This is a genomic window from Cupriavidus sp., assembly GCF_057315035.1.
Genome location: NZ_DBHKYV010000013.1, coordinates 1 through 56,996, shown reverse-complemented (window position 1 = coordinate 56,996; position 56,996 = coordinate 1). Strand labels below are relative to the sequence as shown.

Sequence of the window (56,996 nt, the reverse complement as noted above, 5' to 3'; positions counted from 1 at the left end):
GAAATTGGCCAGGGGACGCCGCTGGTGCTGATTCATGGTGGACACGGCAGCTGGATGCACTGGGTGCGCAATATCGAAGCGCTCAGCCGGCAGCACACGCTGTTGCTGCCGGACCTGCCAGGGTTTGGGGACTCGGCTTCGCTGGAGGGAGATGCGCACGCTGCCGACCGCCTGGATCGTCTTGTCGAAACCGTCGCGCGCAGTCTCGAAGGATGGTTCGGAACCGCCGACGACTTCGGGCTGGCCGGCTTCTCGTTTGGCGGCCTCGTCGCCGCGCGTCTGGCGGCGGCGTTGCCCAATGTCGGCAAGCTTGCCTTGCTGGGTTCGGCAGGGCACGGCGGAACGCGACGCCAGCGAATGGAAATGATCAACTGGCGTACCGAAGATCGGGATCAGATGTTGCATGGTTTGCGGCACAACCTTGCCGCGCTCATGCTCCACGATGCGGCGAATATTGACGCGCTCGCCATGCGCGTACATGAGCAGACTTGCCTTGCCACGCGTTTCCGAAGCAAGGCCATTTCACGCGGCGCGCTGCTTGAACCAGTCCTCGACAGCTATCAAGGGCCCACGCTTCTGATTTGGGGCGAGCACGACGTCACGGCGAATCCCGTCGAGGCAGCGCAGAAAATTGCAGGCGGTTCACCGCATCGGGAATGGTGCCTGGTGCCCGGTGCCGGGCATTGGGTGCAGTACGAACGGCCGGACGAAGTCAATCAGTTGCTGTTGCGGTGGTTTGCCGAAGGCAATTGATCGGCGCATATGTGACAGTGCCTACGCCGGATACCATGTCGATTTGATCGGCATTGCGGGAAGACCACCGAGCGAATAGCTTAGCGACGCCGCCGCGCGCACAACGCTTGGTGCCAGCTTGTGCAACTTGGGCACTGTCAGTCGGGTGGTCGGGCCAGAGATGCTCACGGAACCGAGAACGACACCCTTGGCCCCGGTGACCGCAACGGACACGCTTGCGGCGCCTGGATTGCGCTCGCCGCGCGTCACGCAATATCCCTGCTTCCTGATCGACTCGTAAAGAACTCCCGGCCGATTCAATGCGGCCAGGATGACCTTGCCGGCCGAGCCACTTTCAAGCGGCAGCAATTCGCCCAGACGGACATGATGTCGAAGGCCGCGAGGTCCTTCAACGCGCATCAGGCATGCGCGAACATTCTCCTCATAGATGAAGAACGACGCGCTTTCACCGGACGTTGCGGTGAGGTCCTGGAGGATGGGTTCGATGACAGCGTGCGCATCGAATTGGGCCTGGTATCGGGAGCCAATGAATGCGGCGGCGGGACCGAGGCGCCACGCGCCGTCTTCGCGTTGCACGAGGAAGCGCGATGCGGCCAGCGTCCGGGCAAGGCGAAGCGTGGTTGGCTTGGGCATGCCTGTGCGTCGTGCCAGGGAGCCCAGCGATACATATACTTCGTCGCCGGAGAAACAGGTAAGAATCGAAAGGGCGCGAGCCACCGATTGCACGGTCGTACCGGGTGGTGCGTCTTCGCCGGATGCAGCGGCCTTGTCGGTGCGGGTTGGTCGCAGGCTCGCAGGCACGAGTGCACCCCGTGAAGTGAGCCGCGAGTCGGCATCGTCAGGCCTCCGGGTGGAAACAGGACTCTTGGCGATGCCCATACGGAATCTCCTCAGGAATGTTTGTCCAGCAGGGCCGCCACATACTGGCCGATGGCAAGCGACGACGTCAGTCCCGGTGACTCGATGCCGAACAGGTTGACCAGACCGTGCACGCCATGAACCTGTTCTCCCTGAATCAGGAAATCGGTGTCGGTGTTGTGCACGGAACCTGGCCCTGCAAGCCGCGGTCGGATACCGGTATAGCCGGGCTGAAGGGTGCCGTCGCGCAGGCCGGGCCAGAACCGCCGTATGCCTTCGTAGAAGCGGCTCTCCTTGCCTTGGTCAAACGTGTAGTCCACTTCGTCGCGCCAGTCGATGTCGGGTCCAAACTTGCATTGTCCGCCCAGGTCTAACGTGACATGCACGCGTAACGCGGCTTCGCGTGCGACTGGATAGACCAGGTGCGAAAACGGCGAGCGTCCCTGCAGCGTGTAGTAGTGGCCGATGGCGTAGTGTACCTTCGGTATGACTTCGCGCGGAACTCCGTCGATCGACTGTGCGACCTTGTCCGCCTGCAGGCCTGCCGCATTGACGAAGTGTCTGGCCAGCAGCCGCATCGGCTCCGCACCGCCCACCTGCAGCTCGATGCCCTCGCTGGTGACCTTGCCTCCCGTGACCGGACTATTCAGTACGAGACATGCGCCCGCGGCTTCCGCGTCGCCCAGGTACGACAGCATCAGGGCGTGGCTGTCGACAATGCCAGTCGATGGCGAATACAGCCCCGCGACGGCAAGTATCTCGGGTTCCAGCGCGCTGACACTACGGGCGTCGAGCAACTGGAGGTCGTTGACGTCGTTGGCCTCGGCCAGCTTCTGGTATTTGTGCAGGCCGTCGATTTCAGCCTCATTCGTTGCGACAATCAGTTTGCCTATGCGGCTGTGACCGATGCCACGTTCGGCGGCATAGGCATAGATGGCATCCCGGCCGCTTTGACACAGTCGCGCTTTCAGGGAGCCGGGGGCATATGAGAGCCCGGCATGCAGGACTTCCGAGTTGCGCGCACTCGTATGCGTGCCAAAGGCGTTCTCTGCATCGAGGATCAGCACTTCGTGCCCGGCCTGGGCGATGGCTCGCGCGATGGAAAGTCCCACCACGCCAGCACCTGCGACAACACAATCTACGCGTTCCATATGTCTCAATGAGTTTGCAGGGACATGGCAGTCCCGGTTCACGGTGCTGGCGACAATGCACGGTCACACAGTGACGAAGCGGCGGCTTGCCCAGGATGCGAGCCGCGGGTAGACACGGAGCGCGTTCTTGAAATAGATGTTGTCCCGGTCAGCATCGGCGAGATCCCTGGCTGCGTCGATGTAGCGTCGCGTGTCGTCAAAATGGAAGCCGGTCTCGGGATCCACGCCCTGCACGGCGCCGAATGCCTCCGAGGCGAACAGGATGTTCTCGGTGGGTACCACCTTGAGCAGCAGGTCGATACCAGGCTGGTGATACACGCAGGTATCGAAGAACACGTTTCGCATCAGCTGGCTCAACGGCGGCCGTCCCATTTGCCGGGCCAACCCGCGGTAGCGACCCCAGTGATAGGGCACGGCACCACCGCCATGCGGAATCACCAGCCTCAGCGTCGGGAAGTCGACAAAGACGTCGGACAACAGCAGTTGCATGAATGCCGCGGTATCGGCATTCAGGTAGTGGGCGCCCGTGTGATGGAAGTTCGGATTGCACGAACAACTCACGTGAATCATCGCGGGCACGTCGAGTTCCACCATGCGCTCATAGAGCGGATACCAGTATCGATCGGTCAGTGGTGGGCCGGTCCAGTATCCATCGGATGGATCGGGGTTGAGATTGCAGCCGACGAACCCGAGCGACGTTACGCACCTTTCCAGTTCGGCGACGCAGCCGTCCAGGTCATGCCCGGGAGACTGCGGCAATTGGCATACACCAGTGAATTGATCCGGGTACAGCGTTGTCACGCGATGGATGAGGTCGTTGCACGCCTGCGACCAATGCAGGCTCGTCACGGGATGGCCCACGTGATGGGCCATGGCACTGGCCTTCGGCGACAAGATCGTCATGTCGATGCCGCGCTCCCGCTGCAAGCGAAGCTGGTTTGTCTCCAGGCTCTCGCGGATCTCGTCGTCACCGATGCGGAAGTCAGGAGGCAGCGGTGGAGCGCCGGGTTCAAGCAGTCTGGCGACCTGCCGTGCGCGATAGGCGTCCAGCGCTTTGGGTGCTGTGGTGTAGTGTCCGTGGCAGTCGACGATCATGTTTGTTCTCTGCTGTTACTCGCACGCCGGCAGGTCATCAGTTCAGCGAGATGTTGGCGTTGCGGATGATCCGCGCCCACTCGGCGCTCTCGCGATTCGCGACGCTGCTCATCTCTTCCGCGGAGGTGACATGCAGATCGACGCCCTGGGCATCCAGGCGGTCGCGCAGGGCCTTGTCCTTGGCGATCTCGGCTAGCGCGGTGTTGAGGCGATTCACGGTATCGCGCGGTGTGCCGGCGGTGGTGTAGATGCCGTACCACGTGGTGTACTGAAACCCGGGCAGCCCGGATGCGGAAATGAGAGGAATGTTCTTGAGGCTCGGTGACGCGGATGGTGCAGTCACGCCGATCGCGCGAATGGCGCCCTTGTCGATCATCGCCTTCAGGCTCGGGTAACTGCTGAACGCCGCCTGGATCTCGCCTGCGGCCAGGTCGTTGAGGAGCAGTGCGGTGCCCTTGTAAGGGACGTGATTGACTTCGATCTTGGGCGTTGCCTTGAACTGCTCCATACCAAGGTGAGCCAGGCCGCCCACGCCGGCCGAGCCAAAGTTGACCTTGCCAGGATTCGCCTTGGCATACGCAATCAGGTCTTTGGCGGAGTTCACCGGCAACTTTGTGCTGACAGTGAGTACATGGGGGCTCGTGGTCACCATGCCTACCGGGGCCAGCCGCTTCGCTGCGTCCGCAACGCTTTTCGTCAGCAGCGGTTGCACGACGACGTTGCCGGAGGCCGCGAACAGCAGCGTGTAACCGTCAGGCGTCGCACGACTCACCGCGCTCATGGCAGGGTATCCGGCGCCGCCTCCGAGATTGTCGACGACAAACGGTTGGCCGAGCACCTTGCCCAAGGCAACCCCGATCTCGCGTGCGACCACGTCGGCGGGCCCGCCTGCGGCAAAGGGTACGACCAGCTTGACTGGCCTGTTCGGGTAGGGGCTGGTCTGCGCCTGCGCGTGAAGGCAGGGCAGTATCGATGCGATGCAGAAAAGCGTGGTTCGAACGCGTGAACGTACGTGCATGGGTTGTCGTCTCCTGTGCCTGAAGAATGCCGGCGTTTTGCTTGTGCGGCGATTCTATGGCGCAGGATTGACAATCCCAACGGTGTTCCATCAGGTGAAACGCAGGCGTGCGGGCATCAACGCCATGGAGCCATGCAGTGGCTTCAATCGTGGACGTAGTTGCCTGTGCTGTAGACCTTTTCGCACCATGCCGAACTAGCGCCGAGGAGCCGCGACAATTTCGTGGCCGCCACCAGTTGCACGCGGGAGATCTCGGTACGATCCGCTGCCTCCAGGCGCGACGCGGGCCCGGACAGTGTGAGTGACGCCATGAACTTGTCGCCCGCGCCGAACAATGGCGTGGCGAATGCCGCGGTGTAGATGTCTCGCACGCCGGCGGTGAACCATGGCAGCGCCTCGTCGCGCTTCGCTGATTCCTCTTGCTTGCCCCAGTACTTGAGTACGGATCCGATTGCCGTGTCGTCCAGCGGCAGGATCGTGCCGGGCAAGCGCGACTCTCGCAATCCTTCGCTGGGCTCGGCGCGATACAGGCACATGCGCTGCTCGTCGCCGTGCAGCACGTAGTACGACGCGCTTTCTTTCGTGGCCAATGCCAGTTCCTGCAGCACCGGTTCGATGACGGAGCCTAGCTGGAACGATTGCTCGTAAAGCTTGCCGAGATAGAGCACACGCGGCCCCAACGCAAAGCGGCCATCGGCGGTGCGCACCACATAGCTCATCCGCTCCAGCGAATTCAGCAAACGGAAGACGGTGGTCTTGTGCATGCCCGACGTGCTGGACAGTTGCGCGAGCGTTTGAATCTCCGCGCCAAGCCGGAAGCAGTCCAGCAAACCTAGCGCCTTTTCGACGGCGGCTACCCCGTGGTTACTCATCGATCAATCCCGGTGCAAGTTTTGGTCATTGTACTGTGTACAACGCCATTTTGTATCGTACAAGGGTATACGCCAAGTGGACGGAAGACTTTAACGGACTATAGTTCTCTCAGATTTATGAAACGATGTTGTACAGAGTACAACGCAAACAGACGCCAAGGCGCGATAAAGCGGAGACAACGAATGCATCCAGTCCGATCCCTTCTACTTATGGCAATTGCGATCACCGCGACCACCGCGATGCCCGCTCACGCGGCGTGGCCAGACGACCGGCCCATCGAGGTGTACGTCGGGTTTGCGGCCGGAGGAGGGACCGACCTGCTGGCCCGCGCCATGGCGCCGTACCTGCAGAAGCATCTGGGCGGCAAGGCCCGCATCGTTGTTGTCAACAAGCCCGGCGCATCGGGCGAGATCGCCTATTCGTCGCTCTCGCGTGCGGCGGCGGACGGCTACACGATCGGCATCGTGTCCACGCCTTCGCTGCTGACCATCCCCATTCAGCGCAAGCCCAAGTACGACCCGGCGTCCATCGTCCCACTGGCGCGCGTGATTGACGATCCGGCGATGTTCGTGGTGGCGGGCGACAGCAAGCTGGCTTCGCTGGCAGATCTGGTCAAGCAGCTCAAGGCCAACCCTGAAGGCTTGTCGATGGGTAGCAACGGCATTGGCACGAACGGGCATATGGCCGCGCTGGCGTTGCAGCAGGTGACCGGCGCCAAGGTCAACCACATCCCGTTCGCCGGTACGTCGCAGAGCAAGACGAGCCTGCTCGGGCATCACATCGACGTGATGGCGATGAGCACCACCGAATACACCGAAGCCGATCGCGCTTCGAAAGACGTGAAGGTGCTCGCGCAACTGGGCAATGAGCGTCGCTCTGGCCTGGTGGCAGATGTGCCGACGGCGCGCGAACAGAAACTCGACATCACGATCTCGTCGGAGCGTGGCTTCGCGGTGCCGCGTGGCGTGCCGCCGGAAATCGCCAAGCGTCTGCAGGCCGCGATCGAAGCCACGACGAAAGACCCTGAATTCCTGGCTCGCGCCGTCAACGAGGCGCGCGGCATCTCATACCTGTCCGGCACTGCATGGACCCAACACATGGCCACGCAGCGCGGCAAGTTCGAAAGCCTCTGGAAGCTCGCTTCCGCGAAGTAAATCCCCTGGCAGATCCCCCTTTGTTTGACCGTCACATCTGGAGTCGATACATGAGCACCCAATCCAAAGCATCCCCCGCGATTCGTCGCGAATATGAGCGCGTTTCGCCCGAACTGGTTGAGCGTGCATCGAAGTTTCAGGCAGCCATCCTGGCCGACGTGGTGGGCCGTCGCGGCACGCTGAACGCCCGCGTGCAGGGCCTGTCTCCCGCCATGAAGGTGTGCGGTCCGGCGTTGACGGTGGAAGTGCGTCCCGGTGACAACCTTATGTTCCACGTGGCGCTGGCCATTGCCCAGCCTGGCGATGTCATCGTGGTCGACGGCAAGGGCGACCAGACCGCGGCCCTGTGCGGCGAAATCATGGCCACGCAGGCGCAGGCATCTGGTGTGGCGGGCTTTGTGATCGACGCCGCCGTACGCGATTCGCATGAGCTGGGCAACGGCCCGTTCCCGGTGTTTTCCGCCGGCACCAATCCGTGCGGCCCCACCAAGGCCATCGGTGGCCTGGTGAACTGGCCGGCGTCGGTGGCTGGCGTGGCCGTCAATCCGGGCGACCTGATCGTGGGCGATGCCGACGGCGTGGTGGTGATTCCGCGCGAAGACGTTCCCGTGATCCTGGAACTGGCACAGAAGAAGGTGGACGCGGAAGCCAAGCGCATCGCCGCAATCAAGGCCGGCGAGCTGCGTCCGGGCTGGCTGGACAAGGAACTGCGTGCCGCCGGCGTGCTGGCCGAGGGTGAGTCGCTGTGAGCGCCGTAAAGAAACCCGTTTTGCTGGTTACGGGCAACGACCTCGCGCCGCAGGCGCTGGCGCTGCTCGATGATTTCGACGTCTGCTTTGCTGGCAAGCAGTGCAGCGAAGATACGGTGGTTGCACTGGCGAAGGAGAAGGACCCGGTCGCGATCATCGTGCGCTACGGCAAGATCGGCACGAGCGTGATGGACGCCGCGCCATCACTCAAGGTCATCTCGAAGCATGGCAGCGGTATCGACGTGATCGACCAGAAGGCCGCAGCCGAGCGCGGCATTGCTGTCAAGGCCGCCGTCGGTGCGAACGCTGCCGCCGTGGCCGAACACGCCTGGGCGCTGATACTGGCTTGCGCCAAAGCCGTACCGCATCTGAACGACCGCATGCGCGGCGGCCATTGGGACAAGTCGACGCACAAGACCATCGAGCTGAACGGCCGCACGCTTGGCGTGGTCGGGCTGGGTGAAATCGGTCGTCGTGCGGCGGTTACCGGTGTCGCGCTGGGCATGCGCGTGATTGCGTTCGATCCGTTCGCGAAGGCGGCGCCCGAAGGCGTGACGCTGGTCGACCTGGCACAACTGTTCCGTGAGTCTGACGTCGTGTCGCTGCATTGCCCGCTGACAGAAGAGAACCGGGGCATGCTGAACCGCGAAACGCTGGCCACGTTCAAGGATGGCGCAATCCTGGTCAACACCGCACGTGGCGGGTTGATCGATGAACCCGCACTGGTCGAGGCGCTGGAGAGCGGCAAGCTGTACGCCGCCGGGCTGGACAGCTTTGCTGTCGAACCGATGCCCGTGCCGCATCCGTTCCAGCAGGTGCCGAACCTGATCCTTTCGCCGCACATTGGTGGCGTGAGCGACGCGGCCTACGTGAACATGGGCGTAGGCGCGGCGAAGAACGTCATTGCGGTGTTGCAAGGCGCCGCAACGCCGGCTTAAGTTGAGATAAGAATCGTCGCGGGGGGGCGGGGCCCGGCCAGCAGGTCGGGCCTCGACAACCACCGCGACCGCAGGAGACAACAATGTTGAATCGCGTCATTCCTCTGTTTACCGTCGTCGCCACGCTGATGGGCGCCGCATCGGCGCCCGCATTTGCGGCGTATCCCGACAAGCCCGTCCGCATTGTCGTACCCAATCCGCCTGGCGGCGCCGTCGATGTGGTGACCCGCAAGATCGCGCAAAAGCTCACGGTGCAGATGGGCCAGAGCTTTGTCGTCGAGAACAAGCCCGGCGCATCCGGCACGATTGGCACCACGCAAGTGGTCAATGCACCAGCCGACGGGTACACCTTGTTGGCCAATGACAACTCGTACACCACGCTGCCGTACGTCTTCAAGAAGCTGAACTGGGACCACCAGACCGCGCTGGTGCCGATCGCACCGTTCGCGTTCTCGCCGGTGGTGCTCGGCGTAAAGGCCGATTCGCGTTTCAAGGACCTGGCTGCGCTGGTCAGCTACGCCAAGGCGCATCCGGGTGAAGTCACGTTCGGCACCGGTGGCCCGGGTAGTTCGCCGCATTTCGCCGCCGAAGCCTTCCAGCAGGCAGCGGGTATCAAGCTGATGCACGTGCCGTACAAGGGCGCGGGCGAGGCCATGGTGGGCCTGCTGGGCGGAAGTGTCGACCTGCTCGTGGTATCCACGCCTACGGCGCTGGCGCCGGTGAAGGGCAACCAGATGCGACTGCTGGCCATCAGCGGCAAGAGCCGTGTCGCGGTGTTTCCGACTGTGCCGACCTTTGCGGAAGCGGGCGTGCCGACGTTCAGCCTGTTCAACTGGTCAGGGCTGGCTGCGCCGAAGGGCACGCCGAAGGAAGTCATCGCCCGCCTGCAGGCCGAGATCCAGAAAGCCCTCCAGGCGCCGGACATGAAGGAATTCCTCGCGCAGATGGGGTCGCAGCCAGGCAACCTCGATAGCCCCGCGTTTGCGCAACTGATCCAGCGGGAAACTGCGCAATGGGCCCCGGTTGCAGCGAAGGCCAATATTGAAAAGCAATAAGGCGTACAACCACGCGTATCACCACGCGGAGAATCATCATGCTGCTGCTTCAGCCACCTGCCGTGCGTGACGCGACGGTACTCACGCGCCTGCCGGAATCGTTTCGCCGGCAGGATCGGGACAATGCCTGGTCGCTTGCCAATCGCGGCGGTGCGGTAACCGATTCATTCCTGGAAGGCCCGGTCTGGTCGGATGGCTATCTCTGGGTGACCGATATTCCCTATGGCCGCGTGTTCCGTGTGTCGATGCAGGGCGACTGGGAACTGGTCGCCGAGTTTGACGGCGAGCCCAATGGCATGAAGCGCATGGCCGGCGGCGACTTCCTGATTACCGATTACCGCAATGGCCTGATGCGGCTCGATCCCAGGACCGGCACTGTCACCCCGTTTCTCGAACGCCGGAATTCGGAGCGCTTTCGCGGTGTCAACGACCTGACCTTCGATTCGGTGGGCAATCTGTATTTCACGGATCAGGGCCAGACCGGCATGCATGACCCCACGGGCCGGGTCTACCGCCTGTCACCGGACGGCAAGCTCGATATCCTGCTGGCCAACGCACCGAGCCCGAATGGTCTGGTGCTGTCGCCTGATGAGAAGGTGTTGTACGTGGCCATGACTCGCGGCAACTGCGTATGGCGGGTGCCGTTGCAAGCCGATGGGTCGGTCAGCAAGGTGGGGCAGTTCTTCACGTCGTACGGTCCGAGCGGTCCCGACGGGCTGGCGATGCGTGCCGACGGCTTCCTGCTGGTGGCCAATCCGGGCCTTGGCTACGTCTGGGTGCTGAATCACCGCGCCGAACCTGTCGAAGTGATTCGTACACCCGTAGGTGCGTCGCTGACCAACCTGTGCTTTGGTGGCCCGGACGGCAAGACGCTGCTGATGACCGAATCCACCACCGGCACGATCCTGAGTGCGGAGATGCCGCAAGGCGGCGCGCCCGTGCATGGCGGACGCCTGGCATGACGGTGCAGTCAACCCCGGTTATCGAGTTCGCGGGTGCATGTGATTGCCATACGCATGTGTATCTCAGCCGCTATCCGGTTGCGCCAGAGGCCAGGCTGCGTCCCGCCGATGCGTCGGTCGACGATTATCGGCAGGTCCAGCGCGAGCTGGGCACGCAGCGCGTGATCGTGGTGACGCCATCTACCTACGGCACCGATAACGCCAGCACCATCGACGCCATCGCGGCGTATGGCGAATGCGCGCGCGGTATTGCCGTGGTAGGCGCCGACATTGCCGACGCGGAGCTGACACGTCTGCACCACGCTGGCATCCGCGGCATCCGCCTGAACCTGACGCTGCCCGCGCCCGTTTCCCTCGACGATCTGCCGTCGCTGGCCGCGCGTATTGCCGCATTCGGCTGGCATGTCCAGCTCAACCTGCCGCCCGAGTGGCTGCCCGACGTGGCTGGCATGCTGGCCAAGCTGCCGGTGCCGATGGTGTTCGACCACTACGGTCATCTGCCACTCGGCAAGCCCGAGGCAGAGTCTGCCTTTCGGGTGATTGCCGATCTGGTGTCCGCCGGCAAGGCGTGGGTGAAGCTGTCGGGCCCCTATATCGAATCGCTCGACGGGGCGCCTGACTATCGCGACATGCAGCCGCTGGCTGCACGCTACCTGAACCTTGCGACGGAACGCATGGTGTGGGGATCCGACTGGCCGCATCCCTCGGCGCAGGCCAAGGGTGGCGCACCCATCGACGATGCCGCCGTGCTGCGGACCTTTCTGAACTGGTGCGGATCGTCCGACACGGCACAGCAAATACTGGTTCGCAATCCGCAATCGCTTTACGGGTTTGGGGACCTTACCCCGGCCTGAGTCGTACCGCCAAGAAGAACTGGAGACATGATGTTCAAATCGCTTCACCTGACCGCCCGCATGTGCAAGCTGGGCGCTTCGATGTGCCTGGCCGCCGCGTCGTTTGCCGCTGGCACAGCCCATGCGCAGACCGATTGGCCAAACGGCAAGGTCATCAACTACATCGTGCCGTACCCGGCGGGTGGCACGACCGATATCCTGGCGCGCCTGATCGCACAGAAGGTCGGCCAGGCGCTGCATACGACCATCATTGTGGAAAATCGTCCGGGTGCCACGGGCGCCATCGGCTCCGCATTCGTCGCGCGCTCGGCGCCCGATGGCTACACATTGCTGGGTGCATCCACCGCATCGCACGCGATCAATCCCGCGCTGAATCCGAAGCTGCCGTACGACGCCGTGAAGTCGTTCGCGCCAGTAGCGCTGTATGGCACGATTCCGAGCGTGCTGATCGTCGGGCCGAACAGTTCCTATCAGAACGTCAAGGACCTGATCGCCGCAGCCAGGCGCAAGCCCGACGCTGTCAGCTACGCCTCGGGTGGCAGCGGCACCATCCTGCAGATGTCCGCCGAGCTGCTCAAGGAACAGCAGGGCGTGCGGATGACCCACGTGCCTTACAAGGGCGACGTCCCGGCGATCCAGGACGTAATGGCGGGCCACGTCGATTTCATGTTCGCGCCCACCGCACCGATCCTGCCGCATGTACAAGCCGGCAAGCTGCGTGCACTCGCCGTGGCAACCGCCGCGCGTGTGCCAAGCCTGCCCAATGTGCCGACGATGGCCGAAGCCGGTGTGCCGAATTTCGAGGCCGAGCAATGGCAGGGCATCTTCGCGCCGGCAGGCACACCGCCCGCCATCGTGCAACGCCTGAACGCCGAGATCAATCGCGCGCTGCAAGACCCGGAGGTCAAGGCCCAACTGGGCAAACTCGGCATCAAGATCATCGGTGGTTCACCCGAGAAGCTGACCGAGATCCAGAAGGCGGACATCGCCAAGTGGAGCCGCGTGGCCAAGGCCGCCAATATCACGCTGGAGTAAGGCATGTTCGATCCGTCTATCGGCGAATCCTCCAGGGCATGGACCCGCCGCAGGTTCGTCGTCGCGTCGGCAGTGATGCTCGGCGCGCCGCTGGCCAATGCGGCGGCCCGACAGGCCGTGCCGCATTCGCAGGGTGAAGAGGCGCCGACGCTGGTGGCACCGGAAAACGCGTGTGACTGCAACATGCATATCTACGATCCGCGCTTCGCATCGTCGCCGCACTGGAAGAATCCGCCGCCGGTTGCGCCGGTGGACGCCTACCGGCTGTTCCAGCGGCGCATCGGCACGTCGCGTACCGTGGTTGTCACGCCTTCGACGTATGGCATCGACAACAGCTGCACGCTCGACGCCGTACGCCAGCTTGGCGCGAGCGCAAGGGGCATTGCAGTGGTCGATGCCGACGTGGCGGATGTCGAATTGAAGCGGCTGGGCGATGGCGGCGTGGTGGGCCTGCGCGTGAACTTCGTTTCGGCCCAGTCCTGGGGCACTACCACGCCGCAGATGCTTGAAACGCTGGCGCAACGCGTGCACCCGCTGGGCTGGCACATCCAGGTGCTGATGAATGCCGACCAGATCGTCACGCATCGCGCCGTACTGGAGCGCCTGCCCACACCAGTGGTGTTCGATCATCTGGCGCGTATTCCGCAACCCGCGGGCATCCATCACCAGGCATTTGGCATCGTCACGGCGCTGATGCGGCAGGGCAAGGCATTCGTGAAGCTGTCCGGCGCATATATGGATACCGCCACCGGCGCGCCGGAGTATGCCGACGTTTCCACCGTGGCGCGTGCCTTCGTCGACGCAGCGCCGTCGCAGGTGGTGTGGGGCAGCGACTGGCCGCATCCCACCGAGAAGCAAAAGCCCGATGACGCGGTGCTGTTCGACCTGTTAAAGCGTTGGGCGCCCGATGAGAAGGTCCGCCGACAGATTCTGGTCGACAACCCGACCCGCCTGTATCAGTTTGCATAACCATTGGAGCAAGACGTTGTACACCGCAGTTGCCGAACACAAGGAAGCGAATCTGGAAGCCGATACGATCAGGAAGATTACCTGGCGCATCGTGCCGTTCCTGATGGTCTGCTATTTCTTCAATCTGCTGGACCGCGTGAACCTCGGCTTCGCGGCGCTGGAGATGAACAAGGACCTGGGCTTCAATGCAGCCGTCTATGGTCTGGGAGGGAGTATCTTCTTCATCTCCTATTTCCTGTGCGAAGTGCCCAGCAACCTGGCACTGCAGAAGGTAGGCGCACGGCGATGGATTGCCCGCATCATGATCTCGTGGGGCATGGTGTCGGGCGCCATGGCCTTTGTGTCGGGCGAGACGTCGTTCTATACGATCCGGTTTCTGCTCGGCGCCGCCGAGGCGGGATTTTTTCCGGGCGTGATCCTTTACCTGACGTACTGGTTCCCGTCCGCATACCGTGCACGCATCGTGGCAACGTTCATGGTGTCGATCCCGCTTGCCAGTTTCCTGGGATCGCCGCTGTCGGCGGCGCTGCTGCACGTGCATGGCTTCATGGGACTCAACGGATGGCAATGGCTGTTCATCCTGGAGGCGTTGCCGACAGTGTTGCTGGGCATCGCATGCCTGTTCGTGCTGACGGATCGGCCGCAAGTTGCCAAATGGCTCAGTGCGGAGGAGAGGGATTGGCTCAACGACCGTCTGGACCGTGAACGTGCGGGCAAGAAACTGGTGGGCAAGGCGTCGATCTGGAAGTTGCTGCGCAACCGCCACTTCCTGGTGATGGCAATCGTCTGCTCCGGTGCTTCGGCGGCAGGCACATCGCTGTCGCTGTGGCAGCCCCAGTTGCTGAAATCGTTCGGCCTGACCACGTTCGAGACCGGCATGGTGAATGCGTTGCCCTACGGCCTGGCCTGCGTGGTCATGGTGCTGTGGGGGCGGCATTCGGACAAGACGGCCGAACGCCGCTGGCATACCGCCATCCCGCTCGCGTGCATCGCGGTAGGTCTGTTGACCACGCTCGTCGCACCGTCGTTGCTGCCCACTATCGGCGGACTGAGCCTGGCATTGGCCGGCGCCTACTCGTTCAAGGGCCCGTTCTGGACGCTGTCATCGACATGGCTCGATTCGGAATCCGCGGCGGCAGGGCTGGCGGGCATCAACGCGGCATCGAACCTGATTGGCGGCGGGATGGTCTCGCTGATCGGTCTTATCAAGGCGTCGACCGGAAGCTATGGCCTGGCCTTGCTGCCGATCGTCGGGCTGGCGTTGGTGGGCAGTGCCTCGCTGCTGTGGATCAGCAGGAGGGATACCGTTCAGAAACAATAGCAAGCCATCGCGGGGGTGCTATCGCCCCCGAAATATCGGCTTACGCTTCTCAAGAAACGCCTTTGTGCCCTCCTGGCCATCCTGCGATTCGTAGCAGATATTCTGCGCAGCCGTCTCGCGAGCCAGTGCTTCACGTAGGCCCCCCTGACCGTGTTGCTGGATTGCGCGTTTTGCCAACTGCACAGGAATGGGAGCATTGCGGCAGATCGCGCGGGCCATGTCACGCGCAGTGTCCATCAGTCTGTCAGGTTCATGGAGACTGCTGACCAGCCCAATCCGCAATGCTTCGTCAGCATCAATCGTGGCTGCGGTAAATATCAGTTCGTATGCCTTGGAATGCCCCACGATGACGGGCAGCAAGTAGGAGCCCCCGTAGTCGGGCATCATCCCTCGTTGCGTATGGGATTGGGAAAAGCGCGCGGTGCGTGATGCAAGGCGGATGTCTGCTGCCAATGCCAGGTTCATACCGGCACCCATTGCCGGCCCATTCACTGCCGCAATGACTGGTTTGCGGGATTCGTAGACGGCGAGCAGGGTCCTGTCGCGCTGCGGCTCGATCTTGTCATCGAGCGGTCGGCCATGCACGGTTCGCTCATGGATCTCCCTTAGATCGCCACCCGAGCAGAATGCACTGCCGGCACCCGTCAGGATAATGACGCGCACGCCGTCGTCACGCTGAGCGGCTTCCATCGCTTCAACGATGTCCTCGCGCAGCGTGCCACCCAGTGCATTCCTACATTCGGGACGATTCAACGTGATGATGGCGATTTCGTGCTCACGCGCATAGAGCATGCTGCCGATCTGGATAGTAGTTGGGTCGATCATGTCATTGAAATGATTGTCACGCACTCGAGGCATGCATGCCAACGCGATACCCGAATACCAGAGCGGGCCCAAGTGTGGCGCCAGGCCCCGGATAGGCGCCTTTCAAGACAGAGGCCATATCGTTGCCGCAGGCGTACAGTCCGTCGATGGCAACATCGCCCGTCGCCAGCACACGTCCGTCCGCATCGGTCCTGAGTCCCGTGCAACTGGCGGCGTCCGCCGGCCACACCTGTACCGCATGGAAGGGCGCGGCGTGGATGGGGCCCAGGCAGGGGTTCGGTTGGGTGGGATCGCCGTTGAATCGGCTGACTTCGGTGCTGCCCTTGTGAAATGCCGTGTCTGTGCCCGTGTCCACGAAACCATTGTGTTGCGCAACACTGGCTGCAAGGCCCGCGGCGTCGATCTTAAGCTTTTCAGCCAGCTCCGCTAGCGTGGGCGCGGAAATCAGGTAGCCCGAACGTTCATATTCGCGCGGGTTGCGTGTTCCGGGTGGAACGATACCGATGCCATACTTCAGCAGGAACTTGTGGTCGCAGACCAGGTAGGCGGGAACGGTGGCATCCGATGACTTGTTGTCTGCCAGCATGCCTTCCACAAAATGGTGATAAGACGCACCTTCGTTGACAAAGCGCTGGCCTGCACGATTCACGGCGATCAGCCCTGGCTTTGCCCGATCGAGATAAAGATGGGGAAACAGTCGGTACCCGCCGTCCGCGTCAGGAATGCGGGAAACCGGCTGCCAGAGAAAATCGCGGGCATGGTGCTCGAACGACGCACCCACCTCCATCGCGGCGACCATTGCGTCGCCGCGAACGCTTGCCAGGGCCAGTGAATCGAATGCGAGTGAGCCTGCACGACGGCGTAGCGCAGTGTTGTGACCTATTCCGCCAGTCGCCAGGACCACGCCTGTACGGGCTCCAATGCGTTCGGTGCGCGCGCCCGTGGCTACAACAATGCCGCTGATCCGATTGCCGGTTTGTTCAAGCTTGATGAGCTTGGTGTTGTATCGGATATCAACCCCGGCACGCACAAGGCTGTACAAAAACCTCGCAACCAGCGCATTGCCAAGTACCAGGCGGGTGCCGCGCGCGTATGAAAGCCGATCCTTGGCGTAGCGGCACACCAGTTGGACCGTGCGGCGGAATGCAGGCCATGAGCGATACCGCTGCACCAGCGCCTGTACGTCGCCCTTGTTGGCCATCATGCCCCCAAGAACCAGGAAGTCCTTCAGGGGAGGGCGGACTCTGTCGAAGTCGGCACCAAGCCGTCGCCCGTCGAATTCCACTGGCGACAGCGCGCGTCCGTTCAACGCGGCGCCTGGCAGGTCAAGATAGTCTGGGTGTTTTCCCGCGCTGGAAAAGGCGAGTTCGCACTCGTTCTCCAGGAATTCGATGGCCGGACCTGAACTTTCGAAGAAGGCTCGCCGGCGGCCAAGGGGGTCATCGGAACCTATCAGCGCATCGAGGTAGCGCGCCCCTGCCTCGATGCTGTCATCGTAGCCTGCCGCACGTCCGTGTCGATTGCCCGGCAACCACAGCGTACCGGCCGACGTGGACGTGGTGCCGCCGACCTGATTGCTGGCCTCGCAGATCAGTACCTTGAGTCCATGGTGAGCGGCGGCGAGCGCCGCGGTCATGCCGCCAGCGCCCGCACCGCATACGACAAGATCGTAGTCCGTCATGGCTTTTGCGGTAGTGAATCGGCCGCCGACTCGACGAGTCGCCATTGCAGCAACGAGTAAGGCGGGGTCGCATCATGGTGGTGCTCGAATACACCTTCCACTTCAGTGCCGATCTCGACCTCCTGCAGAGGGTCACCGAGGAGGTTGCCGACGATGCGCACATTGCCCGCTTGCGGCAGTTCTACCAGCACGGCAAGGTATGGACCGCTTCCGGCAAGGGCATCGTGGGAAGCATGCCAGATGCGCTCCCAGCTATAAACGCGACCGCGTGGCGCCACCTCTCGCCAACCCGGGTCAAACTGGTGGCATTGATGGCAGAGCCATTCCGGTCCAAACTGCCACGTTTCGCAATGATCGCATCGCTGCATTAGCAGGCGGCCTTCGCGCAGGCCGTTCCAGAACGGCGCGGAAAGCCCATCGGGCTCCGCCACGGGAATGGGAAGTCCGGCTGGAAGATACGGTGTGTCCGAGACGATAGTCATTGGGTTGCCTCCGATCCCAGCAGAAGGTTGCTGACCGGGGTAACCATCGGTCCCCCAATCACCAGCGCCACGTCATTGTTCTGTGCCTGATTGCAGGATGTGCCCCGGATCTGCCTGACGGCCTCCAGGACGAGTTCGAAGCCGTGCATATAGCATTCCGCCAGATTGCCGCCACTTGTGTTCAGTGGGAGCTTGCCCGTCGAGGCAATGAGATTCTCAAGCGTGAGGAACTCGTTGGCGTCCTCTGGCTTGAAGAAGCCGTGCTCGGCCAGTGCCATCACCACGCCACCGGTGAAGTTCTCGTAGCTTTGCACCACCCCGACATCGGAAGGGCCAATGCCGGCCATCGCAAACATGTCGGGAGCGACGGTGTCGAAACTCGCGCTGCCGTACAACGGCGAGTTGTGGGGAATGGCGCCTGTGCGGTAGCCCGATCCGGAGGCCGCACCCAGGATGTATGCAGCCTTGCCGGGGAAGTCTTTCGCGCGCTCCGCGGGCACCAGGATCAGCGCCGCGGCGCCATCGTTCTCCATGCAGCAGTCGTAGAGATGGAAAGGCTCGGCAATCCACCGTGACGCATCGTATTTTTCCTCGCTAAGCGGCTTGCCGAACATGACTGCGCGCGGATTGGATTGCGCGTGATGGTACGACGCGAGCGCAATGGCACGCAGCGCCTCCTGGCGAACGCCATGATCGTGCATGAACCGTCTCACGCGCATGGCAAATCGTTGGGGAGGAGCCAGTACTCCATAAGGCATGAGGTATGCCTTCTCGCCCGAAATCGTGTCGATGCCGGTCGTGCGTCCGAACCTTCCAAATTGCCCTTGGGCGAGGGAGCGAAAGACCACGACGCAGTCTGCCAGGCCAGCCTGAATCGAGGCGGCGCCATTTGCCACGGCGCCGCAACAGCCGCCACCGCCGCCGCCCCATTGCATGGTCGTGGCCCGAAGTCTCGGCAGACCCAGCGCGGCGGCAATCCGCGAGGGGTCGTTACGGTCATCGCTGAAGGACGAGAAGCCATCGATCTCGCGAGGACTGATGCCGGCATCCTGGCAAGCCGCTAGAATTGCCTGCAGAGCGAGTTTGAATTCGCTGTCGGGTGATTTTCCGTGGCGGTAGTACTGGCTCTCGCCCACACCAATAACCGCGACCTGGCCCTTCAATGTTCGAGTCACGATGCGGATTCCCCGGAGAGTTCGCGTTGGTCCTTGCCCAATGCTCCAGCGCAGCGGAGCACATCGAGTTGGCTGTCGTCGTAACCGAGCACGTCGCGCAGTACTTCAAGCGTGTGCTGGCCCACAGCGGGGGCCGGCTTGGGGTCGACCATGGGCGTATCGCTATAGCGAATCGGTGAGGCGATATTCGGCACCCACCCAACCTTGGGATGCGCGATGCGGCTGACGATGCAACTCTCGCGCGCCTCCGGCGAGCGAATTGCATCGCCGACGCTTCTGACTTCACCGCTAGGAACGCCGGCCTTGCGCATGAGGCCCTGCCAATGACTCCATGGGTGCTCCGCGAATGCCTGGTCCAGGATCCCGAACAGCGCTTCGCGGCGCGCGCGGCGCAGGTCACCGGTTGCATAGTCGGGGTCGGCGGCGAGGTCCGGGCGGCCAATGACCTGCGTCATCAGGCGCTGGAAGATGCCGTTGTTGCCGGAGTTGATGTAGAACGCGCGGTCCTTGGCCTTGAAAACGCCAGACGGGCACGTGTCGGGGCTCGTATTGCCATGCCGTTGCGGGTCAGCGCCGCTGAACAGATGCTGCATCGGCGCGTAGCCGGTCATCAGCACTGCGTTATCGAAGAGCGCAATTTCAATGGCCTGGCCCTTGCCGGATTTCTCGCGCGACAGCAGTGCGCCCAGGATGGCGTTGCAAGCCATCATGGCTGTGCTGATATCCATCACCGGCGACAGCGCGCGCACGCCTTCGCGGTCGGCGTACCCGTTCATCGAAACGAATCCGCTTTCGGCCTGCGCAATAGGGTCGAAGCCGAGGCGGTCCGAGTAAGCGCCGCTCCGGCCGTACGCCGAGACCGAGCAATAGACCAGGCGAGGGTGGTCGCCTTTGAGGCTCGCGTAATCGAGCCCGAAACGCTCCATGACCCCCGTCGAGAAATTTTCGACAACAACGTCCGCGCTGGCGACCAGCTCACGCGCAACCTTGAGGCCTTCAGGGGTTTTCAGGTCGATGGCAATGCTTCGCTTGTTGCGGTTCGACCAGAGAAAGGGCGCGCCCTGGCCCAGTTCAGCGTGGACAGGAGGGTACTGACGGAAGTCATCGCCGCGGCCAGGCGCTTCGATCTTGATCACGTCAGCACCCATGTCGGCCAGCATCATCGTGGCAAACGGGCCGGCAATGAAGTGGGTGAAGTCCACTACGCGGAGACCGGCAAGCGCAGTGGGGGCGCCAGCGGGGCGGGGCACGTGAGCGGGGAAATCGGCTTCGAGGTTTTCAAGCATGTCGGGTCCGGATCAGAGGTGAATGTTGTATTTCGTGATGACGGGGTTCCATTGCCCCACTTCGTCGCGGATGAGCTTCTGCAAGTCCTCGGCGCTACCACTGCGAGGCTCGACCTTGCGTTCGATGAATATCTTGCGAACGTCGGGCTGTGCGACCGCCTTGACGATGGCGTCGCGCAGTTTCTTCTCCACGTCGGGTGGAATTCCCTTGGGAGCCAGCACGCCGAACCATGCCTGGCTTGTGAATCCAGGTACGTCCTCGGCAATCGCAGGAAGACCAGGTACCACTTCGGTCCTGCCGGGTGTCGCGACGGCCAGGTAGCGGACCTTGCCCGAGCCAACCATGACGGCGCCATCCAGGCCGGTTACGAAGGCGGCCTGAACCTGGCCGCCGAGGAATGCCGACATCAACGGCGCTCCACCGTTGTAGGGGATGTGCTGCATCTTCAGGCCGGCCATCTCGTTGAAGTACTCGCTCGTGAGGTGAGAGAGCGAGCCGTTGCCTACCGAGCCGATGTTCAACGACGCACCTTGCCTGCGGGCATAGGTAAGGAACTCTTTCATCGAGCGCGCCGGGCTGTCCGCTGGGACCGCCAGAATCATGGGTGAAATGGCAACCGTCGAGATGGGGCGCAAGTCGCGCAGTGAGTCGTAGGGAACCTTGCGCATCAACTGGATGACGGCGTTGGGGCCCGAGTTTCCAAAGACGAGCGTATATCCGTCCGGGGCAGACTTGGCCACAAGGTCCGTGCCGATGGCGCCGCCCGCGCCCGGCTTGTTCTCCACGACAACCGGCTGTCCCAGGTACTCGCTCATCGGTTTCTGGATGATGCGGGCAAGCTGGTCGGTGCTGCCGCCGGCAGCGTACGGGACGACGAGCCGGATTGGCTTTTCGGGGTATTCCTTTGCTGAAACGAGGGGTGACAGCAAAAAAAGGGCGAACGAGAGCATTGCACGCAGGTGCAAAGGCCGGGTGCGCATGATTTGTCTCCTAGTTGTGGGCTGCGGCTCGCTTGGCCGCTTGGGTCAGGTTTCCAGGTAGCTGGACCAGTAAGTTGTGGCCCGGTCCATGTGCTGCAGAATCAGGCGTTCAGCTTTCGAGATGTCGCGGTTGCGGATGTGCTCGAGCATCTGCCTATGCTCGCGTGCCGATGCCAGACCTTGGGTATGGTCTTCAAACAGCACTGCCCTGCGGCGGGCCGTAAACCGGTAGAACGCATTGAGCGTGCGAACCAGCACCGAGTTATGGGCAGCGTCGACCACGGCGATATGGAAGTCCGTATCCATTTCCGCGATGTTGCCGTTTGCCTCGAGTGTTTCGTCGGTCCTGGCGAGGATGGCTTCCATGCGAGCCAGGTCCTCGTCGGTCCGACGCTGGCAAGCCAGGCTGACGGCGAGCAGTTCAAGGTGCGCTCGCACTTCCATGGTCTCCGTGATCTCCGTCGGGGTGGGGGTCGCTCCGATATCGGTCAACAGCACGAGCGCCTCGAAACTGCTCTCGCGGGACATGTGGCGCAGATAAACGCCGGAATTGGGACGCGACTCGACCACCCGAAGCGTGACGAGCGTTGCAAGCGCTTCACGAACCGCATTTCGGCCAACGCCGAGCCGCTCGGCCAGGTCGCGCTCCGACGGCAAACGGTCGCCTGGCTGCAGGCGCCGGTCCTGCAGGTATGCCAGGATGCCGGCGATCACGTTCGTTCCGACGCTGGCGCGCGATTCAGCGGTTGCTTCGTGTGCTTGGTTCATGATTTGCTTTCCATTGGCCGTTCTTTGGTACTTCCTTGGCCCTGACTCCCGCCATCAAAGATCAAGCACCAGCGTCTTCGAGCGCGCGCCGGAGCAACAAACCATGATTGCCTGGTTGGCTTGTTTCTCTTCGTCGCTCAGGAAGTCGTCCCGATGGTCGGCCTGACCGTCAATGATTTCGGTCCGGCAGCTTCCACAAACGCCGTTGCAGCAGGAATAGGGCACCGCAACGTTATTATCCAACAGCACGTCGAGGATGGTCTTGCCGGGCTCCACACGGAACTTCGTGCCGCTCTTGTGCAGCACCACATCGAAGCCGCCTTCGGTGGCTGCCTGCTGCGTGGCGGAGAAGCGCTCATAGTGGACCGTGGCGGGGTCTCGCGCCTGTGTGACGGCCAGGAAGTCGTCAATCATGCGCGTCGGGCCACAGCAATATACGTGCGTCGAAAGCGGGAGCGCTTCCACGGTAGCGCTGATATCCAACCGCTGGGCGGGTTCTGAATCGTGGAAATGGCGAACGCGGCCGCGTCCCGCGTCGATCCGCTGAAGCTCGTCGGCAAAGGCGGTTTCGCCAGCCGAGCGGCTTGCGTACATCAACTGCCAGTCGCACCCTAGCGCGTCGAGCCGGCGAATCATCGGGAGGACGGGCGTAATCCCGATGCCGCCGACAAAGAATACGGCGCTTGAGGCGCGTTCATCGAGCGGGAAGTCGTTGGCAGGCGGCGTTGCCCACAATCTGTCTCCCACGCGAAGCTTGTCATGGGTCCAGCGTGAGCCACCTCGGCCGTCGGGTTCGCGCTGGACGGCGACGCGGTAATACGCCGGGTCTGTCGACGCCGCATTGGCCAGGGAATAGCTGCGAATCATCCCTGGCTGGAGATGCAGGTCAATGTGGGCGCCAGGGTGGAACCCCGGCAGGGGCTTCCCGTCAGCGGAAACGAAGTCAAACGAAGAGATGCGCTCTGCTTCGAAGGTGATTCGCTTCAGGCGAACTTCAATCAGCGAGGTGTTCATGCTCATATCCAGTGCTACTTAGCGGGGACGCATTGGTGGCGTATTGGGGACGTATCAGGGCGTGTAGCCAAAGTCCTTGCCCGGCTCCGCACGCATTGCGTCTTCACCCAGCTTCATCCAGTCGCCGCCCAGGGGGATGGTCAACGACACTGCGCGCCAGCGGAATGCGCCAGGCAAATTGGTCGATGGCGGACGCTCGCCCGACGCCGCCAGTTTCTTTGCGGCCTCCAGCAACACGCGCCGCATACGGGCAACTCCGGAGTCGCTGGTGCCCAGATGTTCCTTGCTGCGATCGAGGATGGGCGTCGTGCCGGACTGGCATGCCGCATCCTGAATCCACAGGCCCGGCATCCCTGAGTTGTATTTTTCCACCTGCGACTTGTAGTCGAACTGATAGGCGTTGCCGCGGTTGTACTGGCTCCAGTAGGTGTGATACGGCTCGGTTACCGGCCGCTTCTCGAATGCACCGTCCGAATGGTGGCCAGTCTCGCGGCCGTTATGACCTTCCTTGAACAGCTTCCGGGTGCGCTCGTAGAACGGCTTTGCCGGGTGATAGGAGAACATCAGGCAGAGCGTGTGCTCGTCGTCGATGGGCACCCAGGCGTGGCCGCTTAGCTCGGGGAACTGGGATTGGGGCGGAACCAAGGTCCAGAACGGCATCAGGAACTGATTCACACGCACGTAGTTGTCGCCGTCCGGCGTCTTGCGCCGTGCGCCGATGCTGATGCCAGCGTCGTGCTGCACGCATTCAAACGTCGGGCTCAAATCCTGAGCCTGGCGCCATTGGTTGATCACGCCACCTTCGCCAACGCGGCCGTGGAGAATCGCGGCATGGGCCGAATCGATCTCGCCCTCCAGCGCCTGCAGCCAGTTGCATTCCTGGACGCGCATGGAAATGGCGACTTGCTCCTCCGGCACCATATTCCATTCCACGTCGGGAAGCTCGGGTGCCTTGTCCGCGTCGGGGCCCATATAAGTCCACAGCACACCGTTGCGCTCCCTGACCGGGTAGGCCTTGATTTTCATGCGCTTGCACATCGGGCTGTCCGCAGGCTCGCACGGCATTTCCTCGCACTGGCCGCTGACCTTGAATTTCCAGCCGTGATAGACGCAGCGCAAACCGTCATTTTCGTTGCGGCCGAAGATCATCGGCGCCCCGCGATGCGGGCAGGCGTGGTCCACCAGGCCGACGTTCCCGCTGTTGTCCCGGAACGCGACCAGGTCTTCGCCAAGCAGCCTCACGCGATACGGCTGACCGCCAGCTGTTACTTCCGATGCCTTGAGAAATGGAATCCAGTACAGCCGCATCAGGGTGCCCATGGCCGTCCCTTGGCCGACGCGCACCAGCAGTTCGTTGTCTTCGCGTGAAAGCATTGTGAGGTCCTTTTTTGGTAATCCAATCTGGTAGGACCAATTGTAGGTGCAGACGGAATGGCAGAAATCGGTAGAAACCCTGAATTCTGAGCCTGAATTACCCTGAATTTTGGTAGGCCTGACCATTTACAAGGCCGACTCTCCCGCGCAATGTGCTCTCTGTGCCATTGTGAAGATGCGTCTAGGGACTTACCCGACTATCGTTTGGCGAAGCAATTTTTCTATAGTGTCCCCACCAAAGTGGTCCCACCAAAAGAGATTCGGAGACAAGATGGAAGTATCGTCGCCCCCCATTCATGCCTCGCTGAAGGCAGTCAGTCACCCAGTTATCGACAAGGCTTCAGGAGATGCCATTGTCAGGAAGGTGGGGCGGCGCCTGATGTGGTACGTGATCGCGCTATACATCGTGTCGGTACTGGATCGGGGCAACCTGGGGTTTGCATCGTTCTCGATGAACAAGGAACTTGGCCTGACGCCGCAGATGTATGGGGTAGGAGTGGGCATCCTGTTCCTTGGCTATTCGCTATTCGAGGTTCCCAGCAATCTGGCGCTCGCCAGGTACGGGGCCCGCATTACGCTGACGCGCATCGCGATGCTGTTTGGCCTGGTCACCGTATCCATGGCATTCGTGACGGGTCCGTACAGCTTCTATCTGGTGCGTGGCCTGCTTGGCATGGCCGAAGCCGGATTGACGCCCGGCGTCTTCCTGTTCCTGAGCTACTGGATTCCTCAAAGCTATCGGGCTCGCTACAACGCCGCATTCACCTATGCGGTTCCGTCGGCGTACATCCTTGCATCGCTTGTGTCCGGAGCGATTCTGCGGCTTGACGGCGTCTTCGGAATACCTGGGTGGAAATGGTTGTTTGTGCTTGAAGGGCTCCCGGCAGTGTGTCTTGGTGTGATTGGCATCTTCTACCTCACCGACCGGCCCCATCAGGCAACGTGGCTGAAACCCTCGGAGCGCGAATGGCTGCAAGCCCAGATCGACCGCGAGGCAACTACCAGGCACGAGGAATCCGCGAAGCTTGGAACCTTGCTGCGTCGTCCGGTGCTCTGGGTTCTAGCCGTCGGCTACATCGGCATCTTCTGCGGCAATGCGACGCTGGGCATCTGGTTGCCGCAAATCATGCACGGTCATGGCATTGCGCTGTCCATCATCGGTTTCGTCGCGGCAGTGCCCCCGCTCGCCGGGGTAATTGGCATGACCTATTTGTCGCGTCGTTCCGACAAAATGAAGGAACGTGTGTGGCACACAGTCGCATGCATGGTCATCGCGGCGCTCGGATTCGCTCTCATTGCCACATCGCAAAGCGCCACTGCTGCACTGATCGGATTCATGCTTGCAAATATTGGCGTGTACTCTTCCCTGGCGATCTTCTGGTCAATTCCTCAGACCTACCTGTCGACCAACGTCCGTCCTGCCGCCATTGCACTTATCAGTTCCTTTGGTGCCCTGTTTGGTGGGTGGCTCGCACCGATGTACATTGGCAAGGCGCAAGGCCACTTCCATAGCTTGCCGATGGGAATGGCAATCGTGGCCGCATTGATGCTCATCTCGTGTGTGTGTGTTGGTGCAGCGGGGAAACGTCTCTCCCGCGGCCAGTAAGCGGCTTGCTCCGCTTTACGCAGGAGTGCATCGGCGTCCGGCCTTGCTCCAACGTATTTGGAGAAGCTCAATGGATGTAAGTGTTTTCCAGAGTGAGCGCGTCGCCAATGCGATCGCGGCAATTGGCACCGACTCGTTTGGCGCGCAACTCGACTTGCTCGTCGACGGCATTTGCAGAGTTGACTTCTGTGCATGCTATCGGGTTGCCGATGACGGCGTCGATGTCGTAGCCATCAGCGACCCGCTTCGTTTTGAATCGGCCGCGCGCATCGATTCGTATGCGCACGACAAACTCTGGGCAATCGACCCCGCCTTGCATCAGGCGCGCCATCAACTTGCCTCAGCGAGCCTCACGCATGCCAGACTTACGCGCGGCGATATCTCCGATAGTCGCCTGCGCGATCTCGTCTACACACATCTGGTAGACAGGCTTCTGATCTGTCACAAAGGTAGCGCCGGTGTTTTCGCCATAAGCCTGCTCCGGTGGCGAGGAAGCTCTTCCTTTCAGTTCAGCGACGTGGAGACATTGGTCGCGGCCGGTCCAATCGTCATGGCACTGGTAGACCGCCATGCCGCCTCCCTGGCAATCCGTCGGCGGCCTGCCGACGCCTTCATTTCGTTGGTGCTCGCCGAACAATGCTTCGGCGCGCAGGCCGATATGCCGGCGCGCGAATGCGAGGTCTGCGCACGAATCGTTTTCGGCCATTCCTTGCCCGCAATTGCGCAGGACTTGAGAGTTAGCGTCGATACGATAAAGAGTTACGTCAAGCGAGCCTATCAGCGCATCGGTATCGCATCGCAAAGGGAACTGGTTGTCGCATACCTCGATTTCTGGGGAGCCTGGCTACCTGGCCAGAAAGAAGCCCGCAGGATGGTGCGGTAATTGGCGGCTTGTCACCCAGGCGGGTGGCAGACAGCAGGTTACGCAGGACATAGAGTGAGTTGAACCTCAACAAGAGAGCGCGCGACCCGGCGATGGGTCAGCAGCGCTATGACAGGAGACAACTCTATGTACCTCAACAACGCCTGGTATGTGGCCGGATGGGACGCGGATTTTCCAGGTGAGCGACTTCTGTCGCGTCGCCTGCTTGGACAGGACATCGTGTTCTACCGTCGTGGTGACGGACGGCTGGTTGCACTGGAAGACAGGTGCTGCCACCGGGCTGCGCCTTTGTCCAAGGGGCAACAGGAAGGCGACCAACTTCGCTGCATGTACCACGGTCTGCTGTTCGATTGCTCCGGCCGATGCGTCGAGGTACCTGGGCAAGAGAAGCTCTCGGACAAATTGCGTGTCCGCAGCTACCCGGTCGAGGTCCGGAATAACCTTGTGTGGATCTGGATGGGGCTGCCGGAAGAGGCGGATCCGGAAAGTATCCGCCCCGTGCATTGGCACGATCGCGCTGGCTGGAGTGTCGAAGAAGGTGGCTACATCCGCTATGCGTCGGATGTACAGCTGATTGTCGACAACCTGCTTGATTTCTCTCATCTCGGGTTTGTCCATAACAAGTCGATTGGAACCCGCAAGCAAGGTAATGTCCGCCCGGAAACGGATTTCTGCGGTGAGACCGTCTCGGTTCGCTTTACCACGCCTGACAGCGCGCCACCGGCATTCGCCCGCGAGCTTGGCCAACTGCCTGAAAAGGTCGACCGCTTCAATCATTACGTCTGGCACATCCGGGGCAACCTGTTTGTCCAGGACTCAGTCATTGCGCCGGTGGGCGACGGGTATGACAGCGAAGACCCGACCGCCATCAAGCTTCATACGTTTATCGCGCTGACACCGTGCGACGAGACCACGACCCACTACTTCTGGGCAACTGCTCGTAACGATTTCGCTTCGAAAGAAGAAGATCTCACGCGCAAGCTTACCCAGCAGGTGGCAAGTGCATTCGAGGAGGACCGGGAGATCATCGAGGCACAACAAGCGGTAATTTCCGCCACGCCACAAGCCCCGATGATTGCCATTGCCGCCGACGCTACCTTGCTGAAAGTGCGCCGCATGCTCGATGCATTGCTGGCCACCGAGCAGTCAGAACGGTGAACGGAGCGACGACATGAAAAGTTATGACATTGTCGAATGGGGCCGGCCTCTTCAGGAAGTCGTGCGAGAGACGCCGATGCCACGCGGAAGCGAGGTGCGTGTCAAGGTTGAGGCCTGTGGTGTCTGCCATAGCGATATACATATCCGCGAAGGCGCGCTGGACCTCGGTAACGGCAAGCGTGTCGAATTCGGCAGCGTGGGGGTCGAACTGCCGTTCACCATGGGCCACGAAATCGTCGGCGTGGTCGACGAAACTGGCCCCGACGCAAACGTTGCGCGCGGTACCCGATGTGTAGTCTACCCGTGGCATGGGTGCGGTGAGTGCCTGAACTGCCGGAGTGGCCGCGAGATCGATTGCGAGAGGGGCCGGGCGTTGGGTACGCGGCGACCGGGGGGGTACTCGGACTACGTCATGGTGCCGCATGAACGATATCTGTTGGACTATGGGTCGCTTGACCCGCTACTCGCCGCTACTTGCGCGTGCTCGGGATTGACGTCGTACAGTGCGCTGCGCAAGCTGCCGCCTTTGATGCCGCAAGATACCCTCGTGCTGATCGGTGCCGGAGGCCTTGGCCTTGCTGCGCTTGGGCTGGCGTCTGCGGTAACGCCGGCTCACGTCGTCGTGGCCGATATCGACGATGAAAAGCTGGCATATGCCACCACGGCTGGTGCTCACGCGGTTGTCAACCTGCGTTCCGCCGATGCGGCGACTGCTTTGCGGAAGGCCGCACCAGACGGGATTCGCGCCGTGATCGATTTCGTGGGCTCGGCCAATACCGTCGGTTGTGCATTGGAAAGTGTCGCGCGTGGCGGCACGGTCATTGTGGTCGGATTGTTCGGCGGATCGCTGTCGGTATCGACGGCGCTATTGCCCATGCGGAACATAACGCTTCAGGGTTCCTACGTCGGAACCGTCGATGAGATGCGATTGCTGCTCGCACTGATACAGGAACGCGAGATCAGTTCGCCTGTGAAGCTACAGGTACGTCCCATGTCGATGGTCAACGATGCGCTGGACGACCTTGCTCAAGGCAAGGTGAGTGGGCGTCTTCTTGCAGTACCTGGTCAGTGACGGAGTCGAGGGTACACATATGCTCTACAAATCGGCGAAGGCGGTATCCGGCCATTTGGTCAACCATCCCGTTGCGCTTCTGATTGGCGGCAGGCTCGTGGAGGGTGCCGGGACAATGGATGTCATCAACCCTGCCACGGCGGAGCCGTGTGCGGTGGCGCCTGTGGCATCTGCTGCTCAACTGGATGAGGCGATCAAGTTGGCCAGGCACGCGCAACCAGCGTGGGCGGCACTGCGACCGGAAGAACGGGGACGTCGTCTGCAACGGCTGGCGGCGCTACTGCGTGAACATGTCGAGGAACTGGCTGCATTGCTGACGCTGGAGCAGGGGCGCCCACTCGCCCAGACCCGGACGGAAGTCGCGCGGGCCGCGATGCTTCTCGAAGCGATGCTCACAATCGATATTGGCGATGAACTGCTGCGCGAGGACGACGCGTATCGCATCCTGCTTCGCCATCGACCGTTGGGTGTGGTTGGGGCGATTGCACCGTGGAACGTGCCCATCGGCTTGGCAGTCCCGAAGATCACGCATGCCCTCTACACGGGCAACACCATCGTACTCAAGCCGTCCCAGTACACGCCGCTGGCGACCTTGCGACTTGGGCAGTATGCGGCGGATATATTCCCGCCCGGTGTATTGAACATCGTAAATGGCGGCAACGACCTCGGAGAGGCCATCTGCAGCCACCCCGACGTGGCAAAAATCACGTTGACCGGATCCGTGGCGACCGGAAAGCGTGTCATGGCAACCGGTGCGAACTCGCTCAAACGCCTGACACTCGAACTGGGCGGAAACGACGCATGCATCGTGAGACAAGACGCGGATATCGAGCGCATTGCTCCCGCGCTTTTCGCGGCAGCGTTTGTGAATAGCGGTCAGGTTTGCATGGCAATCAAGCGTCTGTACGTGCATGAGTCCCTGCATGACCGCCTGGCACGACGCATGACCGATCTGGCAAATGGCGTCAAGGTTGGCGAGGGATTCGATCCCTCCACGGAGCTGGGGCCCTTGCAGAACGCCGCACAGTTTGAATCTGTCAGGCGCGTGCTAGGCGAGGTATCCGCAGATCCATCTGCACGGGTGATCGCCGGCGGCAAGATCATCGACCGACCCGGATACTTTATCGAGCCAACCATTGTCACCGGGTTGGCAGAGGGCAGTACGCTCGTGGACAACGAGACGTTCGGGCCGGTACTTCCGATTCTTTCCTTTGGCACGGATAAAGAAGCGATTGCGCGTGCCAACGCAACATCGCTAGGGCTCGGTGCTTCTGTCTGGGGCGAAGATATCGCGCATGCAGAGCAGGTGGCGCGCCAACTGGATGCCGGAACGGTCTGGATCAATCGGCACGTCGGCGTGGATCCGCTCGTGCCCTTCGGTGGGAACAAGGAATCCGGAATCGGGCGGCAGTTTGGGCGAGAAGGATTGCTGGATTTCACGGAATCAAGCGCACTCTACGTGCCTCAACACGGGTAGTTTTTTGCACGTCGTCCGCTTTGGCATAATGGCACTCCGACCATTCGCCGGTGATCCAGATGCGCATCCCGCCCATGAAGGCAATCCTCGCCTTCGAAAGTGTTGCCCGCAACAAGAGCGTCGGCAAGGCGGCAGAGGAGTTGGGGCTTACTGCATCGGCGGTGAGTCACCAGCTCAGCAATCTGGAAGATGTCATTGGGCAATCGCTGTTCTTCCGGCAGGGACGCGGACTGGTTCTGACACCAGTTGGTGAGCAGTATCTGCGCGACGTGACCGGCGTGATTGCAGAGCTGAATCGCGCCACGGAACGTGCGTCCACCCCGTCGGCCATTGACATCCTGCGCGTGCATACCAGTCCCAGTTTTGGGCTGATGTGGTTGTTGCCGCGGCTGGAGTCGTTCCAGGCCGATAACGGTGACATACAGTTGAACCTGTCTTGCTCGTATGAAGACGTGTCTTTCACCGCGGGCTTCTATGACATCGACGTACGGCATGGCCATGCACACTGGCGCGATCTCGAAGTCAAAAGCCTGCGCCATGAACGGATCCTGCCGTTGGCTTCGCCGGAATATTTGCGCAAGCATCCGGTACGCGATCCTGTCGACCTGATTGATCGCCGGCTGATCAATTCCGAAACCCCATTGGTGCGCTGGCAGCAGTGGTTCGCACGCTTCGGCGTGCAGGCTGCACAGAAGACCTTCGATTTCTCGTTCGACCGCTCCTACATGTCGCTGGAAACCGCCGCGCTAGGCCTTGGCGTGGCGCTGGAAAGCTCGCTGCTGGCGTCGGTGATGCTGCGCAAAGGCACTCTGGTGCCAGTCTTCGAAGCGCAATACGCCGTGGAGGTGGCCAGCCATCACGTTGTCTATCCCGCACAGAACGCCGACCTGCCTCGTGTGGAGCGCTTCCTGGCCTGGCTCGACCGTGAGGTCAACCGTCCGCAGGACGGCACCGCAGCCTAGGGTTTTCCTGCTGCTCCATAACCCTCGATATCTGAAAATTTCTCAACGATAGTTGAGGCCGAATGCATTGATCGGCGCTCCGCCAGCGACAAAACTCTAGCCATCGTCAAGTCGAACTAAAGGAGACACGAGATGCTGGTCGAGAACAAGGTAGTCATCGTCACGGGAGCCGCATCGCCGCGCGGAATCGGCAAGGCCACGGCCCGGGCGCTGGCGGAGCAAGGGGCAAAGGTCGTTATCGTCGACCTGCAGCTCGAAGCGGCGCAAGCGGCGGCGGCTGATCTGGGCGAGGGCCATCTCGGCCTGCGCTGCGATGTGACTGACAAGGCGTCGTGCGACGCCGCCGTCCACGCTACGGTGGAGCGCTATGGTCGCATTGATGGCCTGATCAACAACGCCGGCATCACGCAGCCGATCCGTACGCTCGATATCGGCGCCGCCAACTTCGATGCGGTGGTTGATGTGAACCTGCGTGGCACGCTGTACATGTCCCAAGCGGTGTTGCCGCAAATGAAGGAGCAGAAGCGCGGCAGTATCGTCTGCATGTCGTCGGTATCGGCGCAACGCGGTGGCGGCATTTTTGGCGGCCCCCATTACAGTGCGGCCAAGGCCGGCGTGCTGGGCCTGGCCAAGGCCATGGCACGCGAGTTCGGCGGCGACCATATTCGCGTGAACTCGGTGACGCCAGGTCTGATCCAGACCGATATCACCGGCGACAAGCTGACGCCGGAGATGCGCACCGACATCATCAAGGGCATTCCGCTTGGCCGGCTGGGCGACGCCGCCGATGTGGCCAATGCCTGCCTGTTCCTGGTCAGCGACCTGTCCTCGTACCTGACTGGCATCACGCTCGACGTCAACGGCGGCATGCTGATCCACTGAAGCCCTGCGGCCTGCAGGTCGGGGGGCCGCAACACCATGTCAACGCACCCGGGACCACCCGGGGCACAGGCAGGAGACATTCCATGAAGACGAAATACGCAGCGTCGGCCATTGAGGCCGACGCGGTGATGCCGCGCGCCGATCAGGCGTCATTCGAATCGCGCACCTATGGCAAGGTGATGCGGCGCCTGATTCCGTTCCTGATGCTGTGCTACCTGGGCGCGTATCTGGATCGTGTCAATGTGGGCTTTGCCAAGCTGCAGATGCTTGGTGACCTGCAGTTCAGCGAGACCATCTACGGCCTGGGCGCAGGCATCTTCTTCCTCGGCTACTTTATCTTCGAAGTGCCAAGCAACGTCATCCTGCACAAGGTTGGCGCACGCAACTGGCTGGCGCGCATCATGCTGACGTGGGCCGTGATCTCGGCGGGCTTCGCGTTTGTCAGTACTCCCACACAATTCTACGTACTGCGCTTCCTGCTCGGGGTGGCCGAGGCGGGCTTCGCACCGGGCGTGATCCTGTACCTGACGTACTGGTTTCCCTCTGAACGGCGCGCCAAGGCATTGTCGATGTTCTTCATGGCCATTCCGCTGGCAGGTATCGTCGGCGGGCCGCTGTCGGGCTGGATCATGCATGCGCTGCACGGCGTGCACGACCTGGCCGGCTGGAAATGGCTGTTCCTGATCGAGGCTGTGCCATCGCTGCTGCTGGGCATCGCCATCCTGTTCTATCTCGATAACGGCATCCAGGGCGCCAAGTGGCTGACCGACCAGGAGAAGGCGCTGCTGCAGCGTAATGTCGAGGGCGACAACGCACAGAAGGTGCAACACGTATCGATCCGCGCCTTCATGTCCGACCGTCGTCTGTGGCTGATGGCCGCGATCTACTTCTGCGTGGTGCTGGGCCAGTATGGCCTCACGTTCTGGCTGCCGACCATTATCCGCAAGACCGGCGTGGTCGACCCGCTCTGGGTGGGTATCCTGACCGCGGTGCCATACCTGTGTGCCATTGTTGCGCTGCCGTTGATCGGCCGGTCCGCCGACCAACGTCGTGAGCGCCGCCTGCATCTGGCCATTCCGATGCTGGTTGCGGCAATTGGCTTCGCTACGTTGCCGCTGCTGGGCAGTGTCACGGCTGCGATTGTCTGTCTGTGCATCGCGGCGGCCGGGATCATGACTTCGTCGTCCCAGTTCTGGGCGCTGCCCACCGCTTTGCTTGGCGGCATGTCTGCCGCAGCAGGCATCGCGGCGGTGAATTGCGTGGCCAACCTCGCGGGCTTCTTCTCGCCGGCGATTGTGGGCTGGCTCAACGATCTGACCGGCAAGTCCACTGCTGGCCTGATGTTTATCTCGGCAACGGTCGTCTGCGGCGCGCTGCTGGTCTTCCTGGTGCCGGCCAAGGCCGTCAACCGCTGAATTTTTTCCCCTGGAGTCATCATGAGTCGTACCAATCTCGACACGCCAGTGTCGTTGGCCGAACGCGCCTATCGCATCCGGCGCAATGCCATCCTGATGGGCGAAGTACAAGGGCAGGGCTATGTTGGCCAGGCGCTGGACATTGCCGATGTGCTGGCCGTTGCGTACTTCGGTGCCATGAAGTACCGCCCCGAAGATCCCGAATGGGAAGGGCGCGACCGCTTCCTGCTCTCGAACGGACACTACGCCATCGCGCTGTACGCCGCGCTGCTCGAGGCTGGCATCCTGCCGGCGGAAGAACTTGAAACGTATGGCAGTGACGGCAGCCGCTTGCCGATGTCAGGCATGGCCAGCTACACGCCGGGCATGGAAATGTCGGGCGGTTCCCTGGGCCAGGGCCTGACGATCGCCGTGGGCCGTTGCCTGGGGCTGAAGCGCAAGAATTCGGACGCCTTTGTCTATACGCTGTTCTCGGATGGCGAACTCGACGAAGGATCGGTCTGGGAGGGCATCCTGTCTGCCAGCCACTGGAAACTCGATAACCTGATCGCCATGGTCGATGTGAACAACCAGCAGGCTGACGGGCCGTCGACGCAGATCCTGGCGTTCGAGCCACTGGTGCCGAAGCTCGAAGCGTTCGGATGGTATGTGCAGCGTGTGGACGGCAACGATATCGATGCGGTGGCCAAGGCGTTCGACAACGCACGTGCCCACACCGAGCCGCAGCCACGCATGATCGTTTGCGATACGCGCATGGGCTGTGGCGTGCCGTTCCTGGAACAGCGCGAGAAGAATCACTTTATCCGGGTGGAAGCCCACGAATGGCAATTGGCGCTGCAAGCGCTGGAAGCCGGGAGACAAGCATGAGCAATACCATTCAGACCGGCAAGACCCGGCTCAAGACCTCGGCGATGATTGCCTCGATTGCTGCCGAAGGACAGGCTACGCGCGCGGCACCATTCGGTCATGCGCTGACGGCACTGGCTGCGCAGCGGGCCGACATCATTGGCATGACGGCCGACCTCGGCAAGTACACCGACCTCCATCTCTTTGCCAAGGCATACCCGGAGCGCTACTACCAGATGGGCATGGCCGAGCAACTGCTGATGGGTGCGGCCGCTGGCTTCGCTCATGAAGGTGCCGTGCCGTTCGTGACCACTTACGCGGTATTTGCCACACGGCGCGCCTATGACTTCATGCACCAGACCATCGCTGAGGACAACCTCAACGTCAAGATCGTCTGCGCACTACCAGGCCTGACCACGGGCTATGGACCGAGCCACCAGGCGGCGGAAGACCTGGCGCTGATGCGCGCGATGCCGAACATGACCGTGATCGACCCGTGTGACGCCATCGATATCGAACAGATGGTGCCGGCCATCGCCGCACATGACGGTCCCGTTTATGCGCGGCTGCTGCGTGGCAATGTGCCGGTGGTGTTGGACGAGTATGACTACAAGTTCGAATTGGGGAAGGCCAAGTTGCTGCGCGATGGCGCCGAAGTGCTGATCATATCGTCGGGAATCATGACGATGCGCGCACTGGAAGTGGCCAAGGCGCTGGAAGCCGATCGCGTGGGCGTGGCGGTCCTGCATGTGCCGACGATCAAGCCGCTCGATACCGAAACCATCGTGCGGGAAGCCAGCAGGGCAGGCCGCCTCGTAATCGTGGCGGAAAACCATACCACCATCGGTGGCCTGGGAGAGGCTGTGGCCACGTCCCTCATGACAGCGGGAGTTGCCGTTCCATTCCGTCAGATCGCGTTGCCTGACAAATTCCTGGATGCAGGCGCACTGCCTACGCTGCACGATCGCTATGGGATTTCCACTGCGGTCATGAGTGCCAACATCAAGAACTGGCTGGCTTGACCCTGCACAGGCACAGCGACGGCGCGGTGAGGTTGACCTCGTAGCCGAGAGGTGTCGACTAGCCCGAAAGCGTCGACACCAATTTTCTCCACAAGATCGAGAACCGCAATAGTTTTCGAGAAATTCGATGGCCGGTGCGGCGCTTTCCAAAAAAGGCCCGTCGCCGTCTGAGACCATCCGAAGCGCGGGTTACCTTACCTGCGGTATTCCGGAACGCCACCAAGACTTCGTCATTCCATTATTGGTTCAACCAAATAGGTTGAGCCAATTGTATTTGAACGAGTGCCTTGTGAAATCAGGGATAACCCTCGGGAAAAGGCTTCTGGCCGAGGGAAGCACGATTTGGCGCGGAACTGGGTCATACATCGGCCCGCTTGCAGGGACTCTCCCAAACCTCCACACGCACGCTCTTGCACGTCAGGGATCGATACCCATTGACGACTTCGCTTCCAGCTCACTAGAATAGTTTGGTAGAACCATTCAACGGATCAACCAACTAGGATGTGCGCGATTGTACGACCGCGTGAACGTCATGAATGGCGGCCCCGCGCCGGCGTCTTCGGGTGGGACAAATTTGAGGCGGTTGAACAGCAGCCGCTGGAACAGGAGATACGCGTGTTTGATCGAGCTCGAGTTGAGTCGTTACCGCAGCACGAGGCAACGTCCTCGAAAGGGAAGGGCGTCCTGGATGGCGTCCGTGTGGTTGATTTCACGCACTTTGTCGCTGGGCCGCTGGCGACCATGACATTGGCTGACTTTGGCGCAGATGTCATCAAAGTGGAGGCTCCTGTAAAGGGAGATGACTTCCGCTACTACCCGCCCATGGACCCCGAAATTCCTGCGCAAGGTGCTCCCTATCTGTGGACCAACCGCAACAAGCGCAGCATTGGCATCGATATGAAGTCCCCTGAGGGCCTTGCGCTCGCGAAGGCCCTGATTGCCGAAGCGGATGTGCTGGTCGAGAACTTCTCGACCGGCGTCATGGAGCGTTTCGGGCTGGACTACGAAACCTGTCGGGAGATTAATCCGCGACTGATTTACTGCTCGGTCTCTGCATATGGGCGCACCGGGCCCTATGCGGACCGCCTCGGGTTCGACCCTATCGCGCAAGCTGAGAGTGGTTTCATCTCGATGAACGGCTACTCGGATCGCCAGGGAGTCCGAACCGGCGCCGCCGTGATGGATATCAGTACCGCCATGATGGCCACCAACGCGATTCTTCTTGCGCTGCTCGGGCGCCAGAGGGATGGTGAAGGTCAGTTTGTCGAGGTGGCACTCTTTGACACCGCCATTCTGATGACCGGGTTCGCAGCCATGCAGCATTTGACCACCGGCTATGAACCTCAGCGTAACGGAAATACCAGCCCCGATACGTGCCCTTCGGGCGTGTTCCACTGTCAGGACGTGCCGTTCTACATCAACTGCGGCAATGACGGAATCTTTGTTCGTCTGTTCGAGCAGGTGCTGGAGCGACCCGATCTCGCTCACGACCCCGTGCTTTCGAAGCGCGCCAATCGCCTGGAGCGACGTGACGAGCTATTCAAGCTCATGGCGGAGGAGTTCGGCAAGCATCCGTGGCGCTATTGGCAGCCGAAGCTGCGTGCGGCAGGTGTCCCGAGTGGGCAAGTAAAGACGTTGTCAGAAGCACTATCGTCTGACGAAGCTGCCGCTCGACAACTGGTTACCCGCATTGAACATCCGGTGAAAGGCTGGATTCCGAACATCTCCACGCCACTCAGGCTGAGTCGCACACCCGCACGCGGCGCCACGGCCGCGCCGGCCGTGGGTGCAGACACTGAACAAGTGCTGAAGGATGTCCTGAAGCTCAGCGACAGCCAGATCGCCGAACTCAGCGCATCCGGCGCGTTTGGTGTCAAACAGGATTGAATCAGCCACGCAAGCATATGACCAGAAACGTAGCAATCATTGGCGCCAGTGCGATCCCGGTGGGGCGTCACCAGACAGCAGATGATGCAGCGCTCCAGACACTGGAGCACGAAATCATGACCCGCCTTGTTGTCGAGGCAGTCAAGGATGCCGGAGTCGACAAGCAGGATATCCAGAGCCTGGTTTTCACGCTTCCTCGTCCATACACACGCCAGAAGTACTTCCACACGTTCCTCATGGGGCAGCTTCGGTTGTCATGCCGGGGTAACGTCATGGAGGTAATGGGCAACGGCATGACCGCAGCCTTGGCGTTTGACCAGGCGTGCAACGACATCATGCTGGGAAGGTCTGAGGTGTCGCTTGCGCTCGGTATCAACATGGAGAGCGCTGTCTCTGCTGCCGAACACATGATGAGCAGCATGCGGACGACGGGTGATGTTGATTTCCATACGTCGGCCGGCTTTACGCCCATCGCATGGTATGCGATGGACGCCATGCGCTACATGCATGAGCACGGCGCCACAAAGGAGGAACTCTGCTCGGTTGCTGTAAAGAACCGATTCCATGCGTCCATGAACCCGCTAGCGCAGTATCGCAAGCCGGTAACGTTGGACGAAGTCGTTCAACAGCGCCCCATCGTCGAGCCGCTTGGGCTCTATGACGTTCCGCCGCGTGGCGATGGTGCGGCCTGCCTGGTTCTGGCTAGCGAGGAAGTTGCTCGCGAGATCGGGCGACCGTACGTGCTCGTAAAAGGACGTGGTTTCTTCCACGATGGCAGCCATCAAATCAGCGACGTCCCGAATGACATGATCGCATTCGAGTCGGCGAGACAGGCGGCTGCTACGGCTTACGAGCAAGCTGGCATTAGTGCAAAAGACGTCGATGTCGCCGAACTGTACGCGCCGTGCACGATTGTTGAAGTGCTAGTGAGTGAGGCAATCGGGCTGATTCCCAAGGGGCAAGGTGCACGCGCGGCATTCAATGGGGAGACACGTCTCGGTGGCCGCATTCCCATCTCGACATCTGGTGGTTTGACGTCCCGTGGCCACCCTGCGTACGTCACGTCGCTCTACAACTATGTGGAACTTGCAGAACAGTTGCGAGGAAGGGCAGGGGAGCGCCAGGTCAGGAATGCGCAGTTCGGCTTGGCTACAGGCGAACTCGGCAACTACAACGCGGCCATGATTCACGTTATGGAGGCAAAGCAATGACCCTCGAAGCACTGATTGTCGATGGCGAGCGTGCATACCCGCCGCGTGAATCCGAATTCACCAGGGAATTCTGGTCACAACTGGCAAAGGGCAGTTGGGTTACCACCCAATGTACCGATTGCAGTAAGACAACGTTCCCGCCAAAGCTCGTGTGCCCGCATTGCTGGTCGACGCAGATGGAATGGAAGGCCTTGGGCACTACAGGGACGCTGTACTCATGGACGCGCATTCACGCCGCGCCCGCTGTATTCGCTGCCGAGGCCCCCTACGCATGCGGAATCGTGGATCTCGATTGTGGGATTCGCCTGGCATGTCGCCTCGTTGAAGACAACGGGGCGACTCTGAAGATTGGTCAAGCAGTCGAAATGGTGGTTCTGCAGTACAAGGACGGTCCTCTGTTCGCAGCGCGGCCCAGCAAGTAGGTAACTTTCTTAACCAGCATCAACCGGGGGGCGCATAGCTCAGCCACTGCGCTGCGGCCCCATGCTGTTGCGAAATTCATAGTAGCTAGGAGATAACAATGTCGTTGATTAATACTGTCGGGCTGACTGAAGACCAGCGGATGATGCGTGAGGGCGTCCTCGACCTGCTCAATCGGGTCCTGCCGTGGGAAAAAGTCCGGAAGATGGACGAAGCCCGCGAATTCCCGCTCGAGGCCTACGAGGCACTGGCGGACGCAGGCTATATCGGACTGTTCTACCCCGAGCACCTTGGCGGGATGGGCGGCTCGTACCGCGACATCACTGTTCTCCTTGAAACGCTTGGCTACTACTACACGGGCATCGCGCAAGCGATTACGACTTCGGCGGTATACGCGGGCATGCATATCGCCAAGTTCGGTACGCCCGAGATGCAGCAGGAACTGATTCCGAAGATCATTTCCGGCAAGGCGAAGCTGGCACTGTGTATGTCCGAACCGGGTACTGGCTCCGACGTGGCAGGCCTCAAGACCTATGCGGAACCTGCCGGTGATGAGTACATCCTGAACGGTAACAAAGTCTGGATTACCTGCGGCCACGTGGCAGACTATTTTGTCGTCATCACGCGTACCGACCGGGAAGGTGGTCGCCATCAAGGCATCAGCACGTTGCTGGTCGATGCGAAAGCCCCGGGCGTTACGGTCCGTCCTCTGCAAATGCTGGGTCGCCGCACCACCCATGCCAATGAAGTGTTCTTCGATAACGTCCGTGTTCCCGCCAGGAATCTGTTCGGCGGCGAAGGCCGTGCCTGGAAGAACATCATGAGCTGCCTGGGTCTCGAGCGCCTTGGCCTGGCTGCCATCTCCGCGGGTCACTGCTTCAAGATCACGGAGTATGCCCGCGACTATGCGAAGGAACGGGTTCAGTTCGGTAAGCCAATTTCCGACTTCCAGGTCATTCAGCACAAGCTGGCAGACATGCTCATCCTGTCCGAGACTGCGCGTCAGGTAGTGTACCGGGCCGCCGATGTGCTGGACGCCGGGCAGGCTGCCGTGAATGAAGCGTCGATCGCCAAGATTGTGGCTAGCGAAAACAACTTCAAGTGCGCGGACATTGGCCTGCAGATCATGGGGGGCGCCGGCTACTCGATGGAGTACGACATGCAGATGTTCTTCCGCGATTCCCGGGTTGGCCCCATCGGTGGCGGCACCAACGAGATCCAACGCAACATCCTTGCCAAGCAGATGGATCTGTAACAGGGGCTTGTGTAGCAGGAGGGCAGGGCGCGCAAGCGCCCTGTTTTTCTTTGTCTGGCTTCGCGGCCTTACTGCGGACGGCGTCGATACAGCAATGTGGTAATCATGGAGTGGACTACCTCGCCTCGCTGATTCTTGACCTTGCGGTCGAACGTGACGACCCCTGACGTGCCCTTGCTGGAGAGCTTCTTCTCGATCGGGGTAATCACGACGTGGATGGTATCCCCGTGCTTGACGGGCAGATGCATGCGCCATTGGTCGTTGCCGAGCATGGCAATGATGGTCCCGTCATTGATGCCGCTGAGGCATTGAAGACCACCTGCGATGGCCAGTACCAGCGGACCGTGGGCAATTGGCTCTCCATAGGATTGCGTCTTGCAAAACTCGTGATCAATATGCGGCGCATTGTGGTCCCCGGACAGGCACGCGAAGTTGACAATGTCGGTCAACGTCACTGTGCGACGTGAGGTGATGATGGTCTTCCCGATCTCGAAGTCTTCGAAGTACATGCCACGGGGCTTGCGGTCTTCAATTTCAGACATGGTTCATTCCTTATCCGGCTCTGCACCGGCAACATCGTTGGGTTGATAAAACTGAGGGAGATGATCTCGCACCACCGGACCATCGATTCGCCAGGACCGGCACTGGTTGAGGTAATGGGGGCGTCCTCCATCAAGAGGATCTTTACCCCGGTTTTTGCGCTGCTGGGCTTGCCAGGTCGGAATGGCCTGGAACGCCGCAGTGGCCATGTTGACAAGCAGTTCACGAAGGTGAGTGCAGCTCTCCGTGCCGCCGAGACGTTCGTTGATCGTGTGGCGCCAGCCATATCCCATGCGTACGCCTACCATCGTTTCCAGGCTGTCTTCAATCTCCCGGCATACGCGGAACGGAACGGCCTCCATGCGACTGACGACGTCTCGCACGGTCAGTTCCTCATCCACCACCAGCGCGATCACCATGTGATGTACGGAGGTTCCAGCTGGAAGGTTGCCTTTCTCCGCCACCATGGTGTCGTAGTTGCGGAAGTCGCGCATTTCGCCTTCGATCTCCCATAGCGCATCGCCGCGCCGGTAGCACCGGTATTGCACTTGGCGCGTGTGCAGCAAAACTCGCTCTATATTCATGAACGCCACCGCTCTGGTTTTAATGGTTGAGCCATTGTATAGTTGCATCAATGGTCGTTGCAATGGCCGTTGGTGGCTCAAATGCTGATGAGTTAGCCGGCTGCATGCGATGAGGCTGTTCTGCTGACAACATTGAACTACTGGAGACTTCATGAATCGAGATAGCGCTTCGCCAGCGTCGGGACCACTCGCAGGATTGCGTGTGATTGAGATGGCTGGCATTGGCCCGGGGCCATTCGCTTGCATGCTCCTGTCGGACCTGGGTGCCGAGGTGGTCCGAATTGACCGGAGCGATGCGAAGCTGGGGGATCGATTCGACATCGTCGGCCGTGGGCGCAAGACGGTGCTCCTGGACCTCAAGAATCAAGCGGATGTTGAGAAGGTGCTCGAACTCGTTTCAGAAGCTGATGTTTTGGTGGAAGGGTTTCGGCCGGGGGTCATGGAGCGCTTGGGCCTTGGTCCTGCAGAGGTTGAGAAGCGCAATCCAAAGCTTGTGTATGGACGGATGACAGGCTGGGGGCAGGACGGACCGCTAGCCCTCGCTGCTGGCCACGACATCAACTACATTGCAATTTCAGGTGCGCTGGCAGCCATTGGCGAGGCTGGACGGGCGCCGGTCCCTCCGCTCAACCTGGTGGGTGACTACGGCGGCGGGAGCCTATATCTCGTTGTTGGAATTCTGGCCGCTGTATTCGAAGCGCAACGCTCGGGCAAGGGCCAGGTTGTCGATGCTGCAATCTGCGATGGTGCGGTGTCTCTCACGAGTCTGTTTCACACGCTACGCTTGCGCGGTCACTACGTCGAGAAGAAGGCAAGCAACGTGCTCGACGGCGGGGCGCCCTATTACAAGTCTTACGAGACTTCCGATGGTGAATACGTCTCGGTCGGTCCCATCGAGCCGAAGTTCTTCGCATTGCTCTGCGAGAAGCTGGGTGTGCCTGCCGAATTGCAGAAATCCCAGAATGATCGGGCCAGGTGGTCGGAGCTCGAAGCCTTCTTTGCCGAGGCATTTCGAACGGAGACGCGCGCTCACTGGTGTCAACTCCTCGAGGGCACGGATGCATGCTTCGCTCCAGTCCTGACACTGAGCGAAGCTGAAAAGCACCCGCATCTTCAGCACAGGGAGTCCTTCGTATCTGTCGATGGAGTCCAGCAACCGGCGCCTGCCCCGAGATTCTCCCGGACGCCCGGCTCCGTTCAGGGACCGGCGCCCAAGGCGCCCGTCAGTCCGGCCGACCTTCTCGAGGCATGGCGGGGATCCTCGCGCGCATGACGTCCGAAAGGTTCTACATGAAAACACGCATTACGGAATTACTGGGTACCGCCTATCCGATCATCCAGGGTGGTATGCAGTGGGTAGGGCGAGCAGAGCTCGCCTCCGCCGTCTCAAACGCAGGCGGGCTCGGGGTGCTGACCGGTCTGACTCAGCCTGATCCAGAGGCCTTGCATCGGGAGATTGGTCGCTGTCGTGAAATGACTGACCGGCCTTTCGGCGTCAATATGACGATCTTTCCGACTATCAAGCCACCGCCGTATGCCGAGTACATCGACGCCATTATCGAGAACGGCGTTGGTGTGGTGGAGACGGCTGGAAACAAGGCGCTCGAATACCTCCCCAAGCTCAAGGCTGCCGGGGTCAAGGTTATCCATAAGTGCGTTGCCGTCCGGCATGCGCTCACAGCGGAACGACTTGGCGTGGATGCCATCAGCATTGATGGTTTCGAATGTGCCGGGCATCCCGGTGAGGAAGACATTCCGGGGATGGTGCTGATTCCGATAGCTGCCCGGCAACTTCGGGTGCCTGTCATTGCATCGGGTGGCATTGCTGATGGTCGCGGCATGGCCGCTGCCCTGGCGCTCGGTGCCCATGGCGTGAACATGGGGACGCGCTTTTGCGCGACACGGGAAGCGCCGATTCATGACAACATCAAGCAGCGGCTTCTGGGCGCAAGCGAGCGCGACACCAATCTTATCTTCAGGACGCTGAAGAATACGGCGCGGGTATTGAAGAACGTCGTGTCGGACGAGGTCGTGGCCACCGAACGTCGTCCTGGTGGTTGTGAGTTTGACGATATACGTCATCTTGTGGCCGGAGCTCGAGGGAAAGCTGCCTTGCAAGAGGGTGATCCCGATGGCGGGATCGTGACTGCTGGAATGGTGGTCGGCTTGATTCACGACATCCCGAGCTGTGAAGAATTATTGGAGCGGATGGTTGCCGAATGCCGTGAGAGCCTGACGAGCGCGAGCGCGTTGGCAGTAGTTCGATAGTCGTTCGATAGTCGTGGATGAATCGATGTCGAGGTCCGACAGTGGCGAGGACCGAGTATCTGGAGAGATGAGATATGAATAATCGTGAGGAGCAGGCAAGCTCCATCCTTGAGCATCTTCTTTCGGCGCGACATAGCTGTCGCGCATTTCTACCTGAGGAGGTCCCGCAGGACGTGGTAGAGCGAATCGTGTCGCTCGCACAGCGCACCGCATCATGGTGTAACGCCCAGCCGTGGCAGGTGGTCATTACTCGCGGCGCGGCAACCGAGCGCTTTCGTGAGGCCATGCTGGCCCCGTCGGAGCAAGATGACAAGCGTCCGGACTTCGAGTGGCCGCGAGAGTATCGAGGGGTTTATCAGGAGCGCCGCCGGGAATGCGGCCTGGCGCTTTATGACGCAGTTGGCGTTGTGCGTGGCGACCGCGCGGCGTCTGCAAAGCAGGCGCGCGAGAACTTGCGGTTATTTGGTGCTCCGCATGTGGCAATTGTGACCAGCGACGAGGCCCTTTCTACTTACGGGGCGGTCGACTGCGGCGGCTACGTGGCCAACTTCATGTTGGCGGCGACCAGCCTGGGTGTTGCCACAATTGCGCAGGCTGCGCTGGCTTCCCGCCCTGAACGGGTCCGGGAATGTCTCGATCTGCCGGAGGACAGGCGCATTGTATGCGGGATTTCCTTCGGCTTCCCCGACACACGTCATCCGGCCAACACATTCCGAACGAGTCGCGCTGACCTGTCTTCGGCAGTAAAGTGGCTTGACGCCTGACTAGGTGCTTTTTTTTGCGGCGGGGCGCTTCTGTCGGGACTTCGGCGCCTCTTCTTTCCCGGTAACGAGCGAAAGATAAGCCTGCTGGAGCCGTTTGAGGCTGGCCTCCATCTCGGCAACAGCAGCATCGGCATCCTTGGCGTGCATGTGTTTCATGAAACGCTTGCGGGACGGCAGCACGAAGTTGTTCTCGTATTCGCCAATACTGTTGACGAACTTGCCCAGCACGGCCAGCAGGCCGTCCATCATGATGACCATGATGGGGTTGCCCGACATCCTGGCAAGTGCGCGATGAAAATCGAAGTGAAGCTCGGCACGACGGGGGAAGTCGCCTTCTTCTGAAGCCCGGGTTACATCGTCGATATTCTGCTGCAGTGCAGCCAGATCTTCGGCGGTCGCGCGCTCGCACGCTTCGCGAACAATGATGGACTCAAGCCAGATACGGGCTTGCGTCAGTTGATCCGGCGAAATGGACCCGACGTGATACAAGTCCATCAGGCTATTCGAGATGGCGAGGCCGGACCCTTCGCTGATGAACGCTCCGCCGCTAGCCCCCTTCTGAAGCCGGATCAATCCAGCATGCTCGAGGGAGCGGAGAGCCTCTCGCAGGGTGTTGCGAGAGACGCCGAATTGAACTGCTAACGCTCGCTCCGCCGGCAGTCTGCTACCGACTTTGAGTCTTCCTTCCGCAAGCTCCGCGCGGATTTGATCGGCGATCTCTTCGAAGGCTCTAGCTGAGCGGACAGCTTCAAAACGAACGCCTCCAACATCAGGGGAGGCATCTGCGGATTTCAACGGAGAGGTGGTCATAGGCTTACAAGCGTGGTCGAGTTACTGCGGCAATCGTGCGAGTTGGAGGTGATCAAGCGGCAACCTTCCGCTTTTTTGCGGGCTTCTTGCTCTCGCTTTCCAGATATTCGCTGACATGCCGCAAGTGTGTGGTCATTGCCTGGCGAGCCCCCTCGGCATCACGCTGCCGCAGGCGCGCCATGACCTTTCGCCGAACTTGCATGATGTCCCGCCGTGGCTCAGGGGCGATCTGCGCCAGCAGCTTCCGAATGATCTCCGACAAGGCATCGACCATCAGCACGATGACTGCATTGTGGGTTGCCTGGGCTATGAGTCGGTAGAACTCGATGACTGATTTGGAGTTTCGTGACCCACCGCCTTGGCGGAACAACTCGGTGTGATAGGTGACGTCCGCTTCAATCGCGTCCAGTTCTTCCTCGGTGGCTCGTTCGCATGCCAGGCGGAGGGCTACAGTCATCAGCTCGATGCGAGCTTCAGTAACATTGGCTATCGAGACCTGACCAAGCGACACCAGATCCTGAACTGTTTGCGTCAGTCCAGTAGTGGTGTTGCCACTTCGGATGAAGAAGCCTCCGTTGATGCCGGTCCGCGCTTCCACAACGCCGGCGGCTTCGAGGCTGCGCAACGCTTCCCGCACCGAGCTACGGCTAACGTTGAACTGCTCTGCCAACTGAAGTTCACCGTTGAGCCGGTCGCCGGGCCGTAGTTCCCCGGCTGCGAGTTGTTGGCGGATCTGGTCGCTGACAGCTTCGAATGCCCGCCTCGTGCGCACGCGCTTGAAGATGGGACCCGCTGGACTTTCATCCGATTGGCTGGGCACGGCAGGTTTCATTTTCGTAGGCATTTTTTTGTGTCTTGCATTGGATCAACCTCTGTTCGTATGGTATCAGAGGATGGGCGCCTTATACGCCACTTGAAGTAATTCCTCCACGTCTTCACTGCTGGCTCATGCGGCTACCGGGCACAATCTTCTTGCCTTAAGTATAATGGTTGAACCAAAATAACACACGTGTTCGCGCAGTGCGAATCTACGTTGGAGGAGCAAGAAAATGGATCTACGACTGTCGCCCGCAGAGGAGGCATTCCGCGCGGAGGTGCGGGCCTTCATTGCAGAGAGACTGCCTGCGGAAATTCGCGCCCGCTTGCGAGCAGGGCACCCGCCGCAGAAGGAAGATACCGTGACGTGGCAGCGCATCCTCAATGAAAAGGGCTGGGCAGCGCCACACTGGCCACGCAAGTACGGCGGCGCCGAGTTGGGCCAGATGGAGCGGCTTATTCTGATGGATGAGTTGTACCGGGCGCCGGCGCCGCTGCCTCAGGTCTTTAACGTGACAATGTTGGGACCAGTCTTGATGCGGTATGGCACGCCTGAGCAACGCGAGCATTTCCTGCCGAAGCTCGCGAACCTCGACCTGTGGTTCTGTCAGGGGTTCTCCGAGCCCGGCTCCGGCTCCGACCTGGCATCGTTGCGAACCACCGCGAAGCGCGACGGCGAACACTATGTTGTCAACGGACAGAAAATCTGGACCACTACAGCTCATTGGGCTGACTGGGTCTTTGCTTTGGTGCGAACCAACCCGGAAGGCCGAAAGCAGGAGGGCATCTCGTTCCTTCTCATCGACCTGAAGTCGCCTGGCATCACCGTCAGGCCGATTCGTTCCATTGATGGCGATCATCACCTGAACGAGGTGTTCTTCGACGACGTACGCGTACCGGTCGCCAACCTTGTCGGTGAGGAAAACCGCGGCTGGGATTGCGCAAAGTTCCTGTTGGGCAATGAACGTACGGGCATTGCCAACGTAGGCCTGTGTCGCGAGCGCCTGGACTATGCACGTGAGTGTGCCAGTCGGACCCGTCAGGGTTCCGGAAAGCTAATCGACGATATCAAGCTGCGTTCCGAGTTCGCTGCGCTGGATGCAGAGATCCGTGCATTGGAAGTGACAAACTGGCGGTTCCTGCTTACGCCGAGTGCGCAGGCCGAGTTGCCGGCGTTTGCCTCCGTGCTCAAGTTGAAGGGCGTCGAGTTGCAACAGGATATCAATGCGCTCCTGGCCCGCATCGCCGGTCCTCTGGGACTGGAAAAACGAGGCAAGGACGACACGGTGCACGGACCGCTGACGCCGCGCTACTTCTACTCGCGCGCCGCCAGCATCTACGGTGGCACCAGCGAGGTACAAAAAGACATCCTGGCCAAGGCAATTGTGGGATAGGGAGACAAAGTGAATTTCGAACTGAACGATGACCAACGGGCTATTCAGGATAGCTTGCGACGGCTACTCGCGGATCGCTACGGATTTGAGAGCCGTCGGGCGTATGCCGAGAGCAGTGACGGGCATGATCAGCAATCGTGGGCTGGACTATCAGAACTCGGACTTACGGCGCTTCTGGTGCCGGAAACCCTGGACGGATTCGGTGGCGGCGCGGTAGCGCTGCTTCCCGTCATGCAAGAGCTTGGGGCCGTGTTGTCCCTGGAACCGTTCCTCGCAGCAAACGTGCTGCCGGTCACCGCTCTGCGACCGTTCGGTAGCGAGCCCCGGCCAAAGGAGGCTTTTCTCGAAATGGCAACGGGAACCCGAAGGCTGGCGTGGGCGCATGATGAGGCGGGACGACGCCACGCACCGTGGTGGGTAGAAACCATCGCCACCAACGAAGACGGAAAATGGCTGCTGAGCGGCCAGAAGACGAATGTGCTGGGGGGCGGGCGGACCGATCAATACATTGTGAGCGCACGCGTCCAGGGTTCACCAGGCGATACGGATGGCTGTGCGCTCTTTCTCGTCGACGCAGGCCAGGCGGGGTTGGATGCGCGTGGCTTCCGGCTGGTAGACGACACCTCGGCCAGTGAGCTTGTTCTGCGCCAGGTGGAAGCTACACCTCTTGGCAATCCCCTTGACGGTCAACGTGCATTGCAGGCAATCGAGAACACCCAGGCAATGGGTATCGCTGCAGTGTGCGCGGACATGGTCGGCGCGGCGAGCGCAGCATTTCGGCTCGCGATGGACTATCTGAATACGCGCAAGCAGTTCGGGCGACTGATTGGAGAGAATCAGGCGTTGCGTCATCGCGCGTCCGAGATGCTCGTAAGTCTGGAAATGGCCAAAAGCATGGCCATGGCGGCGGCTGTGGCAGTGGATGATCATGAGTCGGAGGGTGCTGACCTTGACTTGCATCGTGCAAAACTGTCGGTGGCCAAGCACGCACGAGCAGTCACGCTCGGCGCGATTCAATTGCACGGTGGCATTGGTATGACCGAGGAGTACGCTGTCGGGCACTATTTGCAAAGAGTGCACGTGTTAGACCAACTCTTCGGAGACGGTGATTCGCACGCCTCGAAGCTGGCGTCATTGATTTACGCGTAGATAAAGACAAGACCAACGGAGTGAGACAGAAATGAGCGAAGCTACCATCTACCTGGATGGGCGCCCGAAGGCGCGCGAAGAGGTACTACAGCAAGCACTGCGTGCCGCCACGGGATTCGACCAGATGGGCATTCGAGAGGGCGATACGGTCGCCTTGCTCCTGCGTAATGACTTCGCGTTTTTTGAGGTGCAGCAGGCCGCCGCAGCCATCGGAGCGTATTCGGTACCGTTGAACTGGCACGGTAAGGCAGAAGAGATTCTCTACGTTCTCGACGATGCGAAGCCCAAAGTCCTGGTTGCTCATGCCGACCTGCTGGAACCGATGCGCTCCCAGATACCGGCAGGCATCAAGGTGCTGGTGGTCCCAACGCCGCCGGAAGTCCAACAGCGCTATGGGATTGCAGGGCAGCTAACAAAACCCCAAGAAGGTGACGTGTCGTGGAGTGCCTGGTGCCAGCCGTTCGAGCCCTGGGAGCTGCCCGCCAGGCGCGGCCGAGCTACCATGATCTACACCTCGGGAACCACCGGCCACCCAAAGGGCGTCAAGCGGGATCCGGCCAGCCCTGAGCAGGCGCAGGCATACGTGAAGCTGATCGAGCAAGTCTATGGGCTGACCCCAGGCGTACGTTCGCTCGTCACCGGACCGCTGTATCACGCGTCGCCCAACGCCTATGGCAGGCAAGCGCTGATGGCCTCGGACGTGCTGGTGCTGCAATCCAAGTTCGATCCGGAAGAGACGCTGGCCGCCATCGAGAAGTACCGCATTACCAATGCGGTGATGGTGCCCACCATGTTCATTCGAATCCTGAAGCTCCCGAAGGAAGTGCGTGATCGTTACGACGTGAGCTCACTGAAGTGGGTGACCCATACGGGGGCGCCTTGCCCGCGGGAGGTCAAGCAAGAGCTCATGCAGTGGTGGGGGCCGATTATCTATGAAACGTATGGTGGCACGGAAGTCGGCACGGCAACGGTGGCGACGCCTCAGGACTGGCTTGAGCATCCAGGCACGGTCGGCGTACCAACGCCAGGCACCCGGATTGCCTTCTACGGAGAGGACGGGCAACGCGTAGAGGATGGCTCGCCAGGTGAAATCTACATGCGGGTGCCGGCATACGCAGACTTTACGTATCTGAACAACGAGGAAAAGCGCAAGAATGTTGAACGGGACGGGCTAATCAGTGTAGGGGACGTCGGCTACCTGAAGGACGGTCGGCTCTACCTGTGCGATCGGCGTTCGGATATGGTCATCTCGGGCGGGACGAACATCTACCCCGCGGAGATTGAGATGGTGCTCACACAATGCCCCGGTGTGCACGATTGCGCTGTATTCGGTATCCCCGATGAAGATTTCGGCGAATCGCTTGCTGCTGCGGTGGAACTCATGCCGGGGGCAGAACTGAGTGCAGCCGATATCCAGAAGTATCTGGCATTGCATCTCGCGAAGTACAAGGTCCCAAAACGCATAGATTTCCATGCGTCGCTGCCGCGCGAAGACAGCGGCAAGATTTTTAAACGGCGGCTGCGGGATCCTTTCTGGAAAGCAGCGGGACGGAGGATCTGATGGATGGCGCGGCGGACCATCAACGCTTTGCGGAGAGGTTACAGCGAGTCCTTCGGAAAGGTGCAGGGGAGAGCGGCGAGGTTGCCAGACTCCGGCGGCTTACCGGTGGCGCGACCAAACAAACCTGGGCATTTGAATGGCATTCCCGGGGCGCTGCCCAGGAAATGATCTTGCAGCTCACGGGGACATTTACTGGAGCATCCGGTCGGGTGCCCAAGCTTACGGCCCGTGAGGATGCGACCGTAATGAAGGCGGCGCGCAGCGCGGGTGCTCCGGCGCCAGTGGTGCGTGCGATCCTTGAGGACGTTGATGGCATGGGTCCGGGTTACATCACGGAGTTCATCCATGGTGAAACGCTTGGACGGAAAATCGTACGTGACGAGGGGTTTGCGAGTGCGCGCCAGATGTTGGCGAAACAGTGTGGCGAAGTACTTGCCACCATTCACCAGGTAGCGACCGAAGGCCTGTCATTCCTCAAGGTCATGTCACCGGCGGAGGAGCTCTCTGCATACCGGGAACTGCTCGACGAGTGTGGCGTACGAAATCCGGCGCTGGCTTATGCGCTGCGCTGGGTCGAGGAGCATCTTCCTGAGTCCTGTTCGAGTGCGTTGGTCCACGCCGACTTCCGTACCGGCAACCTGATTGTTGGCCCGGACGGATTACGGTGCGTCCTGGACTGGGAGATTGCCAGGGTAGGGGACCCCATGCAAGACCTGGGGGTTCTCTGTATGCGGAGTTGGCGTTTTGGGGGCGCGTTGGATGTCGGGGGCTTCGGTCAACGCGAAGACCTTTACGCAGGCTATGAATCCGTTTCCGGTGTAGCCGTCGACCCCGAAAGAGTGAGGTTCTGGGAGGCGTTCGCAAATCTCAAATGGGCCATCGCATGTGCCAGACGCGGCTCCGCTCAAACACAAGGTGGCGGACAGGCGAGCCTGGAGCTTAGTGCTATCGGGCGACGGCTTGAAGAGCCGCTGTGGGACTTCATGACTTTGACCGGTCCATACGAGAAGGGGAGATACCAATGACCGAGTTCGTACCAGAAGCCGATCGGTTGCTCCTTGCGGCCTCCGACTACCTTGAGAGCTCTCTGCTTCCCACGCTTGAGGGCTACCATCGATTCCAGACGCGAGTCTGCATCAATGTTGTGCGAACTGTGATGCGTGAACTGCAGTTGCGGGTGTCGGCAGAAGAGGGCGAACAACGCCGTGTTGAAAGCCTTCTAGGCACGACGGGAAGCCTTGAGGAACTGAACACCGAAATGTCCTCGCGATTGGCTTCGGGGGAACTCCCGTTAGATCATCCTGGACTGGTAGACCACCTGCTTCTCACATTGCAGGACTCGCTCAAGATCAACAGTCCGCACTGGGCTTGACAGGCCAGGGGGACCAGCCCGCGCACCTACGGCCCGTTGCCGATCGCAGGCAACGGGCAACGGGCAACTGGAAACTGGCGCAGCTTCACGCCATGCGCCGTGTACACCTGCATCAAATACCCCGCTTACCTCCGCTTCCCCCCCCCCGCTTTTTGCAGCCCGGTAATCCGGGCTGAAGCACCTCTCCTCACCAAATATCGATCTGCAGCCTGCCACGCCAAGGTAATCCGCGCATTGTGCATCGAAGGCGGTATTTGCTGCTTCGCTGCGAAATCTCGTTGACGTTGCAACGCCTCCGAAATATCATTGGTTCAACCAAATAAATAAAGAGGCAAATGATGTCGCAAATCGTGTCGTTGGAAGGTCGTACCATCGTGGTGACAGGGGCAGCCCAAGGCATCGGCAAAGCTGTGGTCGAACTTGGCTTGGAGCTTGGCGCAAACGTTGTTGCCGTCGACCTGAACGGCGAGACGCTCAACGCATCCCTTGCGCCGTTGCCGGCAGACCGGGTGATGGCCGTTGCCGGCAGCGTCGCCGATTCCGCGCTTGCTACGCGGGCTATTGCTGACGCCGTGGAGCGATTCGGCGCCGTGCATGGCCTGGTCAACAATGCGGGGATCATTCGTCCGGCGATGATCGACAAGATGACGGATCAGCAATGGCAGGATGTCATCGACGTTCATCTCAGCGGCTCTTTCTACTGGATGCGTGCCGTTGGGCAGCACATGGTCGCGCGCGCCAAGGACGGGGACAAGGCGGGTGGTTCCGTCGTCAACATCTCGTCGGATGCAGGCCGGAAGGGCTCCATTGGGCAGATCAACTATTCCGCGGCAAAGGCAGGCATGCTCGGCATGACCATGACAGCCGCCCGGGAGTGGGGGCGCTATAACGTCCGCGCCAACTCGGTTTGCTTCGGTGTGGTGGAGACGCCAATGACCGAGGTCGTTCGCGGTGAGAAGTTCCGGGACAACATGCTGGCTCAGATTCCCCTGGGTCGTTGGTCGACGCCTGATGAAGTGGTCAAGACAGTGTGCTTCCTGCTGTCGGATGCCTCGAGCTATGTCACGGGTCAGCATCTCGGCGTCAACGGCGGATTCCACATCAGTCTGTAATCATGGAATCCGGCGACATCCTCCAGGCAGGCTCCGGCGTTGTCGAGCGCCTGGCTGCGTACATGCGTAAGCAGGTTGGTCCATTCGAAGGTCAGCTGAAGGTTAGCCGGATTCTGGGTGGCCAATCCAATCCCACCTACATTCTCGATGCAGGTCAGGACCGCTATGTACTTCGTCGCAAGCCATCTGGCACGCTGCTTCCATCTGCCCACGCGATCGAGCGCGAGTACCGGGTCATGCAGAGTCTGGCGCCAACGCAGGTGCCTGTCCCTCGTGTACGGGTACTTTGCGAGGACGTTGCTGTCCTTGGCAGCGCCTTCTACATCATGGATTTTGTAGCGGGCCGCATCTTCGACGACCAGACGCTGCCGAGCCTGGCAAACGACGAACGTCGTGCTGCATATGACGAACTGAATCGTGTCATGGCAGCGCTGCATCTGGTCGACTACAAGCGTATCGGCCTGGCGGACTATGGACGGGAGGGGCGCTATGTCGAACGCCAGATCGAGCGGTGGACACGGCAATACCGATCCTCGGAGACGCATCGGATCGATGCAATGGAAACACTGATTCAGTGGCTCCCGACGAGTATTCCGAAACAGACAAGTACCACGATCGTTCACGGTGACTATCGTTTGGACAATGTTGTGTTCCATCCCACGGAATGGCGCATCGTCGCGGTGCTCGACTGGGAACTGTCAACACTAGGCGATCCGTTGGTCGACTTCGCGTACCACTGCATGAACTGGCATCTGGAGTTGGGGACCCATCGAACCCTGGCGGGTGTCGATGTTGACAGCCTTGGCATTCCCGACGAGCGAAAGTACGTCCGCATGTACGGTAACCATGTCGGAATCGAGGCACCAGAGGGGATTGACAGATGGCCCTTCTATATGGCGTTCAACATGTTCCGGCTCGCTGCGATCCAACAGGGCGTGGCTCGCCGGGCGCGCGACGGAAACGCGGCGAACGATAACGCAAGGAACGTAGCAGCGCGGGTTGAAGCGACGGCGGAGGCCGGACTGCGGATGGCCAGGAACGACAGATTTTTCCTGGCCAGCGCCACGTATTGACTCCCAACCTGCAAGGAGATCGCACACGATGTACATGCCCCCTGGCACCAAGCTTCTGTTAGACCCTAAAGACGAGTACACGCATACGCCAGAAGCTGTTTCAAACTACAACGAGAGCATGTACTTCAATGCTTTCGACACCACCAACAGAATTGGGCTGTGGGTCCGGATTGGCAACCGGGTGAATGAGGGACACGCCGAGATGAGTTGCTGCGTGTACCTGCCGAACGGCCAGGTTGGATTCATGTTTTCCCGCCCCAAGATATCCAGCAATGACGCGATGGAAGCGGGCGGAATGCGCTTTGACGTGCTGGAGCCATTCAAGCGGTTGCGGGTTTCGTATGCGGGCGAACTGCTCGTCATGGATGATCCGCTCGCCATGGCAGACCCCAGCGCCGCCTTCAAGCGCTATCCCAAGCGACCCGCCTCGATCTCTCTCGAGTTCACCGGCGTCTCACCGATGCACGGCGGCGAGATCGTCAAACTCGACGGCTCACCGCTTGACCTTGATGCCGAGCACGCGGTTTATCGAGGTCACACAGAGCAGCATATGGGGGTGCGCGGAAATGTCGCCGTGGATGGCGCCGAATACAGGTTCGAGAACGGGACAGGTTATCGGGACAAGTCCTGGGGGCCTCGGCATTGGCACAGCTTCTCCTGGTACAAATGGCTGCCCGTGGCCTTTGACCGGGATTTCGGCGTGCTGTTTTCCGTCAAGGATCCAAACGTCGCTGCGCTTCCGATCAGCGGCAACGTACTTGTAAACGGTGAGTACGAGCCGGTCATCGATGGTCGCGTCGAGACGGAATACGACGAAGCCTATTACCCCAGGCGTCTGACCGCCTGGATCACCACGGCCAGGAAGACGTACGTGGTGGAAGGAAAGGTTCTGACTACGGTGCCGCTTCGCCATCGGCGCGCAGACAGTGCCTCGACGTCGTACACGCGCATCACGGAAAGCCTGACCGAGTACACCTGCGAAGGCCGTCGAGTACTTGGTATGACGGAGTACTGTGACGTGATTCAGGATGGTGTTCCGCTTTCCATTAAGCAAGGGCAAGCATGAGCCAGACTGATGAAATCAACCTGGAGTACCAGGACGGTGTAGCGGTCGTAACGTTGAACCGGCCTCAGGCAAAGAACGCACTGACGGTCGCCATGACCGATGCGATGGCCGAGATGTTCCGTTCCTTCCGCTCAGACGAGCGAGTACGAGCAGTTGTCATGATTGGTGCGGGAAGCGACTTCTGCTCCGGTGGCGACGTCAAGGGTATGGGTGGCGGTGCACCTCGGAACACCGAGCAACGTCGACAGGCAATGAGCCCCTATCGGGAGTTGGTCCTGGCGATCTCGGCATTGGACAAGCCTGTGATAGCCGCGATCGACGGCGTCGCGTATGGCGGCGGCCTGAGTCTTGCGCTGCTGGCCGACCTCGTCATCTGTTCCCGTCGGGCCAGGATGGCGGTCGTCTTTCATCGAATCGGTCTGGTTCCGGATGTTGGGGCATGGTACACGCTGCCACGAATCGTCGGTGTTCAGCGGGCCAAGGAGTTGGTTTTCTCGGCGCGAGAGTTTCTCGCGGATGAGGCCCAGTCGATGGGCATTGCCATGGAAGTGGTCGCACCTGAAATCCTGAAGGAACGGGCGTTGGAAATGGCTCGCAGCTTTGAAGGTTCTTCAGCGACGGCAATCAGCTTGTCCAAGCAGGCGCTGCAGAAGTCTCTGCAGAACGACCTCGAAACGATGCTCAACATGGAAGCGGCTGGCCAGGCGATTGCGGCAGGCAGTGAGTACGCGCGCGAATCGATCCGCCGTTTCGCCTCAAAGGAGCCAGCGCAATTCCGTTGGCCCGCTCTTCCCAAAACCGAGTACACAAATGATTGATTATCTGAAGACAAAAGCCTGGGAGTCGGGCGAGGTCAAGCACACCTACACCGAGAAGGACAGCATCCTGTATGCGCTGGGGCTTGGCATCGGGGCAGACCCGATCGATGAGCGGCAACTCCGGTTCGTTTATGAGAAGGATCTTGTCACGCTTCCTACCATGGCGGCCGTACTGGCGTCTCCGGGATCCTGGATGCGCGACCGGAAGGAACTGGGGATTGACTTCCTGAAGCTGGTCCACGGCGAGCAGAGTGTGACCCTGCACAAGACGCTGCCCGCTGCCGGTTCGCTGGTCGGCAGTAGCCGTGTCACGCGCATCGTCGACAAGGGCGCTGGAAAAGGTGCAATTCTCCATGTTGAAAAGACATTGCGCGATGCTGCCAGTGGTGACCACCTGGCCACTGCGGAACAGGTTCTCTTCTTGCGCGGTGATGGTGGGTTCTCGGAGAACGGTGGCGGTGACGAAGCTGCTCCTGCAGCACCGGCGACCCCGGAAACGACACCCGATGTGTCGGTTGAACTGCCGACCCGTGCAGATGCAGCGCTCGTGTATCGGCTTTCCGGCGATCTGAATCCTTTGCATATTGACCCTGAAATCGCATCCAGGGCTGGTTTCGCACGTCCTATCCTCCATGGCCTGGCGACGTACGGCAATGCGTGCCATGGAATCGTCAAGGCATTCTGCGACTACGACCCTCGCAGGCTCACCTCGATCAGGGCGCGCCTGACATCACCGGTCTATCCAGGTGAAACGTTGGTGCTCGAGTGCTGGAAGCTTGGCGGCAACGAGGTTGCCTTCCGTGCTCGCCTGAAGGAGCGCGATGTCGTTGCACTTGCGAACGGACGGGCCACGCTGTCGGACAAGGTGTAACCGAGACGACTCGTCGGCATCCCTTTCGGGCGCTGAGTACCCATACCAATGGAGTTCAACAATCTCAAAGGTAATGCAGTGAAAATTCTTGTTGCAGTGAAGCGGGTAGTGGATTCCAACGTGAAGGTCCGTGTGAAGTCGGATGGCACGGGCGTTGACCTGGCCAGCGTGAAAATGAGTGCGAACCCGTTTGACGAAATCGCCGTGGAAGAGGCCGTGCGCCTCAGGGAAGCCGGTGTGGCGACCGAAGTGATCGCCGTGTCGTGCGGCACCACGCAGTGCCAGGAAACGCTGCGTACCGCGATGGCCATCGGCGCCGATCGCGGCATCC

General features: G+C 60.7%; 56 protein-coding genes (1 of these 56 running past the window's edge). 38 read left to right on the top strand and 18 right to left on the bottom strand.

The genetic code is table 11. The features are described from left to right. Positions 1-753: the 3' portion of an alpha/beta fold hydrolase gene (locus tag ACO550_RS17525; protein WP_315593250.1), read on the top strand. 117 nt of this gene lie to the left of the window's left edge; only the last 753 of its 870 coding nucleotides appear in the window; its start codon lies off the left edge, out of view; it ends in the stop codon at positions 751-753. A 21-nt stretch (positions 754-774) separates the two neighbouring features. On the opposite strand, the gene ACO550_RS17520 is transcribed toward ACO550_RS17525, so the two are convergent. From ACO550_RS17520 to ACO550_RS17500, 5 genes are all read right to left on the bottom strand, one after another. After that, a complete protein-coding gene (locus ACO550_RS17520; RefSeq protein ID WP_315593249.1) occupies positions 775-1,632 on the bottom strand; it encodes an IclR family transcriptional regulator domain-containing protein in 858 nt (285 codons plus the stop codon). 11 nt (positions 1,633-1,643) lie between these two features. Further along, positions 1,644-2,762: an NAD(P)/FAD-dependent oxidoreductase gene (locus tag ACO550_RS17515; RefSeq protein WP_315593248.1), complete on the bottom strand. Its 1,119-nt coding sequence runs from the start codon at positions 2,760-2,762 to the stop codon at positions 1,644-1,646. 63 nt (positions 2,763-2,825) lie between these two features. Then, positions 2,826-3,857: an amidohydrolase family protein gene (locus tag ACO550_RS17510; protein ID WP_315593247.1), complete on the bottom strand. Its 1,032-nt coding sequence runs from the start codon at positions 3,855-3,857 to the stop codon at positions 2,826-2,828. Positions 3,858-3,894: 37 nt separating this feature from the next. Beyond that, entirely contained in the window at positions 3,895-4,875 is a 981-nt protein-coding gene (locus ACO550_RS17505) for a tripartite tricarboxylate transporter substrate-binding protein (protein ID WP_315593246.1), read from the bottom strand. A 143-nt stretch (positions 4,876-5,018) separates the two neighbouring features. Further along, positions 5,019-5,747 (bottom strand): helix-turn-helix domain-containing protein, encoded by a 729-nt coding sequence (locus tag ACO550_RS17500; protein WP_315593245.1) that lies wholly within the window; start codon positions 5,745-5,747, stop codon positions 5,019-5,021. A gap of 183 nt (positions 5,748-5,930) precedes the next feature. On the opposite strand from ACO550_RS17500, the gene ACO550_RS17495 reads away from it, so the two are divergent. The 9 genes from ACO550_RS17495 to ACO550_RS17455 all read left to right on the top strand — a co-directional run bounded on the left by ACO550_RS17495 (position 5,931) and on the right by ACO550_RS17455 (position 14,785). Beyond that, positions 5,931-6,902: a tripartite tricarboxylate transporter substrate binding protein gene (locus tag ACO550_RS17495; protein ID WP_485994915.1), complete on the top strand. Its 972-nt coding sequence runs from the start codon at positions 5,931-5,933 to the stop codon at positions 6,900-6,902. A gap of 50 nt (positions 6,903-6,952) precedes the next feature. After that, entirely contained in the window at positions 6,953-7,651 is a 699-nt protein-coding gene (locus ACO550_RS17490) for an RraA family protein (protein WP_315593243.1), read from the top strand. Then, positions 7,648-8,589: an NAD(P)-dependent oxidoreductase gene (locus tag ACO550_RS17485; protein ID WP_315593242.1), complete on the top strand. Its 942-nt coding sequence runs from the start codon at positions 7,648-7,650 to the stop codon at positions 8,587-8,589. Before ACO550_RS17490 ends, ACO550_RS17485 begins: the two co-directional genes overlap by 4 nt. Positions 8,590-8,717: 128 nt before the next feature. Next, on the top strand, positions 8,718-9,644 hold the full coding sequence (locus ACO550_RS17480; protein WP_315593333.1) for a tripartite tricarboxylate transporter substrate-binding protein: 927 nt from the start codon (positions 8,718-8,720) through the stop codon (positions 9,642-9,644). 38 nt (positions 9,645-9,682) lie between these two features. Further along, positions 9,683-10,606, top strand: a complete 924-nt coding sequence (locus ACO550_RS17475; RefSeq protein WP_315593241.1) for an SMP-30/gluconolactonase/LRE family protein — start codon at positions 9,683-9,685, stop codon at positions 10,604-10,606. Further along, entirely contained in the window at positions 10,603-11,460 is an 858-nt protein-coding gene (locus tag ACO550_RS17470) for an amidohydrolase family protein (protein ID WP_315593240.1), read from the top strand. The genes ACO550_RS17475 and ACO550_RS17470 overlap by 4 nt, the downstream gene beginning before the upstream one ends. 30 nt (positions 11,461-11,490) lie before the next feature. Beyond that, complete coding sequence (locus ACO550_RS17465) at positions 11,491-12,495, top strand: Bug family tripartite tricarboxylate transporter substrate binding protein (protein WP_485994919.1); 1,005 nt, start codon at positions 11,491-11,493, stop codon at positions 12,493-12,495. 75 nt (positions 12,496-12,570) lie between these two features. Further along, complete coding sequence (locus ACO550_RS17460; protein ID WP_485994918.1) at positions 12,571-13,464, top strand: amidohydrolase family protein; 894 nt, start codon at positions 12,571-12,573, stop codon at positions 13,462-13,464. Positions 13,465-13,480: 16 nt separating this feature from the next. Then, complete coding sequence (locus ACO550_RS17455; RefSeq protein WP_315593237.1) at positions 13,481-14,785, top strand: MFS transporter; 1,305 nt, start codon at positions 13,481-13,483, stop codon at positions 14,783-14,785. A gap of 18 nt (positions 14,786-14,803) precedes the next feature. On the opposite strand, the gene ACO550_RS17450 is transcribed toward ACO550_RS17455, so the two are convergent. Genes ACO550_RS17450 through ACO550_RS17410 form a run of 9 tightly spaced genes read right to left on the bottom strand, consistent with a single transcriptional unit; the run spans position 14,804 to position 24,371 of the window. After that, the gene (locus ACO550_RS17450) at positions 14,804-15,634 is read right to left on the bottom strand and encodes an enoyl-CoA hydratase-related protein (RefSeq protein ID WP_315593236.1); all 831 of its coding nucleotides are present in this window, start codon (positions 15,632-15,634) and stop codon (positions 14,804-14,806) included. Then, the gene (locus tag ACO550_RS17445; RefSeq protein WP_315593235.1) at positions 15,627-17,291 is read right to left on the bottom strand and encodes an FAD-dependent oxidoreductase; all 1,665 of its coding nucleotides are present in this window, start codon (positions 17,289-17,291) and stop codon (positions 15,627-15,629) included. The genes ACO550_RS17450 and ACO550_RS17445 overlap by 8 nt, the downstream gene beginning before the upstream one ends. After that, entirely contained in the window at positions 17,288-17,773 is a 486-nt protein-coding gene (locus ACO550_RS17440; RefSeq protein ID WP_315593234.1) for a Zn-ribbon domain-containing OB-fold protein, read from the bottom strand. Before ACO550_RS17440 ends, ACO550_RS17445 begins: the two co-directional genes overlap by 4 nt. Further along, positions 17,770-18,948 carry a thiolase C-terminal domain-containing protein gene (locus tag ACO550_RS17435; protein ID WP_315593233.1) on the bottom strand — a complete coding sequence of 393 codons (1,179 nt, stop codon included), beginning with the start codon at positions 18,946-18,948 and terminating at the stop codon, positions 17,770-17,772. The genes ACO550_RS17440 and ACO550_RS17435 overlap by 4 nt, the downstream gene beginning before the upstream one ends. Then, complete coding sequence (locus ACO550_RS17430; protein ID WP_315593232.1) at positions 18,945-20,234, bottom strand: CoA transferase; 1,290 nt, start codon at positions 20,232-20,234, stop codon at positions 18,945-18,947. The genes ACO550_RS17435 and ACO550_RS17430 overlap by 4 nt, the downstream gene beginning before the upstream one ends. A gap of 12 nt (positions 20,235-20,246) precedes the next feature. Then, positions 20,247-21,215, bottom strand: a complete 969-nt coding sequence (locus ACO550_RS17425; protein WP_315593231.1) for a tripartite tricarboxylate transporter substrate-binding protein — start codon at positions 21,213-21,215, stop codon at positions 20,247-20,249. A 45-nt stretch (positions 21,216-21,260) separates the two neighbouring features. After that, complete coding sequence (locus tag ACO550_RS17420) at positions 21,261-21,983, bottom strand: FCD domain-containing protein (protein WP_315593230.1); 723 nt, start codon at positions 21,981-21,983, stop codon at positions 21,261-21,263. Between the two features lie 54 nt (positions 21,984-22,037). Continuing rightward, positions 22,038-22,997, bottom strand: coding sequence for a 2Fe-2S iron-sulfur cluster-binding protein (locus ACO550_RS17415; RefSeq protein WP_315593229.1), 960 nt, complete (start codon positions 22,995-22,997; stop codon positions 22,038-22,040). Between the two features lie 54 nt (positions 22,998-23,051). Continuing rightward, positions 23,052-24,371, bottom strand: coding sequence for a Rieske 2Fe-2S domain-containing protein (locus tag ACO550_RS17410; RefSeq protein ID WP_315593228.1), 1,320 nt, complete (start codon positions 24,369-24,371; stop codon positions 23,052-23,054). Between the two features lie 271 nt (positions 24,372-24,642). On the opposite strand from ACO550_RS17410, the gene ACO550_RS17405 reads away from it, so the two are divergent. The 14 genes from ACO550_RS17405 (at position 24,643) to ACO550_RS17340 (ending at position 40,467) form a co-directional block, all read left to right on the top strand. Next, positions 24,643-25,977, top strand: coding sequence for an MFS transporter (locus tag ACO550_RS17405; protein ID WP_315593227.1), 1,335 nt, complete (start codon positions 24,643-24,645; stop codon positions 25,975-25,977). Between the two features lie 70 nt (positions 25,978-26,047). Next, positions 26,048-26,860 (top strand): LuxR C-terminal-related transcriptional regulator, encoded by an 813-nt coding sequence (locus ACO550_RS17400; RefSeq protein WP_315593226.1) that lies wholly within the window; start codon positions 26,048-26,050, stop codon positions 26,858-26,860. Between the two features lie 126 nt (positions 26,861-26,986). Continuing rightward, positions 26,987-28,018 (top strand): Rieske 2Fe-2S domain-containing protein, encoded by a 1,032-nt coding sequence (locus tag ACO550_RS17395; protein ID WP_485994914.1) that lies wholly within the window; start codon positions 26,987-26,989, stop codon positions 28,016-28,018. A gap of 13 nt (positions 28,019-28,031) precedes the next feature. Continuing rightward, a complete protein-coding gene (locus ACO550_RS17390; RefSeq protein WP_315593224.1) occupies positions 28,032-29,090 on the top strand; it encodes a zinc-binding dehydrogenase in 1,059 nt (352 codons plus the stop codon). A gap of 19 nt (positions 29,091-29,109) precedes the next feature. Beyond that, on the top strand, positions 29,110-30,567 hold the full coding sequence (locus ACO550_RS17385; protein ID WP_315593223.1) for an aldehyde dehydrogenase family protein: 1,458 nt from the start codon (positions 29,110-29,112) through the stop codon (positions 30,565-30,567). Between the two features lie 59 nt (positions 30,568-30,626). Next, on the top strand, positions 30,627-31,529 hold the full coding sequence (locus ACO550_RS17380) for a LysR substrate-binding domain-containing protein (protein WP_315593222.1): 903 nt from the start codon (positions 30,627-30,629) through the stop codon (positions 31,527-31,529). 132 nt (positions 31,530-31,661) lie between these two features. Further along, entirely contained in the window at positions 31,662-32,411 is a 750-nt protein-coding gene (locus ACO550_RS17375; protein ID WP_315593221.1) for a glucose 1-dehydrogenase, read from the top strand. 83 nt (positions 32,412-32,494) lie between these two features. After that, the gene (locus tag ACO550_RS17370) at positions 32,495-33,826 is read left to right on the top strand and encodes an MFS transporter (protein ID WP_315593220.1); all 1,332 of its coding nucleotides are present in this window, start codon (positions 32,495-32,497) and stop codon (positions 33,824-33,826) included. A 21-nt stretch (positions 33,827-33,847) separates the two neighbouring features. Beyond that, on the top strand, positions 33,848-34,693 hold the full coding sequence (locus tag ACO550_RS17365) for a thiamine pyrophosphate-dependent enzyme (protein ID WP_315593219.1): 846 nt from the start codon (positions 33,848-33,850) through the stop codon (positions 34,691-34,693). After that, entirely contained in the window at positions 34,690-35,694 is a 1,005-nt protein-coding gene (locus ACO550_RS17360; protein ID WP_315593218.1) for a transketolase family protein, read from the top strand. The genes ACO550_RS17365 and ACO550_RS17360 overlap by 4 nt, the downstream gene beginning before the upstream one ends. 615 nt (positions 35,695-36,309) lie before the next feature. Next, the gene (locus ACO550_RS17355; RefSeq protein WP_315593217.1) at positions 36,310-37,581 is read left to right on the top strand and encodes a CoA transferase; all 1,272 of its coding nucleotides are present in this window, start codon (positions 36,310-36,312) and stop codon (positions 37,579-37,581) included. 17 nt (positions 37,582-37,598) lie between these two features. After that, entirely contained in the window at positions 37,599-38,792 is a 1,194-nt protein-coding gene (locus tag ACO550_RS17350) for a thiolase family protein (RefSeq protein ID WP_315593216.1), read from the top strand. Beyond that, on the top strand, positions 38,789-39,214 hold the full coding sequence (locus ACO550_RS17345) for a Zn-ribbon domain-containing OB-fold protein (protein WP_315593215.1): 426 nt from the start codon (positions 38,789-38,791) through the stop codon (positions 39,212-39,214). The genes ACO550_RS17350 and ACO550_RS17345 overlap by 4 nt, the downstream gene beginning before the upstream one ends. Before the next feature lie 98 nt (positions 39,215-39,312). After that, on the top strand, positions 39,313-40,467 hold the full coding sequence (locus ACO550_RS17340; protein ID WP_315593214.1) for an acyl-CoA dehydrogenase family protein: 1,155 nt from the start codon (positions 39,313-39,315) through the stop codon (positions 40,465-40,467). Positions 40,468-40,535: 68 nt separating this feature from the next. Here ACO550_RS17340 and ACO550_RS17335 read toward each other — a convergent pair whose 3' ends face one another. Together ACO550_RS17335 and ACO550_RS17330 are read right to left on the bottom strand one after the other, a co-directional pair. Continuing rightward, entirely contained in the window at positions 40,536-41,009 is a 474-nt protein-coding gene (locus tag ACO550_RS17335; RefSeq protein WP_315593213.1) for a MaoC/PaaZ C-terminal domain-containing protein, read from the bottom strand. Between the two features lie 3 nt (positions 41,010-41,012). Then, positions 41,013-41,639, bottom strand: coding sequence for a DUF2889 domain-containing protein (locus tag ACO550_RS17330; protein ID WP_315593212.1), 627 nt, complete (start codon positions 41,637-41,639; stop codon positions 41,013-41,015). 103 nt (positions 41,640-41,742) lie between these two features. Between ACO550_RS17330 and ACO550_RS17325 the strand changes: the two genes are divergently transcribed. From ACO550_RS17325 to ACO550_RS17315, 3 genes are all read left to right on the top strand, one after another. Next, positions 41,743-42,864, top strand: a complete 1,122-nt coding sequence (locus ACO550_RS17325; RefSeq protein ID WP_315593211.1) for a CoA transferase — start codon at positions 41,743-41,745, stop codon at positions 42,862-42,864. A 17-nt stretch (positions 42,865-42,881) separates the two neighbouring features. Next, complete coding sequence (locus ACO550_RS17320) at positions 42,882-43,859, top strand: nitronate monooxygenase family protein (RefSeq protein WP_315593210.1); 978 nt, start codon at positions 42,882-42,884, stop codon at positions 43,857-43,859. Positions 43,860-43,933: 74 nt separating this feature from the next. Next, a complete protein-coding gene (locus tag ACO550_RS17315; protein ID WP_315593209.1) occupies positions 43,934-44,623 on the top strand; it encodes a nitroreductase family protein in 690 nt (229 codons plus the stop codon). Here ACO550_RS17315 and ACO550_RS17310 read toward each other — a convergent pair whose 3' ends face one another. Both ACO550_RS17310 and ACO550_RS17305 read right to left on the bottom strand, forming a co-directional pair. Then, a complete protein-coding gene (locus tag ACO550_RS17310) occupies positions 44,624-45,433 on the bottom strand; it encodes a FadR/GntR family transcriptional regulator (protein WP_315593208.1) in 810 nt (269 codons plus the stop codon). It lies immediately after the preceding gene. A gap of 52 nt (positions 45,434-45,485) precedes the next feature. Continuing rightward, the gene (locus tag ACO550_RS17305) at positions 45,486-46,253 is read right to left on the bottom strand and encodes a FadR/GntR family transcriptional regulator (RefSeq protein ID WP_315593207.1); all 768 of its coding nucleotides are present in this window, start codon (positions 46,251-46,253) and stop codon (positions 45,486-45,488) included. Between the two features lie 229 nt (positions 46,254-46,482). Between ACO550_RS17305 and ACO550_RS17300 the strand changes: the two genes are divergently transcribed. The 11 genes from ACO550_RS17300 to ACO550_RS17250 form a co-directional block, all read left to right on the top strand. Further along, positions 46,483-47,643: an acyl-CoA dehydrogenase family protein gene (locus tag ACO550_RS17300; protein WP_315593206.1), complete on the top strand. Its 1,161-nt coding sequence runs from the start codon at positions 46,483-46,485 to the stop codon at positions 47,641-47,643. Positions 47,644-47,652: 9 nt separating this feature from the next. Beyond that, on the top strand, positions 47,653-48,792 hold the full coding sequence (locus ACO550_RS17295) for an acyl-CoA dehydrogenase family protein (protein ID WP_315593205.1): 1,140 nt from the start codon (positions 47,653-47,655) through the stop codon (positions 48,790-48,792). 31 nt (positions 48,793-48,823) lie between these two features. After that, positions 48,824-50,353, top strand: coding sequence for an acyl-CoA synthetase (locus ACO550_RS17290; RefSeq protein ID WP_315593204.1), 1,530 nt, complete (start codon positions 48,824-48,826; stop codon positions 50,351-50,353). Continuing rightward, positions 50,353-51,378, top strand: a complete 1,026-nt coding sequence (locus tag ACO550_RS17285; protein WP_315593203.1) for a phosphotransferase — start codon at positions 50,353-50,355, stop codon at positions 51,376-51,378. The genes ACO550_RS17290 and ACO550_RS17285 overlap by 1 nt, the downstream gene beginning before the upstream one ends. Continuing rightward, complete coding sequence (locus tag ACO550_RS17280) at positions 51,375-51,725, top strand: DUF6285 domain-containing protein (RefSeq protein WP_315593202.1); 351 nt, start codon at positions 51,375-51,377, stop codon at positions 51,723-51,725. Before ACO550_RS17285 ends, ACO550_RS17280 begins: the two co-directional genes overlap by 4 nt. A gap of 335 nt (positions 51,726-52,060) precedes the next feature. Continuing rightward, positions 52,061-52,837, top strand: coding sequence for an SDR family oxidoreductase (locus ACO550_RS17275; protein WP_315593201.1), 777 nt, complete (start codon positions 52,061-52,063; stop codon positions 52,835-52,837). 2 nt (positions 52,838-52,839) lie between these two features. After that, positions 52,840-53,910, top strand: a complete 1,071-nt coding sequence (locus tag ACO550_RS17270) for a phosphotransferase (RefSeq protein WP_315593200.1) — start codon at positions 52,840-52,842, stop codon at positions 53,908-53,910. A gap of 28 nt (positions 53,911-53,938) precedes the next feature. Further along, the gene (locus ACO550_RS17265; protein ID WP_315593199.1) at positions 53,939-54,976 is read left to right on the top strand and encodes a DUF7064 domain-containing protein; all 1,038 of its coding nucleotides are present in this window, start codon (positions 53,939-53,941) and stop codon (positions 54,974-54,976) included. Beyond that, positions 54,973-55,794, top strand: coding sequence for an enoyl-CoA hydratase-related protein (locus tag ACO550_RS17260; RefSeq protein WP_315593198.1), 822 nt, complete (start codon positions 54,973-54,975; stop codon positions 55,792-55,794). The genes ACO550_RS17265 and ACO550_RS17260 overlap by 4 nt, the downstream gene beginning before the upstream one ends. Further along, positions 55,787-56,665 carry a MaoC/PaaZ C-terminal domain-containing protein gene (locus tag ACO550_RS17255; protein WP_315593197.1) on the top strand — a complete coding sequence of 293 codons (879 nt, stop codon included), beginning with the start codon at positions 55,787-55,789 and terminating at the stop codon, positions 56,663-56,665. Before ACO550_RS17260 ends, ACO550_RS17255 begins: the two co-directional genes overlap by 8 nt. Positions 56,666-56,743: 78 nt before the next feature. Further along, on the top strand, positions 56,744-56,996 hold a 253-nt coding region (locus ACO550_RS17250), incomplete at its 3' end, for an electron transfer flavoprotein subunit beta/FixA family protein (RefSeq protein ID WP_485994913.1).

Coding starts and splice junctions, on each gene's coding strand:
- ACO550_RS17460 (WP_485994918.1), top strand. CDS start 12,571: ATGCTCGGCGCGCCGCTGGCCAATGCGGCGGCCCGACAGGCCGTGCCG.
- ACO550_RS17395 (WP_485994914.1), top strand. CDS start 26,987: ATGTACCTCAACAACGCCTGGTATGTGGCCGGATGGGACGCGGATTTT.
- ACO550_RS17420 (WP_315593230.1), bottom strand. CDS start 21,983: ATGAACCAAGCACACGAAGCAACCGCTGAATCGCGCGCCAGCGTCGGA.
- ACO550_RS17475 (WP_315593241.1), top strand. CDS start 9,683: ATGCTGCTGCTTCAGCCACCTGCCGTGCGTGACGCGACGGTACTCACG.
- ACO550_RS17470 (WP_315593240.1), top strand. CDS start 10,603: ATGACGGTGCAGTCAACCCCGGTTATCGAGTTCGCGGGTGCATGTGAT.
- ACO550_RS17415 (WP_315593229.1), bottom strand. CDS start 22,997: ATGAACACCTCGCTGATTGAAGTTCGCCTGAAGCGAATCACCTTCGAA.
- ACO550_RS17400 (WP_315593226.1), top strand. CDS start 26,048: ATGGATGTAAGTGTTTTCCAGAGTGAGCGCGTCGCCAATGCGATCGCG.
- ACO550_RS17320 (WP_315593210.1), top strand. CDS start 42,882: ATGAAAACACGCATTACGGAATTACTGGGTACCGCCTATCCGATCATC.
- ACO550_RS17490 (WP_315593243.1), top strand. CDS start 6,953: ATGAGCACCCAATCCAAAGCATCCCCCGCGATTCGTCGCGAATATGAG.
- ACO550_RS17495 (WP_485994915.1), top strand. CDS start 5,931: ATGCATCCAGTCCGATCCCTTCTACTTATGGCAATTGCGATCACCGCG.
- ACO550_RS17510 (WP_315593247.1), bottom strand. CDS start 3,857: ATGATCGTCGACTGCCACGGACACTACACCACAGCACCCAAAGCGCTG.
- ACO550_RS17440 (WP_315593234.1), bottom strand. CDS start 17,773: ATGACTATCGTCTCGGACACACCGTATCTTCCAGCCGGACTTCCCATT.
- ACO550_RS17445 (WP_315593235.1), bottom strand. CDS start 17,291: ATGACGGACTACGATCTTGTCGTATGCGGTGCGGGCGCTGGCGGCATG.
- ACO550_RS17285 (WP_315593203.1), top strand. CDS start 50,353: ATGGATGGCGCGGCGGACCATCAACGCTTTGCGGAGAGGTTACAGCGA.
- ACO550_RS17370 (WP_315593220.1), top strand. CDS start 32,495: ATGAAGACGAAATACGCAGCGTCGGCCATTGAGGCCGACGCGGTGATG.
- ACO550_RS17265 (WP_315593199.1), top strand. CDS start 53,939: ATGTACATGCCCCCTGGCACCAAGCTTCTGTTAGACCCTAAAGACGAG.
- ACO550_RS17405 (WP_315593227.1), top strand. CDS start 24,643: ATGGAAGTATCGTCGCCCCCCATTCATGCCTCGCTGAAGGCAGTCAGT.
- ACO550_RS17380 (WP_315593222.1), top strand. CDS start 30,627: ATGCGCATCCCGCCCATGAAGGCAATCCTCGCCTTCGAAAGTGTTGCC.
- ACO550_RS17255 (WP_315593197.1), top strand. CDS start 55,787: ATGATTGATTATCTGAAGACAAAAGCCTGGGAGTCGGGCGAGGTCAAG.
- ACO550_RS17360 (WP_315593218.1), top strand. CDS start 34,690: ATGAGCAATACCATTCAGACCGGCAAGACCCGGCTCAAGACCTCGGCG.
- ACO550_RS17425 (WP_315593231.1), bottom strand. CDS start 21,215: ATGCGCACCCGGCCTTTGCACCTGCGTGCAATGCTCTCGTTCGCCCTT.
- ACO550_RS17335 (WP_315593213.1), bottom strand. CDS start 41,009: ATGTCTGAAATTGAAGACCGCAAGCCCCGTGGCATGTACTTCGAAGAC.
- ACO550_RS17515 (WP_315593248.1), bottom strand. CDS start 2,762: ATGGAACGCGTAGATTGTGTTGTCGCAGGTGCTGGCGTGGTGGGACTT.
- ACO550_RS17500 (WP_315593245.1), bottom strand. CDS start 5,747: ATGAGTAACCACGGGGTAGCCGCCGTCGAAAAGGCGCTAGGTTTGCTG.
- ACO550_RS17345 (WP_315593215.1), top strand. CDS start 38,789: ATGACCCTCGAAGCACTGATTGTCGATGGCGAGCGTGCATACCCGCCG.
- ACO550_RS17365 (WP_315593219.1), top strand. CDS start 33,848: ATGAGTCGTACCAATCTCGACACGCCAGTGTCGTTGGCCGAACGCGCC.
- ACO550_RS17330 (WP_315593212.1), bottom strand. CDS start 41,639: ATGCAACTATACAATGGCTCAACCATTAAAACCAGAGCGGTGGCGTTC.
- ACO550_RS17290 (WP_315593204.1), top strand. CDS start 48,824: ATGAGCGAAGCTACCATCTACCTGGATGGGCGCCCGAAGGCGCGCGAA.
- ACO550_RS17410 (WP_315593228.1), bottom strand. CDS start 24,371: ATGCTTTCACGCGAAGACAACGAACTGCTGGTGCGCGTCGGCCAAGGG.
- ACO550_RS17430 (WP_315593232.1), bottom strand. CDS start 20,234: ATGCTTGAAAACCTCGAAGCCGATTTCCCCGCTCACGTGCCCCGCCCC.
- ACO550_RS17270 (WP_315593200.1), top strand. CDS start 52,840: ATGGAATCCGGCGACATCCTCCAGGCAGGCTCCGGCGTTGTCGAGCGC.
- ACO550_RS17300 (WP_315593206.1), top strand. CDS start 46,483: ATGGATCTACGACTGTCGCCCGCAGAGGAGGCATTCCGCGCGGAGGTG.
- ACO550_RS17275 (WP_315593201.1), top strand. CDS start 52,061: ATGATGTCGCAAATCGTGTCGTTGGAAGGTCGTACCATCGTGGTGACA.
- ACO550_RS17480 (WP_315593333.1), top strand. CDS start 8,718: ATGGGCGCCGCATCGGCGCCCGCATTTGCGGCGTATCCCGACAAGCCC.
- ACO550_RS17390 (WP_315593224.1), top strand. CDS start 28,032: ATGAAAAGTTATGACATTGTCGAATGGGGCCGGCCTCTTCAGGAAGTC.
- ACO550_RS17325 (WP_315593211.1), top strand. CDS start 41,743: ATGAATCGAGATAGCGCTTCGCCAGCGTCGGGACCACTCGCAGGATTG.
- ACO550_RS17315 (WP_315593209.1), top strand. CDS start 43,934: ATGAATAATCGTGAGGAGCAGGCAAGCTCCATCCTTGAGCATCTTCTT.
- ACO550_RS17465 (WP_485994919.1), top strand. CDS start 11,491: ATGTTCAAATCGCTTCACCTGACCGCCCGCATGTGCAAGCTGGGCGCT.
- ACO550_RS17385 (WP_315593223.1), top strand. CDS start 29,110: ATGCTCTACAAATCGGCGAAGGCGGTATCCGGCCATTTGGTCAACCAT.
- ACO550_RS17520 (WP_315593249.1), bottom strand. CDS start 1,632: ATGGGCATCGCCAAGAGTCCTGTTTCCACCCGGAGGCCTGACGATGCC.
- ACO550_RS17350 (WP_315593216.1), top strand. CDS start 37,599: ATGACCAGAAACGTAGCAATCATTGGCGCCAGTGCGATCCCGGTGGGG.
- ACO550_RS17310 (WP_315593208.1), bottom strand. CDS start 45,433: ATGACCACCTCTCCGTTGAAATCCGCAGATGCCTCCCCTGATGTTGGA.
- ACO550_RS17505 (WP_315593246.1), bottom strand. CDS start 4,875: ATGCACGTACGTTCACGCGTTCGAACCACGCTTTTCTGCATCGCATCG.
- ACO550_RS17340 (WP_315593214.1), top strand. CDS start 39,313: ATGTCGTTGATTAATACTGTCGGGCTGACTGAAGACCAGCGGATGATG.
- ACO550_RS17260 (WP_315593198.1), top strand. CDS start 54,973: ATGAGCCAGACTGATGAAATCAACCTGGAGTACCAGGACGGTGTAGCG.
- ACO550_RS17280 (WP_315593202.1), top strand. CDS start 51,375: ATGACCGAGTTCGTACCAGAAGCCGATCGGTTGCTCCTTGCGGCCTCC.
- ACO550_RS17375 (WP_315593221.1), top strand. CDS start 31,662: ATGCTGGTCGAGAACAAGGTAGTCATCGTCACGGGAGCCGCATCGCCG.